This is a genomic window from Ammoniphilus soli (genome assembly GCF_040813775.1).
Genome location: NZ_JBEGDL010000001.1, coordinates 739,901 through 796,568, shown reverse-complemented (window position 1 = coordinate 796,568; position 56,668 = coordinate 739,901). Strand labels below are relative to the sequence as shown.

Below are 56,668 nucleotides of genomic sequence, written 5' to 3'. Positions count from 1 at the left end.
GATGTCGTAGGGGGAAGCTGGATCTGTGAAGCAGCTCCCCAATATGGAATGAGGGGCCACTGTTACTACACCCAGAACTCCATGATTAGTGCCTTTCAATTCGCTTATAATATCCTAAAGACCTATCGAACAGAGATCGAGAAATTTGCCCAATTCAAAACCATTGTCGACATGAATCGCAGTGGGGTTATTTCTTTAGACACAAGGTCCAAGGTAAAAATCATAAGCAAGACAACAGAGCAGCTTCTTGGGCTTAAAAGCAAACAAGCGATTGGAAAGCCTTTACACGAATTAATACCCAGTCTCGTAGCAGCGAATCCTACCCTATTAGGAAACGAACCCCAATACAATTTGATTTTTGAGCACAATCATAGGAAACTCGCCGTCGATGTGGTGCCGGTCCACACGCATGGGGTAACCATGGGACACATATTGGCATTGGACGACGTGGCCAACCTGCAAGAAATTGAACAAAAGATCCGAAAGAAAATCACGCAAAAGCCCATGGTAGCCAATTACGGGTTTCATGATATTATCGGATCAAGCCCAGCTCTTCAGGAAAGCATTCGGCAAGCGAAAAAGTTCAGTCGGGCAAACTCCTCCATCTTGATCCATGGAGAGTCCGGAACAGGCAAAGAGCTTTTTGCTCAAAGTATCCACCGGATGAGTGCGCGCCATATGAAGCCGTTTGTGGCCGTGAACTGTGCAGCGCTTCCAGAAACCCTGATAGACAGTGAGCTCTTTGGCTACGAGGAAGGATCTTTTACGGGAGCCAGAAAAGGCGGGAAGGTCGGTCTCTTTGAATTGGCCCACCAGGGAACGATCTTTTTGGACGAGATCAGTGAGCTTCCCTTGCATCTGCAATCCCGGCTTCTGCGCGTGCTTCAAGAAAAGGAAATCGTGCGCATAGGCGGTGATCAAGTGATCCCGATCGATGTGCGAATTGTTGCCGCGTCGAACAAGGATTTGCTGAAGTGTATTAAGGAAGGAAGCTTCCGGGAAGATTTGTATTTCCGGATTGGTGTGCTTCAGCTTTCTATCCCACCTCTGTGCCGACGAAAAGAGGATATCCCTTTATTGTTTAAGCACTTTATTCAAAGCCATGAGCGGTTGACGGCAAAAGTTGAAGAGATCGATCTCGACCTGCTGCTCTCCTACCACTGGCCTGGAAATGTGAGAGAGCTGGAGAATGTAGCCGAACGTTTTCTTGTCCTTTCCGAGGGAGAAAAGCTAACACGCGGGACGCTAAGGGATTTGTTACATTTGGCGCTCTTCCCTACGTCTTCCCTTTCTTCGCCAATAGAGGACCCCGAGGAAGAAGCTCTGTCCGAAGCTGAGCTGATTGAGAAAGCTCTGATCGAGGCGAATGGTAATAAAGAGAAGGCCGCACAGATTCTTGGAATTAGCCGGACTACTCTTTGGAGGAAGATGAGAGGGGAATAAAAAAGAGGAGGCTGTCTCAAAGGCTGGAAAAACCGGCCTTTTGAGAATCAGCCTTTTTTCTGCTAGCTATTCAACACCTAATGGGTCCTACTTCTACCGGTTTTCATTCTTGTCTTGAATACGTGAGAATCGCCACCTAAAATCAAAATCAAACAAAATAAAATCTAAATAGATGGAAAAGCTCCATTTATTCAGCTCGGGATCCATCATTTTGGCCGTTTCAACGCCAGTAGTGGTCCATTTTTCCATCTAAAAAGAGAATTTGCTAATGATTTGGAGGTTTAGTTGGCGAATTTCCACTTAATCCAGTTCTTCTTTAATTTGGACAACCATCTTGCCCCTACCATGCCTTGCTTCAATTTTAGCATTCGCGGCTTGAAGAGCTTTTTCTTCAAAAGGTAACACCTCAGTTATAATGGCTTTTAGTTCACCTTGTTTCATATGTTTCATGAGATGTTCCAAAACCGTTGCATCAGGAATCGCCCTAAGAGCCTCGGTCTTCATTTCACAAGCTTGGTCATCTTCTAATAATTTTCGATTAGTACTTCGAATTCACCCAATTCAGGCATTGGGACTTCCTGCATGATAAGTTCTTCGGGACCTCCATAGTTATAGATGATTAGAGCTTTCATTGATTTCTCCATAGTTTTTGTATCTAAAAATTTAATGGCAGGAGACGTATCCCTACGCTCCCACCATTAGCAAATTTGATGAAAAATTGTATCAAATCAACTGAGACTTCCACCCATAGATCTCCATCGTTGTCTTTCCTGTTTTCAATTCCTCACTAATATGCTTTTCGTCGTCTTCCCGCTTTTGCGCATTCACTAACACCTCGTCCACATCCGCTCTTGGAATGACGACAATACCGTCTGCATCAGCCATGATCAGGTCTCCAGGCATAATGAGGACTTCCCCAATCTGAATCGGTTGATTGATGGTCCCTCCGCCCTTTTTGCCTGTTCCTTGGATGCATAAGCCGCGCGAAAACACAGGGAAGCCCATATCGATGATGTCCAGGCCGTCTCTCACACAGCCATCAATAATGAGTCCGCCGATATGGCGTTCCATGGCGGCCTTCGTCATGATATCTCCCCAGTATCCCGCTTCATAAACACCTGAAACTTCAACGATTAACACATCCCCAGGCTGAGCAGCGATAATCGCTTCGTGGAGCATGATATTATCAATTGGTGGCGAGCTCACCGTTACGGCTGGTCCGCATACTTTCATACTGGAGGACAACGGCTTAATGCCAGAAGGCAGAGCCCCCTTTTTTCCCGCCGCCTCATGCAAGGTGGCGGAAGAAAAAGAAGAGGCCTTTAAAATGGATGCTGCAGAAGGTCGTTCAATCACCGTTTTCACGCTAGACATAGGCTCCCTCTCTCTTTCATTTATTTTTCAAGCAAGTTACGCTTCTCTCGTTTGCAGCTGATGATAACCGAATTTTTCTCTCGCTTCTTTCAACGGCGTTCCTTTGAGTACCTCTTTACGAATGCCTTCCTCTTTTTCTTCGATCATTTGCGCCACACGGAGAACTTCTGCTTCCCGTTCTTTAGGAACAACGAGTACCCCATCATCCGAACCGTAAAGAATATCTCCCGGACGAACTTGGACATCACCAACGGCAATCGGAACATTATAGGCTACCGCATCTACCCGGTCTTTTCCTGTACGCATGAACTTGCCGCGACTGAAAATAGGATATTTTAAATCCAAGCTGCATGCGACGTCACGGCACACCCCGTCGACAACGGTTCCGGCAATGCCCTTCATATGGGCGACTGAAGTAAGGATGTCTCCCCATACCGTGCAATCTAATCTTCCTGCATTATCCAACACAACGACACTTCCTGGAGGCACTTCATCGATATAATCGCCTACTGTCCCCTTATCTTGGGCAATAGGCAAATATTTCACGGTGTAAGCACGTCCCACCATCTGATAGCCATAATTGACAGGGTTAATGCCAAGGCATGTACCATGAATGCCTAAACGGTCCAAAGCATCTGAAACGGCAGCGATCGAAATTTCTTTAAAGGCTTCGACAATTTTATCCATCTTCTCGTTCCTTTCCCAAGTGCAGTATGTCTTTTATCTTAAGGCAACCATTTTTTCGCTGATCACCAAATCCTTTAATTCAAACTTTTGGATTTTCCCTGTAGGCGTCTTCGGCAGCTCATCGACGATTACAATATGATCCGGGACTTTATAATCTGCCACTTGCGACTTAATGAAAGTCTTCAACTCTTCTGCTGTGGCCGTTTTTTCAGGTCTCAATAAAATCGCGGCGCATGTGATCTCACCCAGTACCGTATCCGGTAGGCCAATGATGGAAACTTCCATTACGGCAGGGTGGGTATAAAAGACTTCCTCCATCTCGCTAGGGTAAATATTATAACCGCCGCGAATGATCATGTCTTTCTTCCGTCCAACAATCCGGACATATCCGTTTTCATCCATGATGGCTAGGTCACCGGTATAATACCACCGACCCTGATCTACAACTTCCCTTGTCTTCTCTGGCAGATTATAGTATCCCTTCATCAAGCCGATACTTTGGCAAGCCAATTCCCCAACAAGACCCACGCCTAGTTCTTCTCGTACATCATTGACGATCTTCAGGTTTACGCCGTTGATCGCTCTCCCCACTGTCTCCGATAACGTAACGTCATCATCGTCAAAGCGCGTAAAAGTCAAGATGGGAGAGGTTTCCGTCATGCCATAGCTGATTAAAACCTCGACACCCATTTCCGCCTTGATTCGGCGAATCACTTCCACAGGACAAGGTGCACCGGCCATAACGACTACTCTTAGGGAAGACACATCATATTTTCGGAAGTTCGGATGGTTCATTTCCAAAATGAAGATGGTAGGAACTCCAGAGTGAATCGTTATTTTTTCCTGATCAATCAACTGGAGCGCTTTTTCCGCATTAAAGGACTCCAAAATAACAGCCTTCGTCTGACTCGCCACAAGTCGCAAGATACCGGCCAATCCCATGATATGAAAATAAGGACTGGCATGGAGGAATACATCATCTTCCTGCATTCGAATGGCCCTGTTGCTCTCTACGGATACAAAGAGGAGGTTACTATGGGTTAACATCGCGCCTTTGGGTTTCCCCGTTGTACCGGACGTATAAATGATAGCGAATACATCTTCTTCAACATTGACCTTCACTTCAGGCAATTGACCTTGACGTCCCATTTCTTGCAGCTGCTGATAATTGGTCAGTCCTTCATGCTCAAAACGCACCGTAATCAGGTGCTCTAAGGACGGCACTCGATTTTTCAAGGATTCAAATTGAGCCAGATGGTTTACTTTATCGTACTCCCGGGGAAAAAATACGACCTTTGCCCCAGAGTCACGTAATATATGCTCTGCTTCATCTTCCCGGTAACGTGTATTAAAAGGAACGAGAATAGCTCCCACCTTAGCAATCGCGAAAACCGCTACAATAAACTCGTACCAGGCAGGTAAACTAACAGCTACGCGATCCCCTGGCTTGACCCCCAGTTGACTTAATCCTGATGCGATCTTGTCCGCTTCAGCTTGCAAGTCACGATACGTGAGTCTCCTTACCCCATCAAAGATCACTTCTTTTTCCGGAGAAGACTGATACGCCTTCTCCAGTAACTGCGCTACAGACACACCTTCATAGGAAGCTAGCATCAACAGGTTTCCCCCTTTCCATTACGATTCAGATAGTTCAAAGTAAGGCAATGTGACTTCCTCATCTATTTTTTCATATACGACGGAAACGGGTTGATCAATAGCGATTTTATCCCGATCCCCAATCACTCGACTCACCATTCTAACCCCTTCGTTCAATTCGATAATCCCAACAACATAAGGGGTTTGTTCTTTAAAAGGTGGCATAGCCTTATGTACCACCGTATAGCTATGAATGCGTCCCTGCCCGCTGGCTTGCACCCATTTTACATGTTCAGAAAAGCAATGGGGACAAATGATTCGGGGATAGAAAATATATTTTTGACATTCTTCACAGTGCTGAATCATCAATTTATGATCTTTTACCCCTTCCCAAAATGGTCTGGAATCGTCATCGAGATACAACTTGATCGTCATGCCTAGTCCCTCCCTAAAATTAAAGTAGATGTAGAGGAAAGCGTACCGCCCGTACCGTTTACCAATGAAATTTTAGCATCCTTAACTTGGCGTTCTCCGCATTCTCCTCTAAGCTGTCGCGCAGCTTCGATTAAGAGGAAAATTCCGAACATCCCTGGATGACAATAGGAAAGGCCGCCCCCGCTTGTATTCAGCGGGAATGCACCGCCGGGTGCTGTCCGTTGACCGCAGACAAAATCCCCGCCTTCTCCCGGTTTGCAGAATCCTAAAGCTTCTAACGTTAGTAGAACGGTTATAGTAAAGGAATCGTATACTTGGACTACATCGATTTCATCATGGGTAATACCAGCCATCTCCATCGCCCGGCGTCCGCTTTCTTTGGCACCGGTTACCGTTAGATCCGGCATATGGGTTACCGAATTGTGCGTCGTCATTTCCCCATGTCCAAGGATCCAGACAGGTGGTTTCTTAGCTCGTGCGGCCGCCTTGGCTGAGGCAACCACAACGGCTCCTCCACCATCGGTGACCAAACAGCAATCCAACAAATGGAGCGGTTCACTAATCATCGGGGATGCCAATACATCTTCAACTGTAAGCGGTTTCCGCATGAAGGCTTTTTCATTTAACATGGCCCATTTCCGTGTGGCAACGGCAATTTCCGCCAGCTGTTCGGAAGTGGTTCCATACTGGTGCATATGTCTCATCGCTGCCATCGCATAGTGACCAACCGGAGATGGAAAGCCAAAAGGCTCCTCATATTTTAAAGTCAGTTGAGCTTGACCTGGTGCATTTCGATTAGAGCGATTTGTACTGCCATAAGTGATTAAAGCAACATCAATAAGTCCAGCTTGTATCGCCGCCATCGCGTGAGCCACGTGGGATTCAAAGGAAGAACCCCCGATATTGGTTCCACCCGAATATCTCGGTTGGATGCCCAGATATTCTGCTAGCATTAGCTGGGGAAAATGAGCCCAGCTTGCCGTTGTAAATAAAGCATCTACATCATCTTTAGTAAATCCTGCATCATCTAAAGCCCGTTTGGCTGCTTGCGCTTGCAATTGCAGGACGCTTTTGCCAGGCACTTCGCCTAGATCCGATTCGGCAACGCCAACAATGGCTGCAACACGTTCTGATTTCATCGTTTTTCACACCTTTATAGTAGAATATATCTTTCTAGAGATAGAGTCCATACACAAGGTTAAGCATAAAACTTGATCGTAGCACTCCCGACCGTAGATGCCTTCCCCGGTTCTCTTTCTGCTGATACGGAAAGCTCAACGGTACGCTTCTCTTCATCCTTCGCCGTCACTTTAGCACGGCAGGTCACCACATCTCGTGGAAACACCATACCAGCAAAACGAACCTGCAATCGGCTGACAAAACCTCGATTGCCTACGATTTGTTCCATAAATTGGCCTAGGAATCCCATGCTGATCATGCCGTGTGCGATAACGCCTGGCAAACCCACCTTACGGGCTGTTTCATCATCCGTATGAATCAAGTTGAAATCCCCGGAAGCTCCTGCATACTTAACAAGCTGTACCTTCTCAATGGGAGGCTTAACAAACTCAAGATCTTGGCCTACTTCTAGTTCATTCCATTCCATACTCATCTGCTCTCCTCCTATTTATCGATAAATGACCGTTGTTTTTGAGGTAAATACTAGATTGCCATTCGAATCTTCTCCCCGTGTTTCGAGGATGAAGAAAGTCATGGGTGCTGCTTTTCCTGGGCGTTCATAAATGTCTACTAGTTCACTTACACAATGTAAGACATCTCCTGCTACGATAGGTCTTTCGTACGCAAACTCTTGTTCTCCGTGCAGCGTGCGGCTAAGTTCCACGTTGATGCCAGGCTTTGGCATCCTAAGTGTAGCCGGGAATGTCGGAGGAGCCACTAGGCTAGCATAGCCCTGCTCCTTCGCATATGCTTCATCCCAATGAATGGGATTATCGTCACCAATTGCCTGAGCAAAAGCGCGAATCGCACCTTTCTCCACTTCAAATACTCGCTTTTCACTTTTTACGCCAATCGCATTCCGATCGATCATTCTCTTCAGCCTACCTTTCCATTCTATTATCCAAACTATTGATTACTCATAGACACGCTTTCAGTCGATTCTTAGCGATCGCCGCCGCCAACCGCGATAATTTCGCCCGCTACATAGCTTGCTTCATCACTGACTAAAAACGCTACCACGTTAGCTACATCTTCCGGTTGTCCTACTCTCTTCATCGGAATCTTTTGGCTAGCGCCCTTGACGATTTCGTCAAAATTCAAGCCTTGACGTTCAGCTGTCTTTCTCGTCATATCCGTATCAATAAAGCCTGGTGCCACAGCGTTTACATTGATATTGAACCCTCCGAATTCGATAGCCAGCGTTCTAGTCAAAGCTTGAATTCCGGCCTTAGCTGCAGCATAGTTTGCCTGTCCGCGCTTACCTACCGCACCTAGACTGCTCGTATTAACGATTTTTCCATAGCGTTGTTCCACCATATATTTCGTCACGGCTTTGCTGAATAAAAAGGTTCCTTTTAAATGAACATCGAGGACTAGATCCCAGTCTTCCTCTGACATTTTGAACACTAGACTATCCCGGGTCACTCCAGCCACATTGACCAAAATATCAATGCTGCCAAAATGAGAAAATACCTTATCAGCAGCTGCTGCTACTTGTTCAGCTTTCGAAACATCGCATCCTACAGCAATCGCTTCGCCCCCGGCAGCTTGAATCGCTTGAACCGTTTCCAAACCAAACTCCTCTGTCACATCAACAATTGCCACTTTAGCTCCATCTGCTGCTAGTCTTTTGGCTGTAGCTGCCCCAATTCCTTTTCCTGCACCCGTAACAATCGCCACTTTACCTTCTAAACGCTTCATTCTATATTCCTCCTCTAAATGTTTTTAATAGATTAAACAATATATTTTTCGGCTTTAATGACTCTTTCTGCAATCTTACGCTTCAACTCAATCGTATTGGCTGGCACTCTGCGGGATAATTGATCTAATTGTGCGAGTTGATTGACGAGTTCTTCATCGGTTTGGATCGTAATAAATACTTCTCTAGCAAAGCCAGCGATTTGATCCATGGCTTCATGAATGAAGGCGATGGTCATCTCCTTTGCATTCTGTGCTGCAGCTTCGCCATTTCGATCGATCATTTTTTTCGTTCTCAGCAAAACGCTTTCCATCGCATAAATATTAATGAGGATATCCGCTAAATCGCTGCTGGCTTCTTGTTCGTGTTCCAATTTAGCTCCATACTTTTTCAACGCAGCCGCAAAGGTAAAACAGAAAATTTTTCTCGCTGCTTCTAAAAGATACGTTTCTTGGGCTAAGGCGCCTTCGAAGCTTGGAAGAGCTGCATCCATAGAGATCTGATCTAATGCTTCCTGCAATTCAGGAAATTGTCCTTTACCAAGGCGTTTAATCAATGTTTTCGTTAAGAACATCCGATTGATTTCATTGGTTCCTTCGAAAATCCGTTTGATTCGGGAATCACGATAAATACTTTCGATTTCATATTCCTGCATATAACCGTATCCGCCGTGAATTTGCACGCCTTCATCTGCCGCAAAATCCAGCACTTCCGAACCAAATACCTTATTAATGCCGCATTCCAGCTTGTATTCACTTATCGCCGCTCCGGAATTTTCCCCTACATTCGGATCACTGAAATCCAACTTCTTCAATCCCGTATCAAACAGATCCGCAGTACGGTAGACCATACTTTCCAGGACATATGCTTTGATATTCATATCTGCAATCTTCTTGCCAATTAAAGGGAAAGCAGAAATCGGACGACCGAATTGGACTCGTTGATTCGCATACTTCACGGATAATCCCAGCGCATCTTTCGTATTTCCGAGACAGCCAGCGCCTACAGAAAGGCGTCCAAAATTCAGCGTATTAAAGGCAAACAAATGACCTTTACCCGGTTTGCCAAGCATATTCTCCACCGGCACTTTGACATCTTCGAAAGTCATCGAGCAAGTAGAAGAAGCTTTAAGACCCATCTTTTTCTCTTCCGGCCCGATACTTAGACCTTCCAGCCCTTTTTCTACGATAAAAGCGGTAAAATCGGCCCCATCGATTTTCGCGAATACGACAAATATATCCGCAAAACCAGCGTTCGTAATAAACACCTTACTTCCGTTCAAAATATAGTGCTTCCCATCTTCCGATAATTTCGCACTCGTCTTGATACCAGAAGCATCTGTTCCCGACTGCGGTTCGGTCAGAGCAAAAGCCGTCGTCAATGTACCTGCTTGCAATTGGGGTAAATATTTTTTCCTTTGCTGCTCTGTTCCAAAGAATATAATCGGAAGCATACCTATCCCAATCTGTCCGTTAATGGACATGACGATGGAAGTCCCGCCAGCGCTAAAATTCTCTTTAATCAAGGCGAAACGGATCCCATCCAGCCCTAACCCGCCATATTCTTCGGGAAGACAAGCACCAAGAAGTCCTACATCGCCAGCTTTCTTTAAGAGTTTCAAAATCAATTCGTAATCTAATTCGTTCCCGGCTTCGCCAAGAACTGTGATTTCCCGCTCTATAAATTCAGACACCGTGCTTGCAATCATGCGATGTTCATCCGTAAAATCTTCCGGGGTGAACACATTTCGATAGTCAATTTGATCGACAATAAAGCTGCCACCCGCTACTTTGTTCAATACTTCTTGATTGTTCAAATTCATTCACTCCTCTCATTCTCTTTGCATTTTAATCTGAATGCCCTGTCTTCTCCTGATGCTCCCTTCCTTTTCGTTTGTGTAACCTCTTCGCTTTATTATCAAGCAATTTCCATGCCAACTTAAATCCCGTCAAAAATCACTCTTTTTCTCAGTCCACTACTTTTATAGCGTTTCTGCTGAAACATAATTAGTTTCACATGTTTCATTTAGTCTAAAAGGAAAAAAGCGTACCTATCGGCACGCCTTAACATCTTCTTTCTAAATTCATTTAATTTTTTAATTTAATAAACCAAGCACCTTTTCCGACGCTACTTGAGCATCCGAACCTTCTACAATCAATCCAATTCTATCGGAAGGATGCAAGGATAAAGTAACAAGATCAACTATATCTTTTGCGTCCACTTTGCGGTGACCTTTGACTAAATATATCTCTGAATGGAAAGCGGAACACTGATTCGCTATCTCCGCCAGTAATGAAAACGAAACTGATCTGTGAAGTACAAATTCGGAACTCATCATTATCCACTTCCTTTTGGGTTTAATTTGATTTCTTGAAATTAATATATACCAAAGGAAAAGAAACGGATCATAATGCGTTAGATTATCTCACCTACTTTTTCAGAATAATCTACAACATGTCAGATAATCTAACAATCCAATTATTTTCGCGAAATTTGCGATAAATTGACTAAATATTCTGATTGATATTGAAGCTATCTTCCTTTATGATAGTTTTACCTACAACTCTAACAAAGGCAGGTCGATTGTATGGCTACATTCAAATTTGAGGCAACGAAGTACACATTGATTGACTCACTTTTGGACTCTTATAATGAAAATATCAAGCTGTACCAGGAATTCGGAGAAGTGTATTACAAAAAGAGAGCCGATCACTTCCTGGAAATTCTCAAGGAACAATTAGAAGACGAAGGATCGAAATAATATCGTTTATTCACCTGGTCAGGCCGTTTTACGGTTGGCCATTTTTCTTGCCAAATGCAGCGAATTAATCAACTTTAGCGATACAATCCGGTATATCGTTTTTCACATTCCCAACAATAGGGGAAACAGGATAAGCGTACATGCCTTCCTGCGGGTAAGGAGTCAGCAAACTTACTAGCTCTTCAATAGATGTATTGCTTCTATCCAGCCATTTGGCTTCATCCTGCTTCTTCAGTATGACCGGCATCCTGTTGTGAACGTCGGCAACCAAAGGGTTGGGTGATGTCGTGATTATGGTACAGGTACTGACTTTTTGGCCATCGGCTGGATTGATCCATGTATCATAAAGTCCTGCTAAGCTAAAAATATCCTCTCCTCTCACCATGAAGCGAATAGGATGCTTTTTGCCATTTGCCACTTTCCATTCATAAAAGGAATCTGCTGGCACGATGCATCTTTTTCTATGAATCAAGCTTTGAAACGAAGCTTTTTCTAATATAGTCTCCGACCTTGCATTAATCATTTTGCCTGCCATCTTTTCATCCTTGGCCCAGGAAGGTACAAGTCCCCAGCGCAGCTGTCCTAGCCGATTTTTCTTTCCATCATTGACGATCGCGAAAATCATTTGCATCGGAGCGATATTATATCGGGGCTGATAAATAGTTCCTGCCCATTCTGCAACGCCAAATCTCAACATCAATTCTTCTAAGGTTACAGTCAAGGTAAACCTGCCGCACATCGTCCCCACCTCCTTTTTTCCTATTTTATCTGCATTTTTCTGCTTGGTGCAAGCTATTGTGTTTTCAACTAATCATGAAGATATTTTGAACAGTCTAGTCGGATATTCCCAAAAATTGGCCGGATATGGGACCGCCGCAAAGACGGAGAAGTCTATCCGGAATGGCTTAATATCACCGTAATAGAAGATGCGTGGGGAGAGCAGCCCATCTATTACATTGCTTCTTTTATGGTTTCTAAAAACAGTGATAACTGAAATCAAAAACGACCCTTATCGATAAGGGTCGTTTTTGATTTCAGACAGTGTTATATTTCTAAACCATAATCTTGCAAATATCATTCGTAAACTCTACAGGATCATTAATCGGCAATCCTTCAATGAGTAGCGCTTGATTGTACAAGAGGTTAGTATATAGGTTGAGCTTCTCTTGGTCTTTTTCAAAAGCCTCTTTCAAAGACTTGAACACCTCATGATTGATATTAATCTCCAACACTTTATCCGCCTGGATATTTTGGTTGTTCGGCATCGCTTTAAGAATTTTTTCCATCTCAATAGAGACTTCGCCTTCTGTGGATAAGCATACGGGATGGGTCTTTAAGCGCTTGGATACGCGGACATCCTTGACTTTGTCTCCCAACACCTTTTTCATAAGGTCAAAAAGCGCTTGATTTTCCTTTTGTTCAGTCTCTGTATTATTTTGGGTTTCATCTGCTTCAATACCCAGATCCCCGCTGGAAACGGACTTGAATTCCTTCTCTTTATAGGACATGAGCATTCTGATGGCAAACTCATCAATTTCATCCGTGAAGTACAAAATTTCGTATCCTTTGTCAGCCACTAGCTCAGTTTGCGGCATTTTTTCAATGCGTTCATTTGTTTCGCCGGAAGCGTAATAAATGTATTTTTGATCGTCAGGCATTCTGGAAACATATTCATCTAATGTAACCATTTTCTTCTCTTTGGAAGAGTAGAACATCAACAAATCCTGCAAGGTGTCTTTATTCATTCCATAATCGCTGTAAACGCCATATTTCAGCTGTCTGCCAAAGGACTTGTAGAACTCCTCATACTTCTCGCGATCATCTTTCAGTAAGCTTTGCAGCTGGGCAGTAATTTTGCTCTTGATGTTTTTCGCAATCAGCTTCAATTGACGGTCATGCTGCAGAATCTCCCGTGAGATATTGAGAGATAGATCTTCTGAATCGACCATTCCTTTGACAAAACTATAATAGTCCGGCAGCAGGTCTGAGCATTTGTCCATAATCAATACGCCATTGGAGTAAAGCTCGAGCCCCTTTTCAAATTCCTTTGTATAGTAATCAAACGGTATTTTCTCCGGGATAAACAAAATGGCATTATATCTTACAGCCCCATCGACACTGATATGGATATGCTTGAGAGGCTTGTCGAAGCCGTAATGCTTTTCCGCATAAAAGTTCTCATAGTCCTCTGGAGTCAGCTCATTTTTATTTTTTCTCCAAATCGGAACCATGCTGTTAACCACTTGCTCTTCTTGAACCTCTTCGAATTCATTCTCGCTGCCTTCTTTAAGCTTTCTCGTGGTTACATCCATTTTGATTGGATAGCGAATGAAATCCGAATATTTTTTGATGATTCCCTTAAGGCGATATTCTTCTAAATACTCATCATAGCTCTCTTCTTCTGTATTTTCTTTAATCTTAAGCATGATCTCCGTACCGACCGAATCCTTCTCAAAAGGTTCGATCGTGTAACCATCGGCTCCCTGGGAATGCCACTTATAAGCTTGCTCGCTCCCTAAGGCCTTGCTGACCACAGTGACTTCGTCCGCAACCATAAAGGCAGAATAAAACCCAACACCAAATTGCCCAATGATATCATGGCCATCTTTGATTTCATTTTCCTTTTTAAAAGCTAAGGATCCGCTCTTGGCAATGACACCAAGGTTATTTTCAAGCTCTTCTTTCGTCATCCCAATCCCCGTATCGAAGATTTTAAGAATTCTATTTTCCTTGTCAGCTGTCACTTTTATGTAGTAACTGTCTTGGTCAAAGGTTAATGAATCATCCGTCAGAGCTTTATAGTAGATTTTGTCAATGGCATCGCTAGCGTTAGAAATTAGTTCCCTTAAGAAAATCTCTCGTTGAGAATAAATGGAGTTAATCATCATTTCTAAAAGTCGTTTGGATTCGGCTTGGAATTGTTTCTTTTCCATGAATAGTTCTCCTTTCAATATATATGAAGATTTCTCTTTATAAATACTAATCATCTCAGTTTAGCACTCTATCCATGCGAGTGCTAACATTTAATTTAATAACATATATTATACATTCTGTCAATTTCATATGCGAGTCTTAATGCAATTGATTACATAAAATGGTAAAATAAGAGTAACTTGTGAAAGGGGGATTGTCATGCCAAACGTAAACGATACTCATTTATCAAGTAAATGTTCTTACTGCGGTGCCAAATTTGAACTAGGTGAATTTTTTGAGGTCCACGAAGAAGATCTCTCATTATTGTTTCATAATACTTGCTATGATTGGTGGAGAGAAGAAAACTTATAAATAGTACAGCAATGAGAGGGTGTCTCAAAAGTGCCTGGCACTTGTTTTGAGACACCCTCTATCCTGTTCCCAACCCTTATTACATATAGCCCATGTTCCCCAAGGTTCCAATGAAATACTCCGATTCCCGGCGAATGTGGTTGATCACGACATTCACCACAGGACTATTGCGAACCGGAACACTCTGGCTCTGCAATTGGTTTAAGAACTTTATAAATTGCTTGCTTTGCTGAATAGAATGTCGAACCAAATTCATAATCTGCTGGTGAAGGAACGGTGTAGGTATCCCACCTGTCTGACCCAGTGCTTCCGTGTAGCGAACACCCATTGCTTGCGTACCGGCAAAAGCGACCTGCCAATCTTTCAAAGCATTCACGAACTGCGGCTCCAAGTCGGGTACGAGTTGCTGAATCACAACCGTATGCTCCGCTTCCTGCTCTTTCCAAAATTCGATCTCATCCAACAGCCTTAAATCCATAAGTACTCCATAATTTTGATACATTGGAACCTCCTCACCGATATGTCAACATATCCTATTCGGGCGGAGGCCCAGGAGTGACGTCCTTCACGAAATCTGCCCCAAGGCTTACTTTACATTTCATATTCACTCTAGCTACTGTAAGGACTTGATTCGTGCGAAATAATATTCAGCAAGGATTTTTGTCGTTTTTTTCATTTTCCACTGTGATCATACCAATAAATGGCGTACTATTTTTGTTATAAACTAGTTTATTATTATATATAGATTTTACATCATGATATTTTACATAAAAGGAGTACTGACAATGCGTAAACTAGTTGCTTCATTATTGCTTTTTACGGCCATTTCCACACCAGTTATAGCGGAAGAAACCAAAGATCAATCCCAAACGCTTAGCTTTTACGTAGTTACTCACTCAGAAGCGGGCAATGACTACTGGGCAGTCACGCAAGATGGATCGAAATCCCTCTGGTTTAGAGAAAGTGATGTTACAGGAGAGTTGCTCAAAGAAAACGATACCTTTAAAGGCACTTTTGACGAAACTGGGAAGCTTACTTCGATCCAAAAATATATCCTCCAGTAAGTTCTTATAGCCGACCCAATTGGGTCGGCTTTTGTTTGTGGACAGTAGGGGCACAAACAAAGAGCAGAAAAGAAATCTCTCCTGCCCTCAAGTCTATAACTCTATTGCTTATTTGTTCCAATTCTTTCTGTACAGCGCTACCACCCACATAAAGTATAATGCCGAAACAACATATGCTAAAGCCATCCACATTGTGAAACTCACGTCACTCACCACCTTTCTAATACTTTATGGCAAGTACCAGGCGGCCATGACAAAGAAAAAGCACCACAATGGTGGATGCTTTTGAGGTGATATCTATCCCTTCAATAATTTCACAAAATAAGTTCTTCTTCGGGGACCATCAAACTCACAGAAGTAGATACCTTGCCATGTTCCAAGGACGAGCTTACTTCTTTCAACTAAGATCGTTTGCGATGCCCCCATGGTACTCGCCTTCAAGTGGGAGGCCGAATTTCCTTCCGCATGGCGATACTCTGGATGTTCCCAAGGATACACTTCATCCAATCGCATCAACATATCCCGCACAACATCCGGATCTGCATTCTCATTAATGGTAATCCCGGCCGTAGTATGAGGACAATATATAACGGCAATTCCATCCTCCACACCTTCGCTACGGATCACTTCCTGTACATGTGCGGTAATGTCTATCATTTCGTCGCGTTTTGACGTTTGGATCATACGTTTATGCAGCATGTTTGATTTTCCTTTCTTATTCAGTATCCATAGCAATGTTCATTCCTGCCTTTCTAGATTATATCATGATGTTTTTTTTTGCTAAAATAGGGGCATACATGTCCTGCTTGAGGAGGGTTTTGACAATGGAGCTAGGTTTATCAGGGAAAATTGTATTAATTACCGGGGGATCAAAAGGAATCGGAAAAGCGATCGCCAAAGGGTTTGTTGAAGAGGGATCTCGCGTGGCCATCACCGCACGTTCTGCAGAAGATCTGAAAGTTGCGCAGAGCCAGTTAGGAAACGTGAGGATCTATCCTGCAGATTTAACGATTGCGTCAGAGAGAGAGCACTTGATTCGTATACTCATCGAGGAATTTGGGCGAATCGATGTCCTTATCAATAATGTAGGCGGAAGCAACGGAGGGCTAGCTTTAGAAACAGATCTGTCTTTATACGAGGAAGCCATGCAGTTGAATTATCTCTCGGCCGTACATATGAGCCAGTTAGCTGCAGAGCAGATGAAGAAAACAGGCGGCGGGTCTATTATTAACATTTCCTCTATTTTCGGAAGAGAATCGGGAGGAAAAATTACCTACAATAATAGCAAAGCCGCCTTAATCAGCTTTACCAAGGGATTTGCTGATGAGATGATCCGTGAGGGCATCCGTGTCAATGGGATTGCACCTGGGTCGATTCTTCACCCGACAGGCAATTGGCAAAAACGGATGGAGCAAAATCCCGAACAGATACGGAAATTTGTAGAGCAGGAAATCCCGGCTGGGCGTTTCGGAACGGTGGAGGAGGTCGCTCATGTGGCCGTGTTCCTGGCTTCCGAAAAAGCCTCCTGGATCGTTGGAGCGACTATTAATGTGGACGGCGGGCAATCCCGCAGTAATTTTTAATCGAAAATGAAGGCAAAGTCAATCTGGGGCATTCAGCATAGTTCGCTGGAATGTCCCTTATTCTTTCCACCTCTCTGGATTGCCCGAAAAATGTTAACAATTGTTTTATTTTTTTGATAGAGATAACATCAATTGGAAATTGAACCTATATATTGAAATTAGAATCAACAAGTTCGAGGTAATAGATAGATCCAATACCGAGAGGATGATGATTATTGCGTGTGTTATTCTTAACAACTGCTCACAATTGTTTAAGTCAAAGAGCTTATGTCGAACTGACGGATAACGGTCATGAGGTTAAAGTCCATCTTTATATGGGCGAGGAAGAAATGATCCTTACTGTTGAAGAATACCAGCCTCATCTCATCCTTGCTCCTTTTTTGAAAAAAATCATCCCGGAAGAAATTTGGCGTCATTACACGTGCCTTATTGTCCATCCTGGAATCAAAGGGGACAGGGGTCCATCCTCTTTGGATTGGGCCATTCTTAAAGGAGAAAAAGAATGGGGAGTGACTCTGCTCCAGGCCAATCAGGAAAAGGATGGCGGGGATATTTGGTCATCGCACCCGTTCAAGATGAGACCTGCCAGCAAAAGCAGCTTATATCGCCGCGAAGTGACGGACATGGCTATTAAAGGACTTCTGGAAGCAATGGAACGCTTTGAGAAGGGAGCTTTCATACCAGAACCCCTTGATTATAGCAAGCCGGATGTAAAGGGGACTCTTCATCCCCCTATGAAACAAATGCATAGGAAAATCGATTGGTCCGAGCCTACAGAAGCTATAGCAAGAAAAATCCGATCTGGAGATAGCCAGCCAGGCGTCTCAGATACCCTTTATGGTGAGGAATACTATTTATATGGGGCCCACGAAGAGGACGCACTAAAAGGGGATCCGGGTGAGATCATAGCCTGGAGAGATGGGGCGATCTGCCGAGCTACGGGAGATGGAGCGATCTGGATCACTCACCTAAAGAGAAAGGATAAGGACTGCTTTGATATTAAGCTTCCCGCTGTACGAGTTCTCAGAGATAAATTAAGCGGGATCCCGGAATCCGCATTGTCAATCGAGAAGGCCTATGCCGGTCGTACCTTCCGTGAAATTTGGTACGAAGAGAAGAATGAAATCGGTTATCTTCATTTTGATTTCTATAATGGCGCGATAAGTACAAACCAATGCATAAAATTGAAGGATGCCTTTATTCAAACACGCAAGAAAAAAACAAGGGTAATTGTGCTTATGGGAGGTTCAGATTTCTGGTCCAACGGAATCCACCTGAATGTGATTGAAGCTGCAGAGAATCCTGCGGATGAATCTTGGCATAACATTAACGCGATGAATGATCTGATTAGGGAAGTCATTTGCACGGACAGCCACTTGGTGATTTCAGCCATGCAAGGAAATGCAGCAGCAGGCGGATTAATGCTAGCCCTCGCAGCCGATTGCGTTTTTGCGCGGGAGGGAATTGTCCTAAACCCTCATTATAAGAGAATGGGTTTATATGGATCGGAATATTGGACATATCTGCTCCCCAAGCGTGTAGGAATGAAAAAAGCCATTCAGTTAACGGAAGATTGTTTGCCGGTAAGTACGCGATCCGCCTTGAAAATGGGTTTGATTGACGGTGCTTTCAAAGAATCGGCTTTTTGCTCCAGAATCACTTCTCTCGCAGAAGGATTAGCACAGGATGCATCCTTTGATAGGATGCTAAGCGAAAAAAGCCAGATACGCCAAAAGGAAGAAGAAAAAAAGCCATTAGAGGATTATCGCCGGGAAGAATTGCTTATGATGCACGATAATTTTTACGGACCTGATTCAAGCTACCATGTTGCCCGAAAACAATTTGTATATAAGATCGCTTGTAGGTCATAGTGCCTATACAACCGATAGTAGCAGGGATATAGAGATTACTTTTAACTGGGGTGCGAGTAATGGCGGCACTCCAGTTATTTAGTCTTTCCGCCCCTGTTTATCGACCAAGGGCTATAGGGTATATTGAATAACGGTATCGTTTTGATATATTAGTTTTACTTAGGAGTAATGTTATGCATCAAATAAATGAGATTTCAGGCAGTTACAGTTTTTCTTTGGTCACCCTTTCCTTGGTTATCGCTATCATGGCCTCTTATACCTCTCTTGATCTTGCTCTTCGGGTGGCTACTTCAAGTGGATGGAGCCGAAAAGCATGGCTCATCAGTGGTGCAATTGCCATGGGAACAGGGATATGGTCTATGCATTTTGTAGCGATGTTAGCTTTTCATTTGCCTCATCCCGTTTCATATGACCTATTTATCATTGCGGTATCCATCCTGATTGCCATTGCCGCCTCTCTTGCCGGGTTATTTTTTGCCAGTTCGCCTGAGAAGCAGGTCAGGAAACTAATTATTGGCGGGATTTTCTTGGGAGTTGGGATCAGCGAAATGCATTACGTAGGCATGGAAGCGATGAAAGGCGTCAACATTTTTTATCATCCCGTTTTCTTTTCCCTGTCGATCCTTCTTGCCGTTTGCACATCCATCATCGCATTAATGCTGGTCTTCTATCTTCGGGATCATCATTCTCCCGATAGGCAGCTTCGAAAATTCACAAGCTCAATTGTGATGGGCATAGCCATTTTCGGAATGCACTTTACGGGGATGAAAGCAACGATGTTTACACCGCTGCATCCTGAAGTTACGGCGACTCATGTCTTTATTCTTGATCAATCCGCCTTAGCCATCATCATTGCTCTTTTTACTCTGATTATGCTTTTTCTCGTGCTTATCAGCTCTTATATTGATCAGAAATTCAAAACGCAAAGGGAGATGCAAAGAGCCGAAAAATTGCAGGTATTAGGGGATTTAACCTGTGCCTTTGCCCATGAAATCAGGAATCCGATGCAGGTGAATCGAGGTTTTTTACAGCTTCTGAATGAGCGCCAGCTCCCTCATGATCTAAAGAAATACATAAAAATATGCATTGAAGAAATGGACCGGGCCAATGGCATTATCAGCGATTATCTTTCATTTGCAAAACCGGAAGCGGAGCACACCGAGGCTATTGATGTGGCAGACCAGATCCAGAGAGTGATCAACATCATATCCTCCTATGCCATGATGAATCAGGTGGAGCTAAGATCCAGCTTGGAGCCTTGCCGAATTTGGGGAAATGCACAGAAGTTCAACCAGTCCCTTATCAATATTTTTAAAAATGGAGTGGAAGCCATGCCTAGGGGCGGGACGCTTTACGTCTGCTGCAGGAACCAAAATCGAAACGTTGTCATAGATATCATCGATGAGGGAATAGGAATGACAAAGGAACAAATTGAAAACCTTGGAACCCCATTCTATTCTTTGAAAGAAAAAGGAACAGGCTTAGGACTAATGGTGAGCTATCGGATTATCCACTCCTTTTATGGAAAGATCCAGGTGACTAGTGAGAAAGGAAAAGGGACCACTTTCTCTATCATTATCCCGCAATGGGCGACACATGATAATATGAACAAACAACTACTCTAATTCGGTTAAAGAATGAAAAAATAAAGCCCCCATCTAGCAATGAGATGAGGGCTCTCCTATGATACATGGATTTTCCTTAGGAAGAAATAAGCTTCATCGCCCGCCGGACAGCTGATCCTGTCCTGCCCACTCTTTCGCCTGCTCAAAGTCACTGGGGCGGTTCATGTTAAAAAATGCTTTTTCCAAATCCATGTCCAAAGATATATTCTCTACTTGGATTTCGTTCACTCGTAGCCGCTTCATAAAGTCGAACATTCGCAGCCGATCTTGTCGCAAGCAGTCTTCAGCTATAGGAAGTGCTGATTTTCGATAGACAGCGAATAAAGGATGATGCTTTCCATCTAAGCAAGGGACGACAGCATCAAAGCCCTTCAACTGATTACAGAGAAACTGTCCCAGCCGGCTGGAAGCAAAAGGCATATCGCACGCAACGAGGAGATTTTCCTCATAAGGCGATGCCAGTAAGCCCGCATGCAAGCCCGCTAAAGGCCCCTTTCCAAGGAATTTGTCCCCTACCATTGGCAGTCCTAATTCTTTGTAATCCTCCGGCTGATTTGTTACCAGTGTCGGTGGAGGAAAAACACGCGAAAGTTCTTCAATGATCCGTACTATATTCTTTTGTCCAGCAATGGGAAGCAGTGCTTTATTGGTCCCCATTCGACTCGACTGCCCTCCTGCAAGGAGGATTACTCCAGCATTCATGTCTTTCCTCCTCAGTTCAGTAACGATAGTACCCTTTTTCTTGAGCCATCATATCTAAATGAATAGTTGAGAGGTCCTCAATTAAGAGCAAGGGATACTCCTGCGGGGATAAGGCTTTGACCCCTTTGACGTAGCTTCGGCATTACTCGCATACATCAACCCGATGCTTCGTCTCCCCCTCCAAAAACAAGTAATCCAGCGTATGATAATCCTTGTTGTGACACTGAGGGCACCCGACCCTGGGAAACACCCAATCACAGGCACAGGATCCGCAGCGCAAAAACCTAAATTTCTCTGACTCCCGGTACTCTGCTAAGATAGGGTGCGAGCCGCAAACAGGGCAGTAGCCCTGATGCCAGCCATTCAACGAAAAGCCCTTTGTCCACTCTTTATTAATCTGATTCAAGGTGGGCAACAAGCTGAATTGCACCAAAAGGGCAAGCATGTCCGGTTCCAGTTCGCAGCGGTCAGTAAGTAAAAGATAAAAACAGAGCTTCATCATTGCATAATCCCGACCATAGGAGAGCATCTAGTTCTTCTTCAGCGATAGACTTTCCAAACTTTCTTAATGAGCGTTTAGCTTTTCCTACTCCCTCCCATTCTAGCAAATCCCGAAAGAGGCAGCGAGCAAAAGAAAGATCGGCTTGGATCTGACGGCTCTAAGTCATTCTCCGACAAACTTTTATCTAAAAGAAAACGAAGGGCATCAAGAAGATATTAAAAATGACGATTACACCGTCATAAGTGATAAAGGCGAGGAATTACGACCGAATATTAAATAAAGCATCATTAAATTGAACCGTTTTTATAAATCAATGGGTTTCTTTAGATTAGAGTAAACACCGTATTCCATCAAGGATACGGTGTTTTAAACATACTTATCGAGGTCGAGGCATAGGCGGCTGCATTCCTATTCCGCCACAACAAGCGCATCTTCTAGAACAACCACATGCGGGGCAACATCCACTTCCCTGACAATGATGGCACCCTCCTCCACCGCAACAACAACATGTACCGGAACCTCCACAATAACGACACATACCATTTCCGCGACAGCAACGACATGACATACCGGTACCACCTGGAACTCCATAAGGCATTTGGCGCATAAACCCACCTCCAATTAACTCAAGCAATTCATGTTATGTTGAATGATTAATTTGTGAATGGGTCCATGACCGTGCTTTTTGAATTAAATTCAAAAAAATTGGCTCCTCAAATAGAGGAGCGATTTCAGACTTCTATACAACATTCCGTTTTTTTATTTCACTTAATTCCCTTTGAAGCTGTTCATTTTGTTTCTCTAAAAACTCAATCTTTTTCACAAGGGTACTTTCTTCTTTGCCAGCATGACAATCTTTTTTAGAGCCAAACATTCCTCTCATGCAAAAAAGCATCATCAAGGGACAAATAAGATATGGAATATAACTTAAAATTTGTTGTGCCATTTTTTTTTACCTCCTTTAAATTTTTACTCGTTTTAAACGAAGCGCATTGCTTACAACAGATAAAGAACTAAACGCCATAGCTGCCCCAGCAATCCAAGGAGTTAAAAGACCCATTGCAGCTATAGGGATTCCGATAAGATTATAAATAAACGCCCAGAACAGGTTTTGTTTAATGTTTTTCATGGTCGCTTTGGAGAGTTTAATTGCTGTTACAATAGCCCTTAAATCACCACGCATTAGCGTCACATCACCTGTTTCAATGGCAATATCGGAACCTGTTCCCATTGCCATTCCGATGTCTGCTGTGGCTAATGCCGGAGCATCATTTATTCCATCGCCGACCATTGCTACTACTTTACCTTCTTCTTGAAGCTTCTTAACCTCTTCCGCTTTACCTTCTGGAAGTACTTCCGCAATAATACGATTGACACCAACCTGCTGACCGATTGCCTCAGCAGTACGCTTATTATCGCCAGTCAGCATGACCACTTCTAAACCTAACGCTTGAAGTTGGTTTATCGCTTCTTTTGAATGTTCTTTGACGGTATCTGCAACAGCGATAATTGCCACAGGTTCGTCGTCAACAGACATGAACATGGCTGTTTTTCCTTCTAATTCAAGACCCTCTGCTTTATCCTCCAAAGAAGAAATATCGATATTGTTTTGTGCCATTAATTTTCTCGTTCCAAGCAGCACTCGACGGTCATCAACAGTTGCTTCAACCCCAAATCCAGGAATTGCATGGAAGGATTGAGGGTCTGGAATCTCTAGCCCTTTATCCTTTGCAGACGAAACTATGGCTTCGGCTAGCGGGTGTTCCGAATTCTTTTCAGCGATAGCTGCAATCTTTAAAATATGGTCTTTATGGTTATTATTTAGAACCACAATATCCGTTACATCTGGCTTTCCTTTTGTAATCGTACCTGTTTTATCCAAAACAATAGTGGTTAACTTCTGAGTGTTTTCAAGATATTCACCGGCTTTAAATAAAATCCCGTTTTCAGCAGCTTTACCAGTTCCGACCATTAAGGAAGTTGGCGTTGCCAATCCTAATGCACAAGGGCACGCAATAACCAAAATAGAAACAAAACTAATCAATGCCGGAGTGATTTCGCCAGGAGCAGCAATAAAATACCAAATCAAGAAGGTTAATGTGGCAATTCCCATTACAATAAAGGCAAAATACCCCGAAATAACATCAGTTAACCGTTGAATAGGAGCTTTTGAGCCTTGAGCCTCTTCAACAACCTTTACAATTTGGGCTAAAGCTGTATCTTTTCCGACCCTGGTCGCTTTGAATTTGAACGTACCGTGCTTGTTAATGGTGGCACCGATAACGGAATCGCCAACTTTCTTTTCAACCGGCAAACTTTCGCCCGTCAGCATGGATTCGTCAACGGAAGATATTCCTTCAACAATTTCGCCATCAACAGGAACTTTCTCGCCAGGTCTAACTACAACGACATCTCCGACCAACACTTCCTCGATTGGAACGTCTTTTTCGATACCATCTCTAATTACTCGTGCTGTTTTTGCTTGCATTCCAAGTAATTTCTTAATAGCTTCGGATGTTTTCCCTCTTGCAATGTATTCCATTGTCTTACCCAACAAAATCAGGGTAATGATAATGGCACTGGCTTCAAAATAGACGTGATGCTCACCCATAAATGTTAAAACCACACTGTAAAAATAGGCAGCACTTGTTCCTAAAACCACAAGAACATCCATGTTCGCTGATTTGTTTTTCAAATTTTTGTAAGCACCGATGTAAAAGTCTTTTCCAGCAATGAATTGAACGGGAGTCGCTAAAAGCATTTGGAACCACGGATTGTAAAGCCACATTGGGTATTCCGGAATAACTCCCATCATCCCGAACATATAAACAATGAACGGTGCAGTTAAGACTGCCGAAAAGATAAGAGTACGTTTTTTCTTTTCAACTAACTTATCTCGTCTTTCTTCTTGAGCGGTGGCTTCTTGTTTAGCATCTTCCTTAACCTCTGACGCCTTATACCCTATACTTTCTATGGCTTCAATAATTTGAGCTGATTCAACAGCCCCTTGATATTTGACGGTTGCCCGTTCATTGGCTAGATTTACATTGGCTTCCGTAACACCAGATATCTTTTTAAGCTTTTTTTCAATTCTGTTGACGCACGCAGCGCAAGTCATACCTTCAACAGCTAATTCCAATTTTGAACCAGGGACCTTGTAACCAATTCCTTCAATTTTTTGCATAATAGCATCTATATTGGTTTTATTAGGGTCAAAAGTGATACTTGCCTTTTCATTGGCGATATTTACGTTCGCCTCTTGGACCCCATCCACTTTGTTAAGGACTTTCTCAATCCGGTTCACACAAGCAGCGCAAGTCATCCCCTCTACGGGTAAAGTGACTTTTTCTAGTTGTTGTGCATCTTGTTCCACAATCTATCACCTCATTTCTTACTTAACAGTAATCTTTCCACCGTACATGCCCATTCCGCAAGTGTATTCGTAAACACCAGGCTCTAGGGGACCTATCATGTCAAAATTGTTCGTATTTTCTTCCAGAATAGTATTGATTCCTAATTCTTTCGAAACTACCTGTCTTAAACATCCTGCTCCTGCTCCGGTTTTAAAATTAATTTTTATCGGCATTCCTGCCTTTAATTCAAGATTCTCAGGACCGTAGCCACTTGAATCAACTGTAATCGTGGCTTCTTGGTAATTCCCTGTAGCTAGTTCCTGTACTTGAGTATTTTGCTGACCGGAGTTAGTATCTTCGACTTGTCCGTATTTTCCCCAAGCCATGACTCCGATAAAAGCAAAGATGGCTACAAGAAAGATAGGGTTTGCAATTAATGGCTTTCTCACAGGTTCCACTTCTTTCTTAGATGCACCGGATTCTTCATCAATCAATTGAAGAAGCAAGAACATTATAACCACAAAAATTAAATCAACAAATAAAATCATGAGGTTTGAGGAATTAGGGAGTAGCATAACTCCAAGCATTGCTCCCATCATTCCGCCCATGACACCTGCCATTATTCCGTCCATTGCAGCCATTAATGTGATTGGTCTTCCGGTAAGATAACCAGCAACCATTCCTGAAGTAACCGCAATGATGGTTGTAAAGGTCAGGTCACGATTTAACAAAACCCCTAAAATCGCGCCAAGGGAGATACTTGACATCATCCCAATTGTCATGCTTATCATCATTCCACTCATACAATTAAGCTGTTCACGGCGTTTATAAGTGTAATAAATGCAATAGCTTGTAAAAAGTACAACTAATGCGATACTTGTCATAAACAACATTACATAAATCCTCCTGAATTAAAGTTTATAACATGATAATACATGAAAAATGTGATAAAAATTTGATGGAGTGAAATGTAAAATTTTTGCTTCCATTATGTTGTGTTATTAATTCTGGACCAAATAAACATTCGTTAGTGTTAATGATTACTCTTTATCACAAAAACAAATGATAAACATAAATACTTGTTGACGGACGGTGACTGTATGGGGCATAGCTTCGGTTGGTATGTAAGGAATGCTGCTATAGGAATACCACTTGGAATAATAATCGTATTGGTGGGTATTAGGGTACTCTTATTTTTCATGTAAAGGAATGGAAGTAATTTTGAAAAAGATGAAAATAGATTAACTTCGCACTTTCTTTCTTTATTGTTGCGAAAAGAACCCTACCCACATCAAAGGTAGGGTTCTTTCTGTTTAATAACCAAACCAATATTGTTATTTAACATAGCCAATATTTTTGGGGAACAAGTTGAGATTTCTATTTTTCATCATACTTTCTACATATTTTTCTTGTACGATAAAAGACGTGAGGCAATTAATAAAACTAAAACTTCGAGGAGGATTCTTTATGAAGAAAATCATTGCAACATTCGCCTTTGTCGCAACAATGGCTTTAGGAAGTTCTGTTTTCGCTAGTGGACAAGATGTAGCTGATTGCGCAAAAATGAAACATGTATCCATGTGCGCTAAGGAAATGAAGGATGTTTCAGATTGTGCTACCGCAACCGATTGCCCTATGGCTTCTGGATGTCAACAATAATTCAAGAAATGAACGTTGGGATTCAAGCTCACTAATTCCGTTTTAGTGTAACATACAAACAAAACCACCGACTTATTGCTTTAAAGTCGGTGGTTTTGTTGTTATAGATACCCTAGAATGATAATTGTGCATATAAAGCTTCAAAAATTAAACTACCTCTTTTTAATGCTGTTAAATCATCAGGGCTAGTTAATCGAATACCATCGCAAATAAAATCGAGTCCTGGTGCCACAGGTTCCAAAAATGCTTCCTGTACTGTATCTGCTTCATCCACTATCCGTGCGATTCGTGCCAATATGGGGTCCTTGATTTCAAATTCTCTCAACATGGTGTGGAATGTACAATGACCCCTTCTATGGCTAAGGCGAACACCAGGGATGTCAAAAGGTTCTGCTCCTTCAGGTAACGGCTTGTGACCCACAGGAATAAAAATAAATTCCGCCTCCGTATCAATCCATTTTCTAATTAACCAAGCACATGCCATCCTGTCTACCCCGGCCTTTTCCCAAGTAACCCATTTCATTCTGTAATCCCCTTTCTAGCGGCTTGTAGTTCCTCCAGTACACGTTTACCTAATTCCGATTGGAAATAATCCTGCATTTTGATTTGTTGGTATCGCTTAGAAAGTGTGCTAAGGTCAAAGTTTTCTTTTTTTAATTCGTCCATAATTTCGGCATACTCTTTATCCACTTGCTGAAGAAACTCTCTAATAATAATCTCGTCTTGCCCTCCTAAGACAAGACGAGATTCCCAAAGGGAAGCTTCTCCTCCTAGCTCTTGAATTTCGACCACCAGCCATTGAAATTGTTCTCTTGTCTTTGGTGTAGAAGGAAGGCACCAAACGGATTCATGAAGGAGAACAGCTCCAAGACGCTTTAGCTTTCTCCATACAAAAACGCGAATTTTACTTGGATTCCTTGGAAGTTTATATAGTAAATGCAGCCAATTTTGCACGAATCCACCGCCTAATGCATCATAGGGTAAACAATTAATCCAATAATAGCCGCTACAAGGATAATAATGGGTTCCGATACTTTTTTACTTTTCCATAGTAACACCAAAGTAATAAGAGCAAACAAAGCCGTGGGAATATCAATAATTGACCTCTGTCCCAACACAATAACCGCGCCACTAATAGCTCCAGTTGCAGCCGCCGTTACTCCGTTCACAAAGGCATTAATCCCCGGTTGTTTTCCATATTTCTTAAATAGTGGAGCGGGAAGAATGGTTAACAAGTAGCACGGGAGAAAAGTAGCCAATGCTGCAATGGTTGCTCCGTTCAAACCTGCTACTAAGTATCCAATAAAGCCGGTTGTGATGACGACTGGACCAGGCGTAATCATCGCTACCGCAACAGCATCTAGAAATTGTTGAGCATTCAACCAACCATATTCCTTAACCACACCACCATAAAGAAACGGGACGATAGCAAGACCACTACCAAAAACAAATGCTCCTGCCTTGGCGAAGAAGGTGAAGATATTCCATAAAGTACCTGTATTCGAAACTGTCATTATTCCCATCACCGATGCCAAAGGTAAAGGTACAAAACTATTTAATTTTGATTTACCCCATAATCCCTTCGGCGGAGCCTTTACTAACCAATATAAAATACCAGACGCAATAAACAAAAGAACATTCTCCGTTTCGGTAATGACGGTCACAGCAGCAGCAATTAAAAAAATTGCCCACAGAAGCCAATCCTTACCGATGGTTTTCGTTGTCAATTTATAGGCGCTAAATGCAATGATTCCGATAACACTAGCTCCCACGGCATAAAAAACAGATTGCATCCACGTTAACCCACCAAACCTAACATACGCCCAACCTAAAGCTACCACCATTAAAAATGAAGGAACAACAAAGGCAATAGCAACCAAGGTAGCCCCAATAAAACGATAGTGAACATAACCAAGATAAATGGCTAATTGAGCAGCTAGAGGACCGGGTGCAAGCTGTGACAAAGCTAGACCGTCTTTATAATCATCTTCTGAAATCCAACCTCGTTTTTCAACTAGGTCTCGATACATATACCCTGTTAACGCTACCGGTCCTCCGAATCCGACGGTTCCTAACTTTAGAAAATACAAAATGATTTGTAAAAGAGAATAAGGAACTTCTTGAGCTTGAGTATTGGATTGGGTTTTCCCCTCTAATGGTCCATTCATCGATTCTCCTCCTTAATGTTATGTAATACAGGTTACACTTTAAAATCATTGTAATATTGGTTACATTTATTTTCAATATGCAAATTAACATAGTGAATTTGGACTTCTAAAATAAAAAAAGTATGGCAAAAACCATACCTAATTAGAAAATATCACTTTTTATGAGATTATACTGCCAAAGAGAGTAACAAATTAAAACGACTACTAAACAAACGTATTCCGTAATCATTGAACCTTTTTTCGCTATCTCCCATACATGATTTCGATTTCTTTCTTTTCTATCCGTTAGGGAATAAATATCAGGACGAAGGCAGCATGGAAAAGAATAGGTTATGTACTACGAAAAAGAGGACAGCGTATGACCTTTTCCATTGTCCTATTCGCTCTCTCATAGATATGTTTCTTCTTGTTTGCAGATAAGAAAAGAATAGTTGAACTTTCCCCTACTTGCTTTTTAGCCATGTATTTAGCTTCTACAACAGATATGATAACGATTGTATTTCCATTATGGGAATATCCAGCTCCCACGGAAACACAGGTCTTCTTTAGGAATATACTGCATGATACTGGTATCTATCCTGTGGTTCATACTTTTTCTTGCAAACCCTCCCGAAACAGCAGACCTTTTTGACCGTTGTTCGTCATACGTTCTATTGGTCAATCCTTGCCATTTTTATAGAGTGGTTATCCATAAAGACCGGGAACATGAAACATGGCTTATGGTGGAGCTTCGGTTGTCCTTATGTTGCTGATTGGCTTTTGTTTTTGTTGTTCTATGCCCACCACAAATGGCGGGAGAAGCATACACATAGCTAAAATCTCAATCTGGTTTGTTTATTTTTTAAATTTCCCTAAATCGATTGTAACTGGTACTGCTTTTTGCGGTGCAATTTCGCTATCGAAACCCGTTAGCGGAACAATAAAAATAAAAACCACCCAAAATAGGGTGGATAAAGTTTTAGTTTGTAATTATATTTGTTTTGTAATAGGATTTAAGTAATGGTTATTTTTATATATTAAGCGCTTTGGGGCAAGTTTTCTTGCTCTTCTTTTTTTAGTATCTGTTTATTTATAAATGGAATAACCCAACGGTCTAACCCAATTTTTCCTGCATTTATACCAGCAATTAAGATTATCATTCCGAATAATACCATCTGAGGGTTAGTGCTAGTTGTTCCTGAAAAAAGATAGGAAAAATTCATAATCATCCCCATTAAAACGGCAAAGGTAGTAAAACAACCTAAGATAAGTCCAAGACCTACTAAAAATTCCCCCCAAGGAACGAGGATATTAAAAAGTCCGACATTAGGTAATGCAAAGCCATCAATAAAATCTGCCCACCAAGATTGAACTGCTGGGCGGTCACCAGACGCTTTTTTTAATGCTCCTTGCAGAAACCCACTAGCATCAAAATCGCCACCCGCAATTTTTTTCCAACCAGCTTCCAACCATGCCCAACCAAGATACAATCGTAATGCTAGGAATGCATAAGAAGCATAAATATTTTCTCTTAAAAAGTTAATTACCATAAAAGACCTCCTTTGATAATATTATCATTGATTTTGATTTTCATTGTCATTATAAAGTGTTTATTTTCTTTTAGGAATAGGTCAGAAGTTTTGAGTTTTGGATATCTCCTATTTAGTATTAATTATTTCTGCCCGTTAAGTTCCTGTACATACAGTCCCGAAACGGAACGCGTTACCCCCTCAAATATTGTGCGTAACCACCAATAAAAAGAAGGATATGCAATCAAACAGACCGAATAAATCCTTAATATTAACCGGGAGGATTTACCCATTAAAATGGCGACAGTAGGCATTATTTCATTGGTGAGTATGTTAGTGCTTTGGATTCAGTTTTATTTCTACTTTTTCGAGGAACATGTCATCGAATTACGAATAGCAGGAATTTTTGTATCTTTGATATACTTAGTGGGCGGTGTAGTTGCCTTCAAAAAGCCTCTTATTTCATCCATTGTATTTGCATGCGGAAGTCAATTTTGTTTGTTAATGGTCGCTTTAAACGTTAAATATCAAGTTTTATTATTATGGGGGTTACTGCTATTAGGACTTGCTATTGCAAGTTATCTTAGCATCCTATCTAAAAAAGACAGATAAACAAACCAAAAACCCCTTCTGCTACGCTCAGAAGAGGGTTTTAGTCATGGAGGCTTACCTTACTTTCCATTATCATGTCCACCAAGAACATCACGCGATTTTCCTGATGCCGTAAGAGTTCACTACGCTCTTACATCAACATTTTATGTTCCAACTCATCTTTTCGAACTGGGCAAACGAGGATTATTATGCAATTCTGCCCGTTACCTCAACAACTAAGCCAAGGGATGGATGCTAAGCCCATTACCTTGCTAAATTCCGTTACATCAATAACGATTCCCGTTTACTTAACCAAAATTCCCCTTTAAATAAAAAAGCCTGTCGGGTTGTGACCGAAGGCGATTAAGAGGGATATCTTTCCTTAGATATTTAATTTTGAAAACAATTAGTGTTTATCTTAACCTTTCTTCAAGTCGCTCGATGATGGATAGAAACTTATTAGCTTCTCTTGTTACATGTGCAGCCAACCTTGGATGAATGATACTTCGGATTTGGCATTGTTCAATCAATCTTGTTGCTTGTCGTTTGAAGTTACGCAATTCAACTGTTGCTCCCTCAACTGTATTTAACGCCCTAAATGCTGATTCTCTGGTCGGTAGTTCAATATTTCTTGCTTGGAAAAGTAACTGGTCAAACTGTTGTCCGAATTGGTTTGCTTGACGAATAAGTCGATTTTCTGTGGGGTCAAGAAGGTGAGATATAAACTTGGAGTGTTCTGCCATAATTCGAAGGAAAAATACGTTTTCATCAATGATGTCATCACGAATAGGTTTTAGAATACCCTCATTAAGTTGTTGGAGTGTACGGAAAAAGTAAACCGCTTCCCTGCGAACATGGTCAACTAATAACGGAAAATTAAATCCTCGAATTCGACAGGTTACAATATCATTGAAGACCCTTTGTTTAAATGCAGCAATCCTTCTAGCAAGTGCGATACTGTCATTATTTAACTTTCGTACAAGAGAAGGTTCTGGGGGAGTACGTTGCGCACGTTCTAACTGGCGTTCAAAAATATCTTGAAATTCCCTTGCTTGCCTTATTAATTGTGTTGCAGTAGCTGGAAACCCTAATCTCAAGAAGAAAGCATGCTCCGCCATAATTTGTAGCCAAAATCGGTTTTCTTCCAATGACCTTCTAACAAATTGAGATTGTGGTAATTGCTTAACTTCGTCCAAGGATTTAGCTAATACGAGTTTACTCAACAATTTCACCGCTTTCCATCTAAAGTTTTATAACATACATTATGCGAATATCCTACTACATTGCTCTAGGTATTTTTCCTAGTTACAGGGAAGTAGGCATACTACCTTTACCAATAAAAACTCCCGACTTCTCTAAACGATTTGTAGGGGGTAGCTAATTCTGAATCTGCATTATTTTTAACAAATAAAATGAAATACAAATAAATGCGACAAAGAAAAAGACGTGTGTTTTTTTGCATCACACGTCCTCATTATTCCAGGATTTAATCCCTTTAGTAAAGTTATTCTCCTTACGGAACTTGAACCACAAAAGGGACCACAAACAGTTTATTTTCATGTTGGAACTGTCCCCAAATCTTATAAATCCCTCCCGTTGGGAATGATGTTTCAAACTTTGCATCCGGTCCAGTTGCTCTTTCTTCAAGAGGATGATTGTGAATGTACTTTTCAGCGTCAGCACTTAAAATAACTACATGCCCAATTGCCCCTAAATAGGGTTGAAGGTTGGTAATCGGTTCTTTTGTTGCCGCATCCTTGATGGTAAAAGTCATCGCTACTTCTTTTCCTGCTTGCAAATTGTCGAATGATAAAGTGACCTCTTTTCCTTCAACCGTTTTCGTTAAATTCTTTTCAGGTTCTAGCGGTTTTGGTGAAGGTGTATCTCCAGCTACTTTTATCCATTGGCTTTCTGTTTTTGCCTCGGCACCTTTAGGGATAAAGTCAGCGATTAATTTGTAATCACCACCTGCTGGAAACTGGGTCGTAATTTTAAACACCCCTTTTTCGGCATATTCGGGGTGAATGTGGTTAAAAAATGATAAATCTTTATTTACCACAATTAAGTGCATCTTTTTCTCATGACTAATTTCGAATTCTTCAATTGGTTTCCCTGTATTATCTTGAACTTGGATAGATATTTCTTCATCCTTTTTGCTTTCTGGTGATTGTTTACTTAAATTCCATACCACTTGAACCTGTGAAGTATTTGTTGAATCATGACCACCATGTTGTTCCTCTTGTTTGGGTTGTTCATGACCAGCGTGTTGGTCCGGTTGGTTAGCTTGGGTACACCCCGAAATTAACCCTATTGTAAGAAAAATTGCTGGAATAAATTTTAGATGCCTTTTCATACCCACACTCCCTTTCTTCTTGATGACAATACCCTTGATTATTTTTTACTGTGTTATTGCCCATAAGGAAATCCATAGCACCAGGAGCACAGCTGGGTAGCTATGTGCGGCAGGGATAAGCGCTGAAAGCATCTAAGCGTGAAGCCCCTCTCAAAATTTCCCATGGAGTTAATCCAGTAAGACCCCTTAGAGTCCAACTAATTACTGATTCTTTTTTCTTATATAAAACAAATAAAAACCACCAAACAAAAGTAAAGGAATAGCTGTCCACAAACAAACAGATATTAACGAATGGAAAAAGGCTCCCATTGAACTTCCCATCATTGCAGTTGGTGCCATTGAAAGACACAAAAGACCTAAAATAATCAAAATCCCCGCAATTAACCATTCTAAATGTCTCATTGTATTTTCTCCTCTGTAGGTACCGGAAACCTTATAGTAAAGGTCGTACCGACACCTATTGCACTATCTACGGTAATCGTTCCTCCTTGAATTTCAACTAACCTTTTGACAATAGCCAAACCTAAACCGGTGCCACCATATTCACGAGAGCGGGATTTTTCAACTCGATGAAATCGTTCAAATATAAAAGGCAATTCCTCTTCCGGTATTCCTATTCCTGAATCGCTCACTTGAATGATAACTTCGTGAGTTTCGGAATTAAGGTTAACAATAATCATACCATTTTCCGTATAACGAATGGCATTATCCAGTAAATTGATTAGGATTTGTTGCATGCGATAGCCATCCAAATACATAATAGGAGTATCGTCTTCGTTTAATTCAATCTTTATTTCTTTTTGCTCTGCTCGAAGTCTTACTTTTTCCAAGGCATTTTCGATAACCTCGGATAAATCAATCCATTCCAAAGTGAGAGCAATTTTACCTTCTTCAAGTTTGGATAAATCGAACAAATCATCAACTAGTCCCTTTAATCGATTGGTTTCATTGGTAATAATTTGGATGATTTGACTTCTTTCTTCGGGAGATTCGGGAATTTCATCGCTAAGCAATCGAATATACCCTTCAATGTAGGTAAGAGGAGTTCGTAGTTCATGCGATATATTTACGAAAAATTCTTTTCGCGTATCCTCGTACCTTTTCAAACTTGAAGCCAAATCATTTATAGCTTTAGCTAAGGAGCCTAATTCATCATTAGAATCCATTTTCACTCTTACACTCAAATCTCCTTTAGCCATAGTCCTCGCTGCTCGTTCCATAGTGAGCAGTGGAATGGAAAGCCTTCGAACCAAGATTACGGTAAAACCCAAGGCAAGTAATATCGCCCCAATACCGGTAAGGATAAGGACATTTCTAATCTGCGAAACAGAAGATTGAATATCTTCAGTAGAAGTAACCATTAAAACTGCTCCATTAAAATGCCCGTCATAAATGACCGGTTTCCCAACAAGAATAAAATCCGGTGAAATCCAATGATTTACAATTGAAGACCCTCTCATTAGCTTATCCCAATCGTCTTCTGAAAGCATGTCTTCAATATTTAGGGTTGTATTGGCTTTCGTGACCACTTGCTTTGACGAGTTAAGCAGAGCAACTCTATTGTTTGTCATCTCCATTGTGACAATGATGCTTGAAACTACTTCGGGGTTTTTATTTGAAGTAATCAGTTCGACTATTTTATCACTTTGTACGTCTAGATTTTGAACGGCTTTTTGATAGTAAAAAGTCGAAAAGACTTTATCAACGACATATCCAAGGGGAAACAGTACGACCAAGAGTAAAAAAATGATGGCTGAACCAAGCTTTAGGACGATGCTATTCATTTTTCTTTCCTTGTATTTTGTACCCTAATCCCCAAACGGTTTGAATCGGGTTAAAGGAGCAACCGGCTTTCTTAACTTTATCTCGAATATTTTTTACGTGCTGGTCAACTGTTCGGGTATCACCATAGAAATCAGAACCCCAAATTTGTTCCAATAGGATTTCCCTGTTAAAAGCCTTATTCGGATTCTTTGCTAACATAAAAAGCAGGTCGAATTCCTTCGGTGTAAGTAATAAAAGGTTGTCATTGACATATACCTCACGAGATTCCGGATTTATCGAAATTTCATCCATTTGAATAAGTTTCGATTTTTCATTGGTAGTCGGTACTGCCCTTCGCAAAAGAGCTTTTATTCTCGCAATAAACTCATCCTTATCGAACGGTTTGGTTAAGTAATCGTCTGCACCGAGATTTAACCCATATACCTTATCTTTTGTTTCATTCATTGCCGTCAACAACAAGATAGGTACATGGCTTCTTTCCCGGATGTAACTACAAACTTCCCAGCCATCTATTCCAGGCATCATCACGTCCAATATTATGAGATCAAATGACTGTTGTTTTACCTTTTCAATTGCCTCGGTTCCGGAAGCCGCTTCAATAATCTCCCACGGCTCCTTATTCAGATAAAACTTGATAAGGTTCCGCATATTCGGTTCATCATCGATAACTAAAATGTTTCTATTCGTTTGCACCATCAATCTGTCACCACCATAAATACTCATTCTTCAAACATTATAACCATAAGTTATGATGAAAGTATGAAGATACAAGATAATATTCGAATTCGAAGTTAGAATGGATGGAAATACTGTTCTTTAAAAGGAATACAGAAAGGACGAGATGAAATTGTGTATGGGGCAATGCATGGTAGGAATGATGGGTAATATGACCGGTTCTATGATGGCTGTAATGGGGTTATCTTTAGGATTTGGTATTGCACTAGGATTAGCAGCATTAGCTGGAACTTTTTATTTAATCTGGCGTTTTGTTCGGGCTATTGAAACCCGTAATAAATCCTAATGATAAAAAAGTGAAGGGATAAGAGAATGCGTGATTTTTGGTGGTATATAACGAATGCGGTAATTGGAATTGGATTAAGTATTATCATTTTAGCAGTCTCTTCGCTAATTCTTTGGATTGTTTTAAGACCAGTTTATGTTCTATTTGAAAACAAAAAGAAGGTAAACGGAAAGTGATATTGCAAGGTATAAAAAAGGCGCAAATTGCGCCATTAAGGTTATACTGCCATCTTACGGCATTCTTCAGCACATCTACGACATTGGGCAGCGCATTGCTGACAGTGCACATCTTGAAACCTCTCACACTCCGTTGCACATGCATCGCAAATCGTAGCACAGAGGTTACAAATTTGCTTGGCATACATGCTGTTTCTAGACATGAATTGAGCCGCCATAGAGCAAATATCAATACAATCGCGAAGCAGATTAATGCAATGTGTTCTGGCTTGCACATCCGGTTCTTTCAAGCATGAACTTAGACATTCTTCGCATGCTTGCATACACTTGTTGCAGGTATCAATACATGTTTGAAATTGTTGTACTGTCGAGTCAATTACTGCTGGCATATTCGAACTCCTTGTTATAACGTATTTGAGTTTAACACCCACCAATATCTTCTGATATGCATTTTAATTTTATACTCCTGCAACTATGTTTTTACCAATTATTCTGGACGAACCTTTTTCAACCGTATCTAAATCATTAAAAATTTGTGTTGCTTCTTCTTTACGACCTACCATGATGTATTCCAAACCACGATTAGGAACGACTCCACCCGCTAAGGAATTTAAAATCGCCATGAATCTTTTTATCTTCACGAATCTAACAAGCCATCACATTATGGCGACTTCAGCTTTTTGATGTTATAGGGCCACCTTCGTTGATTTCTCCGCCGATGGCTGGATGGGATTCCTAACATGTGAGACGTAGCTATGCAAAATCATCCCGACAATCACGAGCAGCATCCCTATCCACGACAAGCTGGAAGGAAAAGGACTCGCGAGAACTATGATTTCACCCGCGACTGCAAATAGAACCTCCATCGATTGAGTGGCTTCTACTGCTGCTAGCTTCTGCATATTGCCTCTGGCCATATCCGTAGCCCGGAAGAAAAGAACAGTAGCGGTGACTCCAGAGCAAATGGCAACGAGAACAGACTGAGTAATTTGCCCTTGGCTAGGCATGCCCACCGTAAACAAACCATAGGCGGAAAGGATAATCCAAAGCGGCAAGCTGGCTATCGTCATGCCTAACACACGCTGAAAGGTATCCAAACGTCCTTCACATACTTCCATCATTTTTCGATTGCCAAGCGGGTAAGCAAAGGAAGCAATCACAATTGGCAAAATACCTAACCATACATCTTGGGAAGAAAGTTGATTCGCCTGTTCCACCTGCATCAGTGCCACACCCAAAAGTATAATGAGGGACATTGCCAGGCCCTTGACAGGGATCTTTCCTCTAAGCCTGACCGTTCCCTTGGCCGTTTGCACCGTTTCATAAAAAAGCGGGACAAGCAGAGATCCAGAAATGATCGTAATCTGCCATGTCCCCGCCATGAGCCATCCAGGTCCATAGGCAGCAGCAAAGCAAAGCGGAGCGTAAAAGAGACCGAACCCGACAAAACTCCATAACATCCAGGCACCCGGCCGTTGTTTCATTTCCTGAAAAAGGGGGCGCAAATTTTTCCTCGTCATTACCAGCAGCAAAAGCAAAGGAACCATAAAAAAATACCGCAGCGAAGCACTCCAGATCCAGCTTCCGCCGGAGAGTTCCATTGCCCTATTTAACACAAATGTAAAAGCAAAAAAGAAAGCAGAACAAATCCCTAAATAAAGGGGACGCAATTAATTTCACCTCAATCTTTCTGTTGGGTCAGCAATTCGCCAAGGCTTAGCCAATTTTCTTCGACAAGGCGGGCCACTTCTTGGCTTTCCCGGCTTTCACAAGCAACTATAATCTGATGGTGTTGTTCGACGGATTTCAACCCTTTAATCGAACCAAATTGCGCAATCTCCAGCCGATGAACCTTCGGTACAATGCGCTCCAAAGCCATCTTGATTTCCGGATTTCCTGCAACTTGGATAAAAACATCATGAAACGACTCATCGGCTTCGATCGCTTCAATAATATCTTTTTTTTCAAGCGATTTTTTCAAGCGGTCGTTGCTAACCCTTAGTTGTTGTATATCTGAGTCTTCTATCATCGGAACCGCCAGTCGAGCCGCCAAAGCGTGCAATGCAGCAACGACTGTAAAGGCATGTTTGGCCTCTTCCGGTTTTAATCGCGTAACACGGGTAGCAGAACCAGGAATAGATTCGACAAGTCCTTCATCCTCCAGCCGCTTTAGCGCCTCTCGAACAGGGGTACGGCTTATTCCAAACTCTTCGGCCAATTCCTTGTCATTCAAACGCTGGCCTGGCTCAAACTCCAACAGCATAATTGCTTTTTTTAACGTTTGGTACACTTCATCCCTAAAAGACAATCGTTGAATCGGTTTAATTCTATTTTTCTCCATAAAACCAATATATCGCATTTTGGTTGTGAAATAAAGAGTGAAATGAAATGAGATGACACCGTCTAATAGCCGAGATTAACAGGAGAAAGTCCGACTATTTTTAAAGATGGGGATTTTTTAACTAAAATAAGCGGAGAAATTCCGGTTATTTCTCTAAAACACTGAAGAAAATCATGATTTTGAGATTTAGCCGGAAAAACTCCGCTTATTTTTCACTTTTTCAGTCTAAACGGACGAATAGTTGGGAAAAACTCCCGTCATCATCCAGACCCCTGAAAATTCAACCTATTGTTAATCGACAGTCTCGAATCTACGCCTATTATCCTCAAACCAAGAGAAACGAATCATTTTTCACCCATCTTCCGCCTTCATCTGTACTGCGGTAGAACATCGTGGCAGAACGTAGAGCTCCGCGGACCGCTTCATCGGCAGAAGAAAAGCTATTTTCCACAGCCACGTCAGGATCGACGTTATCCGCTCCTCTGTAGGCGTGGCTCAACTCATGAAAATAATGACCATATCGATTTTTTAGTATTTTAATTTCAATTTCCTTGCCGTCAATTCTAGCCTTTAATAGGTGGACAATCTCATAAACAGCTTCAATGTCAGCATGAATATTTTCCAGTCCGTTCAAATTCAACATGGTAAGCTTCTCCATTTCCTTTTTTATAGGAATCCCCCTTCTCGCCATATTTTATCCCGCCAGAAAGGTTTTTCACGCATCCATAGGATTGGGCGGTGTTGGAGCTGCAGGTTCATTATTTCCTCCCATGCGTCGTCTGGATGTTTCCATTTTACCAACGGCTGGAACATGTGCTGAAACTTTAGCCAAACCAAACTTGGGCATATTTCCGTATATACATTCATACTGCCCGGACTGAATAATATACGTTTCATGGTATATGCCGACTGTCCCGTCTGTTCCCACCGATTTATTGAAATTTTTCCATGCCTCTAAGTGAATTCCTCCTCGCGCATATTTTTCAAGTTGTTCATACGACCTCCAATACTGAATCAAATTAATCCCACGCCAATTTAGGAACGTTTCCGCTCCCAAAAATCCTAATTCAGGATTCTGATAGAGTTCTCTTATCATGGGCCCCATCGCCTTTCCCACCGGCATCCATTTATGTACTGCCCATAGGCGATTGATTCTCATGCCTATAATAAAAACAACAAAAGGGCCTTCTATTTCTGCTGCATATCTTCCTGCAATCACCTTTCCCATATTCTTTCACCTCTCATGTCATATAAGAAAGTATATTCTTCCCATGATTGCTATACCCCTCTATGGCAAGGAAAGAAAACTTGGATGATTAAATATAGGACTTTAATAACAAAATCTACCATTTTATAACTGCAAGCTCCTTTTCTGTGTTATCCTTTTCCTTGGGGGTGGAAAAGATGCCCATTTGGGAAAAGTGGAAAGAAAAAATACATAAATGGCTGTTTAAAAGACAACCCGAACAAGAAGTGGTTCCAGAATCTTGCTCCTCGCCGCTTGCAAAGCTTGTCTCTTATGAGGTCTTAGACAGGCACTCAGATAGCCGGTTTTGGAGCTGGACGGAAAGGATCGGCGGAAAGCACTCCCGTTTAAGTCAAGAAAAATTCATTCCGGAAATAGAGTGGAGGGATGAAGAAATTGTCCGTCATTTCCAATCATCAAGACCCTCCTCATGCGAAGTTCTTCTCCATTATTTGTCACCTGCTAAGCAATCCACTGCGAACCCCATTCTGCTCATTCATGGAGCCGGCCATCACGCTAATCTAGCCTGGTGCGAATCCGCTCAGCAGGAAAAAGGGTTAATTTATACTTTGCATTCCTCAGGCAGAGACATTTTTGCTGTCACCTTTGCCCACCCTCATGGGGATAATTGGCAACAAGCCATACAATTATCCAATGTAATCCATCGAATCAAAGGAATCGTTCAAGCGGAAAAAATTGATGTAGTTTCCCACAGTAAGGGCGGAATCGCGGCCTGGTTATACCTATCCGGGCTCTGCCAGTCCTTTGGTGCACCTTATCAGGGGGAGGTAGAGCGGTATTTCATGCTTGGCACGCCAAACCGTGGCTTGGATTTCCCTTTTCGGAACGTGGCAGCCAATTGGTCGGTTGTAGAATTGGGGATTAATGCACCGATTGCATGTGATTCAATGCTGTACTATGGACGCTACATTGACACAACCGAACGCAGCCTATACAACGGCAGCGCGTTTCCCGGTTCGTCCCAGCTGCTTATGCGCTGGGACGAACGGTACCCCGTCAATACCCAAGCCAAAACCTTATACTATGGGGGACAAAATCTTTTTCTTCATTCAAGGGGAATCAATGCCGCTATCATGGACGGCGGCCATTTAATGGAGACCTTGCTCAAGTCCCCAATTGATCCAGATATTAAGATCCATGCTTTAGCTGGCAATAACGCCTATTTTCAAGGAATCAAGGGCGAACAGGACGGAGATAGCGATGGATTAGTCTTTGTGGAGAGCGTACTTTTCACGGAGGGGATTGCCTCGGACCCTAAACAGGTGCTGCGAAAAGATGTATTGCCTCTTAACCATTTGGAACTGCTTTATCACCCTGTTGCCTATCAATGGATTCTAAAGGGATTAACAGAATAACCTCATTGAGTTTCGTGCGGTTGTTCCTCCCAGAACATATCAATTTGACAGCTTATTGATACTTGAATACAATGTAAACATAACAACAATTGTTATAACAACTTATTTTTTTGAGAAAAAGTTGCTATAACAACTCTATAACAAAAAAACAGAGGAGAACCAAATTATGGCTAAAGTTCTATTCATTAAAGCAAATTCTCGTCCCATCGAGCAGGCAGTAAGCGTCAAGCTTTATGATGCATTCCTTAACAGCTATAAGGAGTCCCATCCCCAGGATGAAGTAATAGAGCTTGATCTTTTCAAGGAAAACTTACCATACTACGACACAGATAAAATTAACGGAATGTTTAAACTGTCCCGCGGCATGGAATTGACTAAAGAAGAAAAGGAAGCAACTGATATCGTCAACAAATACTTGGATCAATTCCTTTCCGCTGATAAAGTAGTTATTGCCTTCCCGCTTTGGAACTTCACGGTTCCTGCTGTACTGCATACGTATATTGACTATTTAAGCCAAGCGGGAAAAACCTTCAGCTATACACAAGAAGGACCCATTGGTTTACTCACAGACAAAAAGGTGGCTCTCTTAAATGCAAGAGGAGGCGTTTACTCCGAAGGTCCAGCCCAATCTGTAGAAATGGCCGTGAAATTTGTAACGTCAGCACTCGGATTCTGGGGCGTGAAAGACATCACCACTGTTATTGTAGAGGGGCATAATCAATTCCCTGACAAGGCGGAAGAAATTATTGCAGAAGGAATTCAAAAAGCAGCAACAGCAGCAATTACCTTTTAGTTTTCAAAAGGGGCTAAAAACGGCTTTAAGTTATTTGCCGAAGCAGCCCCTTTTTTCATGCCTTATTCCGTTTCCCCAAACGAATGGTAAAAGATAACTTTTTCTCGCGGATACATGTCTTTAGAAGCTGGATTTTCCTTCGGATAACCTAAGCCGAGTATGGCCAACACTTGCCTATCGCTCGGTATATGCAGGGCGCTCCGTACATAACTCTCCCTTTTATCGGATTCCTGAGGGTCCTGGGTATGATGAATTGCCCCGAATGCCAGACCTATTCCCAGCTCAACCGCTCTGAGCCAAATATAGCCACATGCGATGGAAGCATCCTGAATCCAGTATTTGCTCACATCAGGCAATCCAGTCACAACAATGGCAGCTTGGGCGCGGTTAAGCCAGGATACATAAGGCGTCGCTTTGGATAGGTGGTCCAAAGCCTCCCTGTCCGAAACTAAAATGAACTCTCGAGAAGGTAGATTATTTCCGGATGGAGAGAGGTAGGCAGCATCTAACAATTCCTCTATTAATTCTGCAGAAATCTTTTTTTCATCAAAATTAGTAATTTCACGCCTCAGACATATCGCTTCGTGCACATTCATCTGACAGCAACCTCCCGTATTAATCATAATTACAGATGAGTGTTCATATGCTCAATATTCTGTTCATGTCTTCGCTTCATTTCCAGCAGAAAATCTTTGGTTTTTGCGTCCATTCCGTATGAAAGCGCATCATCAATTTTCCTTGCTACCCAAGCCTGTCCCTTATTCAGCAATTCAAGCTTTTCCCTTAGTGTCGGCAAGGATTTGACCTTATCTGCAAAATCCCCAACCTGCTTGCCCAACACTCCTCCTTCACGCTGAATCGCATGTATGAGCCCGCTGCAGCTCCATGCTTCATCCTCCCTCACCTGTTGGAAGGAAGCCTCCAACCCAGCCGATGGAAAAGCTTTAAGCAAATAGTCCAATGTAACGACTCCAGACTTCTCCGCTTCAAGCAGACGATTCAGGATTTCAATTAGCTGGTCGTTTTCCTTGCATTCAAAACATAAAATGTTCCCATTCTCCAATATAATGCCGTTAAAAAATCCGTCGGTACAGTAAACATCCTTTTTGCAACGAATACAAGACCCTACTTGTTCTTTCAATTTTTCCATCCCCTCCCTATGAAGGTATAAAGTGGCTCTTATTACTCTTTTCTCGATTCAATTGATATTCCCTTCCCAACTCCTGTTATTCTAGTAATAAAGATTCGCTGAGAATTCAAAAGGAGAGGAGAAATGTAGATAGATGTGGGATTAATCACATCAGTCTTTTTAGGCCTATATGGTTTTAAGGACACGATAAATACGATGTCGTAGTCCTGAAATATATCTCGGGGTGCATTCAGGTTGGCACGTGATCCATATGAGATCCACTTGTTTCCCATTTTAATCTTCCAGGATTTGTTTTCTGTCCCTGCTTGAGAATGACATGATCACGCCTCCTTCTATCCATTCTGATTCATTTGAAACAAAGAAAAAAGACCACAATATACACTATGGTTAAATCCATAATGTAGTGCAGTCTCTTATTCCCTACCGACATATTAGCTTGGATCCAATAGCACAAAATTGGAAAAACGATGTACACCAAGGCATACACCGTTTTTTACCGTTCATTACTCCTCAAAAGGCCAAGAAGGAAGCATCTGAGTCAATGGTTTATCTTCCCGATATCCTAATGCATATTCCCCTTGCATAACCGTGTGGATTTCACGAGTTCCTTCGTAAATGACAGGTGCTTTGGAGTTTCGCAGGAAACGCTCTACCGGGTATTCATTGGAATAACCGTATGCCCCATGGATTTGAACCGCATCATTCGCCGCTTCGAAGGCCGCATCGCATGAGATCCACTTTGCCATCGAGGTCTCCCTGGTATTGCGCTTTCCTTCATTTTTCAACCAACCCGCACGGTAAACCAACATGCGGGAAATATCCAAATTAGCTGCCATTTTCGCAATCATTTGTTGGACCAGTTGGTGTTTTCCTATTTCCTTCCCAAATGTCTGGCGTTCATGGCAATATTTCACACTCGCTTCCAAACAAGCATTGATTAAGCCACAAGCGCCGGCAGCTACAGTAAATCGGCCATTATCCAAAGCTGACATGGCAATTTTAAACCCTTCCCCTTCTTCACCGAGACGATTCTCCACAGGAACACGGACTTCTTCCAAGAATACTTCTCCCGTATTGCCAGCACGAATCCCCAATTTCCCTTTAATGGCTTTCGTCGTTACTCCTGGGAAGGTCCGTTCTACGATAAAGCAGCTGATGCCATGATGTTTCTTATCCTTGTCCGTTTTGGCGAAAATGAGGAAATGGTCTGCCACATCACATAAGGAAATCCATGTTTTTGAGCCATTTAGGATATACTCGTCCCCTACTCGCCTTGCAGTAGACAGCATGGCGGCTACGTCTGAACCCGCATTGGGTTCAGTCAAGCCGAAGGCCGCCACTTTTTCCCCTCGAGCTTGTGGTGTCAAATACTTTTCCTTTTGAAACTCATTTCCCCATTGCAGAAGGGTCATGCTATTCAGACCGGTATGCACAGACACGGCCGTCCGAAAAGCCGTATCCCCCCGTTCCAACTCATCGCAAACGATCGCAAGCGTATTATAGTCCATCCCAGCGCCGCCATATTTTTCGGGAATACAAACCCCCATTAGCTCTAATTCCGCTAATCGTTTGAGAATATTGTGTTCAAAGTGACCCTTCGCATCCCATTCCTGGATATAAGGGTTAATTTCCCGATCAACGAAAGTACGGACCATTTTGCGGACAGCTTCTTGTTCTTCAGATAAGGCATAATTTAACATGATGTTTCCCCCTTTAGACTATTAGATTAAATGGTTAGACAGTTACCAAAGCTTTTTTAAATTCTTCTGTCAACAATGGAACGACCTCAAAAAGATCTCCTACGATTCCGTAGTCGGCTACTTGAAAAATCGGCGCTTCCGGGTCTTTATTGATGGCAACGATAATTTTAGAATTTGACATGCCGGCCATATGTTGAATGGCACCTGAAATGCCGCAAGCAATATATAATTCCGGCGTGACCACTTTCCCTGTCTGCCCGATTTGCAAAGAGTAATCGCAATAATCAGCATCACAAGCACCGCGTGATGCTCCCACTGCTCCCCCCAGAACTTCCGCCAGTTCCTGAAGCGGCTTGAATCCATCTTTGCTTTTTACCCCGCGGCCACCCGAAATAATGACCTTGGCTTCACTTAGATCGACCCCGCTGGCGGTTTTTCTGACGATTTCTTTCACAATGGTTCTTAAATCTTTAATCTCCGGCCGGAAGGAAACAATCTCCGGATGTCCAGGCTTTTTTATGGTCTCGAAGTTATTTGGTCGTAAGGTCGCAAACACTTTACCTTGGTTAACGGCCTTCTTTTGGAAGGCTTTACCTGAATATATCGGTCTGGTAAAGATAATGGAACCATCCACCAATTCTATGCCTGTGCAATCTGAAATCAAACCTAACCCTAATCTAGCGGCTGCTCTTGGAGCAACATCTTTCCCGATAGCGGTATGCCCCATGAAAATCACATCCGCTTGAACTTCCTCAATCAGCTGACATAAAGCCTGGGTATGAGCATCGGTGTTATAAGTGGAAAGAGCTTCATCCTCCACTAAATAGACCTTTTCAGCACCATATTGGCTTATTTCCTGAACATAACCGGATACTCCGGAACCTATCAGCGCAGCAACGACTTCCCCTCCTTGTGCCGCCTGTTGAGCTGCCGTTAACGCTTCAAAAGAGACATTGCGCAGCTTTCCGCCTTTACTTTCTGCAATCACAAGAACTTTTTTACTCATTTTATTGGTCCTCCTTAATAGAGTAATTAGACTACTTTTGCTTCCGTACGAAGTAATTGAACAAGCTCACTAACCTGTTGCTTGATTTCCCCATCCAAAACTCGACCTGCTTGCTTCTTTGGCGGCAAATATTGCTCCAGAACCTTGGTTCGAACGGTTAGCTCCTCCTCGGATAGACCCATGTCCCCAACCGACAAACGGTTAAGCGGCTTTTTCTTCGCTTTCATAATCCCTGGCAGAGATGGATACCGAGGCTCGTTCAGACCCTGTTGAGCCGTCGCCAAGAAAGGAAGATTGACTTCTATAATTTCTGCGTCCCCTTCCACATCCCGTTCTACCGTCGCCTTACTTCCTTCAAGAGATAGTTTGGTAATGGTAGAAACATGAGGCATGCCCAGTTCTTCCGCAACCCGGATGGCAACCTGTCCGGCTCCGGAGTCCACTGCCATATTGCCTCCAAGGATTAAATCGTATTTCTCTCCTTTGATGGCAGCTGTAATCAATTTGGCCAGAGTAAACTCATCCGCTTCATCCTCTAATTCGATAAAAATCCCTTTGTCCGCTCCCATAGCCAGTGCTGTTCTCAGGGAGCTTTCTGCCCTGGAAGGTCCTACCGTCAATACGGTTACTTCTGCTCCTGTATCTTCTTTAATTTTTACGGCCTCTTCTACCGCGTACTCATCATACGGATTGAGGATAAACTCCACTCCGTCCTCATTGATCTTCCCGTTTTGGATCACGATCTTCTCCTCTGTGTCAAAGGTCTGCTTCACTAACACTAAAATATTCATGTTCTGACATCCTCCTGTTTCTTTAAATCTATTAATCTATGGATTTACAGATATTCATGTTTCAATTGAACGGCAATAATATTCTTTTGAATTTCGGATGTTCCTTCATAGATCTTGGTAATCCTGGCATCGCGATAGAAACGTTCGATCGGGAATTCAGAGATATAGCCGATGCCTCCATGAATTTGAACCGCTTTATCCGCCACGCGGTTATAGACTTCGGATCCCAGCAGCTTGACCATCGCTGCGTCTTTAATGACCTTCATGTCTTGATCCACCATCCAAGCCACCCGATACATCATCCAGCGCAGAGATTCAATATCTGATGCCATCTCGGCCAAATAATGCTGGATAATTTGCTGTTCGAAAATCGGTTTGTCAAACTGGATCCGCTCATGGGCATGCTTGATCGACATCTCTAGTAATTTTTCACTGGAACCAAGATTCCGCGCCGCCAAACCGGCACGGCCGTTAGCCAAAATCTTGAGAGCATTCACATACCCTTGCCCTTCTTGCCCTAACACATTTTCTGCCGGCACTTCGCAATCCTCAAAAAATAATTCAGCCGAATGAGAGCCTCGAAGCCCCATTTTCTTTTCTAATGTCCCAACATGAAATCCGGGAAAATCCTTCTCTACAATAAAGGAAGTAATCCCCTTGGCTCCCTTTGACGGGTCGGTTACAGCCATGACTGTAAAAACATCCGCAATCGGTGCATTGGTGATATAATGCTTGCTCCCATTCAAGATATATTTATCCCCTTTTCTTACTGCGGTTGTCTTTAAATTGGTCGCATTCGACCCGGCGCTAGGCTCCGTTAAGGCAAAGGCGCCAATCCATTCCCCGCTGGCCATCGGCGGCAAATACTTCTGCTTCTGGGCTTCATTTCCCATTTCCACAATCCCTACCGAGCCGATCCCCGTATGAGCCCCTATGACAGTGGTATAACCATTGTGAGTCTTTCCCAATTCCTCATAGACCGCACACTTCCCGATCATGCCAATTCCCAGACCGCCGTACTCTTCAGGGATGCTTAGGCCGAACAAGCCCATTTCTTTTGACATATTCAAAATCTTTTGTGGGATTTCGTCCTTCTCCTCAATTTCCATGGCATACGGCTCAACTTCATGTTGAACAAAGTCTCGAACATTTTGTTGTAACAGTTTAATCTCTTCAGAAAGTTCAAAATTCATTCCTCAGACTCCTTTATCTGTAATCATAAAAGCCTTGTCCAGACTTTCTTCCCAAACGGCCAGCCTTCACATATTTAATTAAGAGTGGGGATGGTCTATACTTTTCCCCTAGATTCTTGTATAAATATTCCATATTTCGAAGACGGCTATCAAGCCCGACTAAATCTGCCAATTCCAACGGTCCCATGGGGTGATTGAGGCCTAGTTTCATGGCTTTGTCGATATCTTCTGCGGAAGCCACGCCTTCCATTAACATGTTCATCGCTTCATTTCCTATCAAGCAATTCATTCGGCTTGTGACAAATCCAGGGAATTCATTCACCTCTACCGTTTGCTTGCCCATTTTTTCAGCCACTTGCCTGACAGTCCCGACTGTATCATCTGAAGTATCCAATCCCCGGATAATTTCAACCAACTTCATTTTCTGAACCGGATTAAAGAAATGCATTGCCACGCATTGACCGGGCCGGCTGGTGGAAGCTGCTATTTCTGTAGGGCTCATCGTAGATGTATTGGTTGCGAGAATGGCATTCAGGGGGGCATATTCATCCATCTGCCTGAAGATTTCAATCTTTAACTCCATCAATTCCAGAACAGCTTCTATGACAAGATCAGCCTTTTTTACCGCTTGTGCCAGATCTGTCGTATAGGAGATTCTTTCTAGTGCCGCATCCCGCTGTTCACCGTGTATGACTCCCTTTTCCACGCTCTTTCCCAGTTCCGCAGCCATATATTGTTTTGCTTTTTTTAAGGCTTCTTCTGAAAGGTCCTGCAGTTGAACCTGAAAACCTGCCAGAGCAGAGGCATAAGCAATTCCTCTCCCCATGGTACCGCTGCCAATAACAGCAATATTCTCTACCATCCTCTAGCTCCATCTCCTTTTTCTCTTCCATCATCAATTACTGATTGGTCGCTACACCTATATCTAAGCAATTATCATGCCAACTCCAAGACATGCAGGACATCGGCGTGTGACTTCGTTGTAATACAAATTTGATTTATTATTTTTTACAAGTCTTATTTATGACAATTTATTTTTGTATTACTGATTCATTCTTGAATTGGTTTAATAGGGTTTCTCAAATGAACACTCCTACTTAGCGATGACTGCTATCGTACAACGAGAAATGCAAATCAACTTTTCATCTTCATCTGTAATTTTGATATCCCAGACCATTGTAGACCGCCCTTTGTGAAAAGGCGCAGCGGTTGCCTTGACAACGCCATCTCTCTTACTCCGAATATGGTTTGCATTGATTTCCAATCCTACTGGGCTAAATCTTTGGGGGTCTATATTCATTGCGGTCGCCATGGTCGCTGCCGTCTCCGCTAATGCGACCGATGCCCCTCCATGTAAAATACCGACTGGTTGCTTCGTTTTCGGTCCTACAGGCATAGTCATTACCACACAGTCTGGCGTGAGTTCCACATATTCAATCTCGAGTTCTCCAATAAGAGTATTTTGGATCCGAGATCGCATTTGTTCAGCAAATGACTCCTTATCCTCCATACCATATAAAGCTAACACTTCTTGAGCCACGAACATTCCAATCTGCCTCCTCAATTCCTCGTTTTTAATACACTTAATCTAAAATCATTAATGTATCGACCGTGCGGCATCCTGCCAGTAAGGCTGACGAAGCGCTTTTTTATCAATCTTACCGTAAGCGGTTAGCGGGAGTTCGGAGAGGAATTTAATTTCCTTCGGCTGCTTATATTTAGCCAGATTTTCTTTACAGAATTGCAAAATCCCTTCCTCCGAAGGAGGATTGTCAGGGTCAGGAATAATTACGGCCATCACCTTTTCGCCCCAATCGATATGCGGGATACCAATCACTGCTACTTGGCGGACACCCGGAACCTGCTGGATCGCATTTTCCACTTCAGTACTATAAACGTTCATTCCACCAGAAATAATCATATCCTTTTTGCGGTCCAATAAATAAACATACCCATCTTCATCCATCTTGCCTACATCTCCAGTGTGCAGCCAACCATCCATTATCGTTTCCGCCGTTTTATCCGGAAGCTTGTGATACCCTTCCATCACAAATGGCGCCTTCACGCAAATTTCTCCTTGTTCCCCGCGAGGAACTTCTTCTCCCTTGTCGTTAATGATTTTGACTTGGGACATTAATGGCGGGGTTCCGCAGCTGCGCAAGCGGTGGATTTTATCCGGCTCCAGGCTGTGGTCAGCTTTCGTCAAGCGTGTGACAAAATTCGGAGCCTCGGTCAGTCCGAAAAATTGATAGAAAACTTGTCCGAACATTTTCAACCCTTGCTTTAGCCTTTCCTCCGTAATCGGGGCAGCTCCATACATGATAGTCCGGATGGAGGAAATATCAAATGAAGTTTGCTTCAGTACATCCAGCACGCGATAGATCATCGTAGGAACCATAAAGGTAAAGGTGACCCGCTCCTGTTCAATGAGTCGGAGGGTCTGTACAGGATCGAATTTGGCACCAACAATATGGGTAGCCCCTTTAACCAATCCGGTCATTATATACCGCCCGGCACTATGAGGAAGCGGTGTCATTGCCAGAATAATATCCTGATCGTTGATGCCCAATTCAATGATATGGCAGATAAGATTCATCACTTGGTTTTGCTGCGTTTGCACAATTCCCTTTGGCGACCCGGTCGTCCCCCCCGTATAGCCAATGAGTGCCCGGTGATGGGGTTTTACGTTCACCATCGGATCCTTATCTGGCATGCCCTGCAAAAACTGATCCCATGGAATAAAGCCCGGGGGTGCCGAATTGGACAAAGCAATCACTGTTTTTAAGTGGGGAAGCTGCTCGCGGATCTTAGCTATGATAGGGTAAAAACAAGAATCGACAACAGCTGCCTTGGATTCCGAGTTTTGCAGGATATACAAAATTTCTTTTTCCCCTAACATATCATTCAGTGGTACTTTGGTAGCCCCTGCCTTCAAGATGGCGATATCTGTCACTGGAAATTCGATGCAGTTGGACATAAGCATCGCTACGGGATCTTCCAGACCGATTCCGCTGCGAATCAAGCCGTGCGCTAGTCTGTTCGCCTGGAGGTTCAACTGGTCATAGCTCATTTCTTTTCCATCGCATTTGACAGCGATCTTGCTTCCGAAAAAGGGGAGAGCTTTGTTATACATATCCTTCAGTACAAAATCAAATTGACCCATTATAAATCCTCCTTTAATTTTGTTGTAAAACCAACTAATATTTTATAAACTGCTAGGTTGTCTCAAAAGTTGGTCCATCAAGACGATTTAACGGGAAAATCGAGACTGTCAATTAATTAGTAGTTAACCGGAGAAACTCCGACTATTTTGCTCAAAACAGCAAAAAAAGGGGCTCAATAATCCAAATAGACGGAATAAATCCGGTTATAGACGCCTAAATCTCAGAAAATACAGGTTTAACCGGATAATCTCCGTCTATTCAGTTGCCCCCACGGCGCAGGTCTATGGATAATGTATTCGTTACGCCTTCGGTCCTCCCGCTACGTAGATCACCTGTCCGCTCACAAACGAGGATTCCTCCTGGGCGAAAAAGGCAATCGCGTTGGCAATATCCTCCGGCTTACCGCTGCGTCCTACCGGGATGTTTGTGATCCGGCTCTTGACCATATCATCAAAGTCGATCCCCATCCGCGATGCCGTTGCACGCGTCATTTCGGTTTCAATAAAACCCGGCGCTACCGCGTTTACTGTAATTCCGTATTTTCCAAGCTCAATGGCAAGCGTTTTGGTAAAGCCTTGCAGTCCCGCTTTTGCCGTGGCATAATTGGCCTGTCCGCGATTCCCGAGTGCCGAAGTAGAGGAAATATTAATAATCCTTCCGTATTTTTGCTGGACCATATACTTTTGAACGGCCTTGCTGCAGTAGAAGGCCCCTTTCAAGTGGACATCCATCACCGTATCCCAATCAGCGTCGGTCATCTTAAACAACAAGTTATCCCGAATGACACCGGCATTATTGACAAGGATATCGATACGGCCATACCGGCTGATCACTTCTTCCATGGCCCCTTCCACATCACTCCGATTAGTAACATCCGCTTTCAAAGTAATCAAGCAGTAAGCCTCTTTCGACAGTTCATGAAAAGATTCACTTAATCCCTGTTCGTCAATATCGATCATGCATACGCTTGCTCCCTCTTCTGCCAATCTCCTTACCGTGGCCTTGCCAATTCCCCGGCTGGCACCAGTGACGACCGCAACCCGCTTGGCAAATCTTGACATGGAACTCCCTCCTTATCTTTCTAGAATAAGTGCAATGCCTTGTCCACCGCCGATGCATGCCGTGACCAGACCGCGCTTGATATCTCTGCGTTTCATTTCATAAGCCAATTTCATCACCAGCATGCCTCCCGTTGCCGCTATTGGATGGCCGTGGGCGATTGCGCCTCCATTGACATTCACTTTTTCCAGGTCCAAGTGAAGTTCACGATCGCAGGCTAGCACTTGACTGGCAAACGCTTCGTTGAGTTCTATCAAATCAATATCATCCATCGTTAGCCCGGCAGCGGCCAACACCTTACGGGTAGCTGGAACAGGTCCGATACCCATAATGTTTGGATCCACTCCGGCAACCGCCCAGTGCGCTACTCTTGCCAATGGTTCAAGTCCTCTGCGTTCCGCTTCCTGTTCGGACATCAACACAAGGGCGGAGGCGCCGTCATTCACGCCCGAGGAGTTGCCGGCAGTGACGGATCCTCCCTGCCTAAAGGCTGGTGCAAGTTTAGCCAATCCTTCCGGTGTAGTTTCCGGGCGCGGATGCTCATCTGTGCTGAAAAAGGTCGTATTGCCCTTTTTGTCCTTCATCGGTACGGGTACGATCTGCTCATTGAATAATCCCTGCTGCATTGCGTGGTGCATCTTCTGTTGGCTTCTCAGCGCGAATGCGTCCTGTTCCTCTCGGGTGATTCCATATTGTTCTGCCAAATTTTCAGCGGTAATTCCCATTGGAGGATCACCAATATGGTCCGGAGACAATTGCCTGCGTACAAATTTGGGAGGCATGCGGTCAAAGGCTTGACCCGGCGGTTCTAACAGATAAGGAGATCTCGTCATGCTCTCCGTTCCCCCGGCTACGAAAATCCTTCCGCTTCCTGCCTTGATCGCTTGTGCAGCCAACCCCACGCTATTAATCCCGGATCCGCACTGACGGTCAATCGTGATTCCAGGCGTTGATAACGGCAATCCTGCCTGCAGTAGAGATAAGCGGGCAATGTTGCCCCCGCCGCCTAAACAGTTGCCAAAAATGACGTCATCGACTTCTTCCCCTGCTATCTGTGCCCGTTCTAGTGCTTCTTTAATTACCAACCCGCCATAGATGGACGGATGGATATCCTTTAGAGCCCCTCGCATCTTGGCGATCGGCGTTCTGACCGCCGATACGATTACAGCTGCACCCATGTTATACTCCTCCTTCATCTGTTTCCTTCTGTATTACTTCGACTTCACTTTCTTTCAGAAGCGATTGTTGTCCCTCTTGGCGCTTCTCCTACTACTTTCGATTTTTCCAATTCTTCTTCTACCAGACTGCGCCTCAAAATTTTTCCGACGTTTGTTTTCGGCAGTTCATCCTTGAATTCTACGATTCTTGGAACCTTGTATTTGGCGATTCTCTCTTTGCACCAATCGATGATGTCCTGTTCGCATACTTGCATACCTTTTCTGCGAACAATCGCCACCTTCACCGTCTCTCCTCGGTACGGATCCGGAACGCCGAACACGCAAGCCTCTTCTACTGCCGGATGCTGATAGATCACATCCTCCACTTCGATCGGATAGATATTGTATCCGCCTGCTATGATCATTTCTTTTTTCCGCCCGACGATATAGAAGTATCCTTCTTCATCCATCGTGGCGATATCTCCCGTATACAGCCAGCCACCGCGCAAGTTCAATGCTGTTTCCTCCGGCCTCTTCCAGTAGCCTTTCATGACCTGCGGACCTTTAATTATCAATTCACCTGGTTCACCGGGCGGAAGCTCGATCGAACCGGTCTCCAAATCAACAATTTTGCAATCCGTATTGGGGATCGGCAGGCCGATGCTGCCGGGCTTTCGCTGTCCCCTGATCGGATTGCGGTGGGTAACAGGCGATGTCTCGGATAAGCCGTATCCTTCCATGATCCTTGTCCCCGTTTTCCGTTCATACTCATGCATGACCTCCATTGGCATGGGCGCGGAGCCGCTGTTGCACACCTTGATGCAATCCAACCCGCTCGAACTGGAGTCGGGATGGTGCAGCAAAGCGATATACATCGTCGGCACTCCCGGGAAAAAGGTCGGCTGGTGCTTACGAATCAGCTCCAAAGTATGATTGATCTTAAAGCGCACGGAACAAATAATCGTTGCCGCTGCATAAATCCCTATATTCATTGCACTAGTCATTCCGTACACATGAAAGAAGGGTGAAATGCTGAGCAGTCTTTCCCCCGGACGTTCAAAGACCCCTCCGGAAAAGGTAAAGCTCTGAACCACATTGCTGACCAGATTCGAGTGCGTGAGCATGACCCCTTTCGAGCGTCCAGTCGTGCCACCCGTATATTGCAGGACCGCCAGGTCCTCCAGCGGATCGATGTCCAACACAGGCAGTTCACCTTGAGCATCTGAAATCAAGCGGTAAAAATCATACTCATGCTGGTCTCCCAAGGTATTTACCCAGATCAGGACGAGTTGGGTATCAAGCCCAATTTGCTCCAGTTTTTCTTTTTGCTCAGCGTGTCCGATAAACCACTTGGCCTCTGAATCCTGCAGTATGTATTCCAACTCGGATTGCTTGTACATCGGATTCACCTGGACTACTAAACCGCCTAGCCGTTGGATGCCAAAATAAGAAATGATATATTCCATGCAGTTGGGCAGCATGACCGCAATTTGATCACCCTTCCGAAAGCCGAGCTGATAGAGCGCCAATGCAAAGCGGTCAGCCGCATCCTTCAATTGTCGGTAGGTTAATTCCTTATCGCCGTCAATGATTGCCTTATATTCTGGAAAATCCTTCACTGTATTCTCCAGTAATTGATATAGGGACATTGATGGCAGATCAATTTCATGCGGAACGCCTTCTGGATAAAATTGATACCAAGGCCTATCCAATACAACTCGCTCCTTTATTCGTTTTTCTCCAATAACACCTATTCTGTCATTTCAAACAACTTGTTGTTTTCGATAATAATCATGCCGATGTCTTTTCCTTCCCAGACTTCATGGTTGTCCGGGCTATATTTCACCAAATCCTTGGAGGACGTATTCTTGTGCTCCAAACGTTCGATAGCGTCACGGATCGCAACTGGATCATTGCCCGCCTCGGCAGCCGCATTAATCGCGATCATCGCCGCATCATATGCGAACATCAATGAACCGCCGTTATCAATGGAGTACCCTTTCGGGAAGTATTTCTTGTAAACTTCGTAGGCATCTTTAATTCGTTGCGGACGATCCCCTTGCTTTTTCTCACGAACATGGTCGGACGGCCAGATGGACATATTTCCGTTAGCCGCTTCGCCCGCCAATTCGCGGAAATTGGTCTGCTGCATAGAAGTGGATCCGATCATTGGGATGTTGGCGCCCAATTTATGCTTAGCCTTGGCAATTTGCGCCTGGTCGTGGCCAAGAGCCCAGACAAGAATCGCATCCGCTCCCGCTTCTTTCGCTTCTAGCACCTGAGGAGTCAAATCGGGGCTGCTCACCGGGAACCCGATTTCCTTAACAGGATTAACTCCGATTTTTTCAAGCGCGATTTGTAATTCTTTCAATCCTCCCTTTCCATAGGCGGTTTCGTCATGAAGAATCGCTGGGCTCTTATAGCCTTTTTTCTTGACATAGTTGGCAATGGCATCCGCCTGGGCATAATCCGGGGTGGTTGTCCGGAAGAAGTAGTTTTTTCCATCTTTCGCTAGCTTCTTCGCTTCATCGCCAATTTTAGTACCGGTTGCAACTGGATCAATAAGCGGTACTTTCGCCTCAAAAACCTCCGGAAGGATCGCCAGCGCATTCGAGGTATTCGTCGGTCCAATGATCAAGGAAACCTTTTCCTTATGCAGTAAATCCTTGACCAATTCTTTAGATTTGGTCGGGTTCGCTTCATCATCACGAATGATCACTTCAAACTTCTTGCCATTGACTCCGCCGTTCTCATTGGCGTGATTAAAGGCAGCTATGGCACCGTCCAAATACTGGCCAAGTGTAGCTGAAGGGCCTGTCCGGGCTCCGATGATTCCCACCTTAATTGTCGATTCACCGGAAGATGTGGTTTGTTTCACTGATTCATTGGCGGCAGGAGACCCCCCGCCGCCGCAAGCAGCCAGAGTACTGAGTGCCAAAGCAGATACAACGAAACTTAACGCTAATTTTTTGATCATTCGTTTGCCCCCCTATTCCTTATGTCACCGTTGATAACGATTACAATTTTGGTCTATCCTTTTTAAAGAGTACTTCCGCCATCGACGCTAAGAATATGTCCGGTGACGAAATCACTGGCCGAAGAGCTTAGAAACAAGGCTGCGCCTTTGAGCATATTTTCATCGCCAATTCGTTTCAGAGGTATATGCTTGTACACCGCATCGCCTTTTCTTTCCAGTACGGACATTGTCATTTTGGTAGGAAAAAATCCTGGGGCTATGCCATTAACATAGATGCCGTATTCAGCCCACTTGC

At 43.1% G+C, this 56,668-nt stretch carries 64 protein-coding genes and 1 pseudogene (2 of these 65 cut by a window edge); 12 read left to right on the top strand and 53 right to left on the bottom strand.

What is annotated here, in order from left to right; all coding sequences use genetic code 11:
- On the top strand, positions 1 to 1,443 hold the 3' portion of the coding sequence (locus tag ABLT31_RS04420; RefSeq protein ID WP_367749277.1) for a sigma 54-interacting transcriptional regulator. 438 nt of this gene lie to the left of the window's left edge; only the last 1,443 of its 1,881 coding nucleotides appear in the window; its start codon lies beyond the left edge, outside the window; its stop codon occupies positions 1,441 to 1,443.
- A gap of 93 nt (positions 1,444 to 1,536) precedes the next feature.
- Here the strand turns inward: ABLT31_RS04420 and ABLT31_RS04415 are convergent, their stop codons facing one another.
- The 12 genes from ABLT31_RS04415 to ABLT31_RS04360 form a co-directional block, all read right to left on the bottom strand.
- Complete coding sequence (locus ABLT31_RS04415; RefSeq protein ID WP_367749276.1) at positions 1,537 to 1,692, bottom strand: hypothetical protein; 156 nt, start codon at positions 1,690 to 1,692, stop codon at positions 1,537 to 1,539.
- Between the two features lie 51 nt (positions 1,693 to 1,743).
- Positions 1,744 to 1,947, bottom strand: a complete 204-nt coding sequence (locus tag ABLT31_RS04410) for a zinc-binding dehydrogenase (RefSeq protein ID WP_367749275.1) — start codon at positions 1,945 to 1,947, stop codon at positions 1,744 to 1,746.
- A gap of 219 nt (positions 1,948 to 2,166) precedes the next feature.
- Complete coding sequence (locus tag ABLT31_RS04405; RefSeq protein ID WP_367749274.1) at positions 2,167 to 2,817, bottom strand: 4-carboxy-4-hydroxy-2-oxoadipate aldolase/oxaloacetate decarboxylase; 651 nt, start codon at positions 2,815 to 2,817, stop codon at positions 2,167 to 2,169.
- A 36-nt stretch (positions 2,818 to 2,853) separates the two neighbouring features.
- Positions 2,854 to 3,504, bottom strand: a complete 651-nt coding sequence (locus tag ABLT31_RS04400) for an RraA family protein (protein ID WP_367749273.1) — start codon at positions 3,502 to 3,504, stop codon at positions 2,854 to 2,856.
- Positions 3,505 to 3,537: 33 nt separating this feature from the next.
- Positions 3,538 to 5,118 carry a class I adenylate-forming enzyme family protein gene (locus ABLT31_RS04395; RefSeq protein WP_367749354.1) on the bottom strand — a complete coding sequence of 527 codons (1,581 nt, stop codon included), beginning with the start codon at positions 5,116 to 5,118 and terminating at the stop codon, positions 3,538 to 3,540.
- A gap of 21 nt (positions 5,119 to 5,139) precedes the next feature.
- Positions 5,140 to 5,535, bottom strand: a complete 396-nt coding sequence (locus tag ABLT31_RS04390) for a Zn-ribbon domain-containing OB-fold protein (protein WP_367749272.1) — start codon at positions 5,533 to 5,535, stop codon at positions 5,140 to 5,142.
- 2 nt (positions 5,536 to 5,537) lie between these two features.
- Positions 5,538 to 6,674: an acetyl-CoA acetyltransferase gene (locus ABLT31_RS04385; RefSeq protein WP_367749271.1), complete on the bottom strand. Its 1,137-nt coding sequence runs from the start codon at positions 6,672 to 6,674 to the stop codon at positions 5,538 to 5,540.
- 59 nt (positions 6,675 to 6,733) lie between these two features.
- Complete coding sequence (locus ABLT31_RS04380; RefSeq protein ID WP_367749270.1) at positions 6,734 to 7,147, bottom strand: MaoC/PaaZ C-terminal domain-containing protein; 414 nt, start codon at positions 7,145 to 7,147, stop codon at positions 6,734 to 6,736.
- A gap of 15 nt (positions 7,148 to 7,162) precedes the next feature.
- Positions 7,163 to 7,585: a MaoC family dehydratase N-terminal domain-containing protein gene (locus ABLT31_RS04375; protein WP_367749269.1), complete on the bottom strand. Its 423-nt coding sequence runs from the start codon at positions 7,583 to 7,585 to the stop codon at positions 7,163 to 7,165.
- 71 nt (positions 7,586 to 7,656) lie between these two features.
- Complete coding sequence (fabG, locus tag ABLT31_RS04370) at positions 7,657 to 8,415, bottom strand: 3-oxoacyl-ACP reductase FabG (protein WP_367749268.1); 759 nt, start codon at positions 8,413 to 8,415, stop codon at positions 7,657 to 7,659.
- Positions 8,416 to 8,447: 32 nt separating this feature from the next.
- Entirely contained in the window at positions 8,448 to 10,229 is a 1,782-nt protein-coding gene (locus ABLT31_RS04365; protein ID WP_367749267.1) for an acyl-CoA dehydrogenase family protein, read from the bottom strand.
- Positions 10,230 to 10,508: 279 nt separating this feature from the next.
- Positions 10,509 to 10,751, bottom strand: coding sequence for an HPr family phosphocarrier protein (locus ABLT31_RS04360; protein ID WP_367749266.1), 243 nt, complete (start codon positions 10,749 to 10,751; stop codon positions 10,509 to 10,511).
- A 249-nt stretch (positions 10,752 to 11,000) separates the two neighbouring features.
- Between ABLT31_RS04360 and ABLT31_RS04355 the strand changes: the two genes are divergently transcribed.
- A complete protein-coding gene (locus ABLT31_RS04355; protein WP_367749265.1) occupies positions 11,001 to 11,174 on the top strand; it encodes a hypothetical protein in 174 nt (57 codons plus the stop codon).
- A gap of 64 nt (positions 11,175 to 11,238) precedes the next feature.
- Here ABLT31_RS04355 and ABLT31_RS04350 read toward each other — a convergent pair whose 3' ends face one another.
- The 3 genes from ABLT31_RS04350 to ABLT31_RS04340 all read right to left on the bottom strand — a co-directional run bounded on the left by ABLT31_RS04350 (position 11,239) and on the right by ABLT31_RS04340 (position 14,961).
- Entirely contained in the window at positions 11,239 to 11,913 is a 675-nt protein-coding gene (locus ABLT31_RS04350) for an SOS response-associated peptidase (RefSeq protein ID WP_367749264.1), read from the bottom strand.
- Between the two features lie 313 nt (positions 11,914 to 12,226).
- Positions 12,227 to 14,107, bottom strand: coding sequence for a molecular chaperone HtpG (htpG, locus tag ABLT31_RS04345; RefSeq protein WP_367749263.1), 1,881 nt, complete (start codon positions 14,105 to 14,107; stop codon positions 12,227 to 12,229).
- Between the two features lie 431 nt (positions 14,108 to 14,538).
- On the bottom strand, positions 14,539 to 14,961 hold the full coding sequence (locus tag ABLT31_RS04340; protein WP_367749262.1) for a DUF2935 domain-containing protein: 423 nt from the start codon (positions 14,959 to 14,961) through the stop codon (positions 14,539 to 14,541).
- Between the two features lie 283 nt (positions 14,962 to 15,244).
- Between ABLT31_RS04340 and ABLT31_RS04335 the strand changes: the two genes are divergently transcribed.
- A complete protein-coding gene (locus ABLT31_RS04335; protein ID WP_367749261.1) occupies positions 15,245 to 15,523 on the top strand; it encodes a hypothetical protein in 279 nt (92 codons plus the stop codon).
- A 297-nt stretch (positions 15,524 to 15,820) separates the two neighbouring features.
- Here ABLT31_RS04335 and ABLT31_RS04330 read toward each other — a convergent pair whose 3' ends face one another.
- Positions 15,821 to 16,222, bottom strand: a complete 402-nt coding sequence (locus tag ABLT31_RS04330; RefSeq protein WP_367749260.1) for a secondary thiamine-phosphate synthase enzyme YjbQ — start codon at positions 16,220 to 16,222, stop codon at positions 15,821 to 15,823.
- A 125-nt stretch (positions 16,223 to 16,347) separates the two neighbouring features.
- Between ABLT31_RS04330 and ABLT31_RS04325 the strand changes: the two genes are divergently transcribed.
- The 3 genes from ABLT31_RS04325 to ABLT31_RS04315 all read left to right on the top strand — a co-directional run bounded on the left by ABLT31_RS04325 (position 16,348) and on the right by ABLT31_RS04315 (position 20,602).
- A complete protein-coding gene (locus ABLT31_RS04325; protein ID WP_367749259.1) occupies positions 16,348 to 17,106 on the top strand; it encodes an SDR family NAD(P)-dependent oxidoreductase in 759 nt (252 codons plus the stop codon).
- Between the two features lie 221 nt (positions 17,107 to 17,327).
- Positions 17,328 to 18,977 carry a hydrogenase maturation protein gene (locus ABLT31_RS04320; protein WP_367749353.1) on the top strand — a complete coding sequence of 550 codons (1,650 nt, stop codon included), beginning with the start codon at positions 17,328 to 17,330 and terminating at the stop codon, positions 18,975 to 18,977.
- Positions 18,978 to 19,150: 173 nt separating this feature from the next.
- Complete coding sequence (locus ABLT31_RS04315; protein ID WP_367749258.1) at positions 19,151 to 20,602, top strand: MHYT domain-containing protein; 1,452 nt, start codon at positions 19,151 to 19,153, stop codon at positions 20,600 to 20,602.
- A gap of 93 nt (positions 20,603 to 20,695) precedes the next feature.
- Here the strand turns inward: ABLT31_RS04315 and mobA are convergent, their stop codons facing one another.
- The 6 genes from mobA to ABLT31_RS04285 form a co-directional block, all read right to left on the bottom strand.
- A complete protein-coding gene (gene mobA / locus ABLT31_RS04310) occupies positions 20,696 to 21,304 on the bottom strand; it encodes a molybdenum cofactor guanylyltransferase (protein WP_367749257.1) in 609 nt (202 codons plus the stop codon).
- Positions 21,305 to 21,446: 142 nt separating this feature from the next.
- Positions 21,447 to 21,806: a formate dehydrogenase accessory protein FdhE domain-containing protein gene (locus ABLT31_RS04305; RefSeq protein ID WP_367749256.1), complete on the bottom strand. Its 360-nt coding sequence runs from the start codon at positions 21,804 to 21,806 to the stop codon at positions 21,447 to 21,449.
- Between the two features lie 408 nt (positions 21,807 to 22,214).
- Entirely contained in the window at positions 22,215 to 22,397 is a 183-nt protein-coding gene (locus ABLT31_RS04300; protein WP_367749255.1) for a hypothetical protein, read from the bottom strand.
- Positions 22,398 to 22,545: 148 nt separating this feature from the next.
- Positions 22,546 to 22,752, bottom strand: coding sequence for a DUF2933 domain-containing protein (locus tag ABLT31_RS04295; RefSeq protein WP_367749254.1), 207 nt, complete (start codon positions 22,750 to 22,752; stop codon positions 22,546 to 22,548).
- Positions 22,753 to 22,767: 15 nt separating this feature from the next.
- Positions 22,768 to 25,179 carry a heavy metal translocating P-type ATPase gene (locus ABLT31_RS04290; protein ID WP_367749253.1) on the bottom strand — a complete coding sequence of 804 codons (2,412 nt, stop codon included), beginning with the start codon at positions 25,177 to 25,179 and terminating at the stop codon, positions 22,768 to 22,770.
- 18 nt (positions 25,180 to 25,197) lie between these two features.
- Positions 25,198 to 26,052 carry a cupredoxin domain-containing protein gene (locus ABLT31_RS04285; protein ID WP_367749252.1) on the bottom strand — a complete coding sequence of 285 codons (855 nt, stop codon included), beginning with the start codon at positions 26,050 to 26,052 and terminating at the stop codon, positions 25,198 to 25,200.
- Positions 26,053 to 26,626: 574 nt separating this feature from the next.
- Between ABLT31_RS04285 and ABLT31_RS04280 the strand changes: the two genes are divergently transcribed.
- The gene (locus tag ABLT31_RS04280) at positions 26,627 to 26,818 is read left to right on the top strand and encodes a hypothetical protein (protein ID WP_367749251.1); all 192 of its coding nucleotides are present in this window, start codon (positions 26,627 to 26,629) and stop codon (positions 26,816 to 26,818) included.
- A 112-nt stretch (positions 26,819 to 26,930) separates the two neighbouring features.
- Here ABLT31_RS04280 and ABLT31_RS04275 read toward each other — a convergent pair whose 3' ends face one another.
- The 3 genes from ABLT31_RS04275 to ABLT31_RS04265 are packed head-to-tail and all read right to left on the bottom strand — an operon-like array spanning position 26,931 to position 28,986.
- On the bottom strand, positions 26,931 to 27,341 hold the full coding sequence (locus tag ABLT31_RS04275) for a chromate resistance protein ChrB domain-containing protein (protein ID WP_367749250.1): 411 nt from the start codon (positions 27,339 to 27,341) through the stop codon (positions 26,931 to 26,933).
- Positions 27,338 to 27,772, bottom strand: a complete 435-nt coding sequence (locus tag ABLT31_RS04270; RefSeq protein WP_367749249.1) for a Chromate resistance protein ChrB — start codon at positions 27,770 to 27,772, stop codon at positions 27,338 to 27,340. Before ABLT31_RS04270 ends, ABLT31_RS04275 begins: the two co-directional genes overlap by 4 nt.
- Positions 27,773 to 27,783: 11 nt before the next feature.
- Entirely contained in the window at positions 27,784 to 28,986 is a 1,203-nt protein-coding gene (locus ABLT31_RS04265) for a chromate transporter (protein ID WP_367749248.1), read from the bottom strand.
- Between the two features lie 712 nt (positions 28,987 to 29,698).
- Between ABLT31_RS04265 and ABLT31_RS04260 the strand changes: the two genes are divergently transcribed.
- Entirely contained in the window at positions 29,699 to 29,986 is a 288-nt protein-coding gene (locus ABLT31_RS04260; protein ID WP_367749247.1) for a hypothetical protein, read from the top strand.
- Positions 29,987 to 30,002: 16 nt separating this feature from the next.
- Here ABLT31_RS04260 and ABLT31_RS04255 read toward each other — a convergent pair whose 3' ends face one another.
- On the bottom strand, positions 30,003 to 30,515 hold the full coding sequence (locus ABLT31_RS04255) for a DoxX family protein (protein WP_367749246.1): 513 nt from the start codon (positions 30,513 to 30,515) through the stop codon (positions 30,003 to 30,005).
- Positions 30,516 to 30,791: 276 nt separating this feature from the next.
- Between ABLT31_RS04255 and ABLT31_RS04250 the strand changes: the two genes are divergently transcribed.
- Complete coding sequence (locus ABLT31_RS04250) at positions 30,792 to 31,106, top strand: hypothetical protein (protein ID WP_367749245.1); 315 nt, start codon at positions 30,792 to 30,794, stop codon at positions 31,104 to 31,106.
- A gap of 392 nt (positions 31,107 to 31,498) precedes the next feature.
- On the opposite strand, the gene ABLT31_RS04245 is transcribed toward ABLT31_RS04250, so the two are convergent.
- The 5 genes from ABLT31_RS04245 to ABLT31_RS04225 form a co-directional block, all read right to left on the bottom strand.
- The gene (locus ABLT31_RS04245; RefSeq protein WP_367749244.1) at positions 31,499 to 32,281 is read right to left on the bottom strand and encodes a DUF2935 domain-containing protein; all 783 of its coding nucleotides are present in this window, start codon (positions 32,279 to 32,281) and stop codon (positions 31,499 to 31,501) included.
- Positions 32,282 to 32,598: 317 nt separating this feature from the next.
- Positions 32,599 to 33,438 (bottom strand): hypothetical protein, encoded by an 840-nt coding sequence (locus tag ABLT31_RS04240; protein ID WP_367749243.1) that lies wholly within the window; start codon positions 33,436 to 33,438, stop codon positions 32,599 to 32,601.
- A 201-nt stretch (positions 33,439 to 33,639) separates the two neighbouring features.
- Positions 33,640 to 33,840 (bottom strand): hypothetical protein, encoded by a 201-nt coding sequence (locus tag ABLT31_RS04235; RefSeq protein ID WP_367749242.1) that lies wholly within the window; start codon positions 33,838 to 33,840, stop codon positions 33,640 to 33,642.
- A complete protein-coding gene (locus ABLT31_RS04230; protein ID WP_367749241.1) occupies positions 33,837 to 35,222 on the bottom strand; it encodes a sensor histidine kinase in 1,386 nt (461 codons plus the stop codon). The genes ABLT31_RS04235 and ABLT31_RS04230 overlap by 4 nt, the downstream gene beginning before the upstream one ends.
- A complete protein-coding gene (locus ABLT31_RS04225; RefSeq protein WP_367749240.1) occupies positions 35,215 to 35,919 on the bottom strand; it encodes a response regulator transcription factor in 705 nt (234 codons plus the stop codon). Before ABLT31_RS04225 ends, ABLT31_RS04230 begins: the two co-directional genes overlap by 8 nt.
- Positions 35,920 to 36,088: 169 nt before the next feature.
- Between ABLT31_RS04225 and ABLT31_RS04220 the strand changes: the two genes are divergently transcribed.
- On the top strand, positions 36,089 to 36,244 hold the full coding sequence (locus ABLT31_RS04220) for a PGF-CTERM sorting domain-containing protein (RefSeq protein WP_367749239.1): 156 nt from the start codon (positions 36,089 to 36,091) through the stop codon (positions 36,242 to 36,244).
- A 217-nt stretch (positions 36,245 to 36,461) separates the two neighbouring features.
- Here ABLT31_RS04220 and ABLT31_RS04215 read toward each other — a convergent pair whose 3' ends face one another.
- From ABLT31_RS04215 to ABLT31_RS04190, 7 genes and pseudogenes are all read right to left on the bottom strand, one after another.
- On the bottom strand, positions 36,462 to 36,695 hold the full coding sequence (locus ABLT31_RS04215) for a four-helix bundle copper-binding protein (protein WP_462976462.1): 234 nt from the start codon (positions 36,693 to 36,695) through the stop codon (positions 36,462 to 36,464).
- 30 nt (positions 36,696 to 36,725) lie between these two features.
- Positions 36,726 to 36,809, bottom strand: a pseudogene (locus tag ABLT31_RS38980) (four-helix bundle copper-binding protein); the annotation flags it as partial.
- A gap of 69 nt (positions 36,810 to 36,878) precedes the next feature.
- Entirely contained in the window at positions 36,879 to 37,061 is a 183-nt protein-coding gene (locus tag ABLT31_RS04210) for a BREX system ATP-binding domain-containing protein (protein WP_367749237.1), read from the bottom strand.
- 45 nt (positions 37,062 to 37,106) lie between these two features.
- Positions 37,107 to 38,090, bottom strand: a complete 984-nt coding sequence (locus ABLT31_RS04205) for a DMT family transporter (protein ID WP_367749236.1) — start codon at positions 38,088 to 38,090, stop codon at positions 37,107 to 37,109.
- Between the two features lie 11 nt (positions 38,091 to 38,101).
- Positions 38,102 to 38,761 carry a GntR family transcriptional regulator gene (locus ABLT31_RS04200; RefSeq protein WP_367749235.1) on the bottom strand — a complete coding sequence of 220 codons (660 nt, stop codon included), beginning with the start codon at positions 38,759 to 38,761 and terminating at the stop codon, positions 38,102 to 38,104.
- Positions 38,762 to 39,086: 325 nt separating this feature from the next.
- Positions 39,087 to 39,404, bottom strand: a complete 318-nt coding sequence (locus tag ABLT31_RS04195; protein ID WP_367749234.1) for a hypothetical protein — start codon at positions 39,402 to 39,404, stop codon at positions 39,087 to 39,089.
- A gap of 72 nt (positions 39,405 to 39,476) precedes the next feature.
- On the bottom strand, positions 39,477 to 39,989 hold the full coding sequence (locus ABLT31_RS04190; protein WP_367749233.1) for a DUF4188 domain-containing protein: 513 nt from the start codon (positions 39,987 to 39,989) through the stop codon (positions 39,477 to 39,479).
- Between the two features lie 176 nt (positions 39,990 to 40,165).
- Here ABLT31_RS04190 and ABLT31_RS04185 point away from each other — a divergent pair, with 176 nt between their 5' ends.
- Positions 40,166 to 41,383 (top strand): esterase/lipase family protein, encoded by a 1,218-nt coding sequence (locus tag ABLT31_RS04185; protein ID WP_367749232.1) that lies wholly within the window; start codon positions 40,166 to 40,168, stop codon positions 41,381 to 41,383.
- Between the two features lie 166 nt (positions 41,384 to 41,549).
- Positions 41,550 to 42,176, top strand: a complete 627-nt coding sequence (locus ABLT31_RS04180) for an FMN-dependent NADH-azoreductase (RefSeq protein ID WP_367749231.1) — start codon at positions 41,550 to 41,552, stop codon at positions 42,174 to 42,176.
- Between the two features lie 62 nt (positions 42,177 to 42,238).
- Here ABLT31_RS04180 and ABLT31_RS04175 read toward each other — a convergent pair whose 3' ends face one another.
- The 15 genes from ABLT31_RS04175 to ABLT31_RS04105 form a co-directional block, all read right to left on the bottom strand.
- Entirely contained in the window at positions 42,239 to 42,772 is a 534-nt protein-coding gene (locus ABLT31_RS04175) for a nitroreductase family protein (RefSeq protein WP_367749230.1), read from the bottom strand.
- Positions 42,773 to 42,801: 29 nt separating this feature from the next.
- Entirely contained in the window at positions 42,802 to 43,326 is a 525-nt protein-coding gene (locus tag ABLT31_RS04170; RefSeq protein ID WP_367749229.1) for a DUF6306 domain-containing protein, read from the bottom strand.
- A gap of 32 nt (positions 43,327 to 43,358) precedes the next feature.
- A complete protein-coding gene (locus ABLT31_RS04165; protein ID WP_367749228.1) occupies positions 43,359 to 43,598 on the bottom strand; it encodes an aminoglycoside 6-adenylyltransferase in 240 nt (79 codons plus the stop codon).
- A 231-nt stretch (positions 43,599 to 43,829) separates the two neighbouring features.
- Positions 43,830 to 45,026 carry an acyl-CoA dehydrogenase family protein gene (locus ABLT31_RS04160; RefSeq protein ID WP_367749227.1) on the bottom strand — a complete coding sequence of 399 codons (1,197 nt, stop codon included), beginning with the start codon at positions 45,024 to 45,026 and terminating at the stop codon, positions 43,830 to 43,832.
- Positions 45,027 to 45,060: 34 nt separating this feature from the next.
- The gene (locus ABLT31_RS04155; protein WP_367749226.1) at positions 45,061 to 46,032 is read right to left on the bottom strand and encodes an electron transfer flavoprotein subunit alpha/FixB family protein; all 972 of its coding nucleotides are present in this window, start codon (positions 46,030 to 46,032) and stop codon (positions 45,061 to 45,063) included.
- A 26-nt stretch (positions 46,033 to 46,058) separates the two neighbouring features.
- Positions 46,059 to 46,823 (bottom strand): electron transfer flavoprotein subunit beta/FixA family protein, encoded by a 765-nt coding sequence (locus ABLT31_RS04150; protein ID WP_367749225.1) that lies wholly within the window; start codon positions 46,821 to 46,823, stop codon positions 46,059 to 46,061.
- Between the two features lie 44 nt (positions 46,824 to 46,867).
- Positions 46,868 to 48,016: an acyl-CoA dehydrogenase family protein gene (locus tag ABLT31_RS04145; protein WP_367749224.1), complete on the bottom strand. Its 1,149-nt coding sequence runs from the start codon at positions 48,014 to 48,016 to the stop codon at positions 46,868 to 46,870.
- Positions 48,017 to 48,029: 13 nt separating this feature from the next.
- A complete protein-coding gene (locus tag ABLT31_RS04140; RefSeq protein ID WP_367749223.1) occupies positions 48,030 to 48,878 on the bottom strand; it encodes a 3-hydroxyacyl-CoA dehydrogenase in 849 nt (282 codons plus the stop codon).
- Positions 48,879 to 49,109: 231 nt separating this feature from the next.
- On the bottom strand, positions 49,110 to 49,496 hold the full coding sequence (locus ABLT31_RS04135; protein ID WP_367749352.1) for a hotdog fold thioesterase: 387 nt from the start codon (positions 49,494 to 49,496) through the stop codon (positions 49,110 to 49,112).
- A gap of 117 nt (positions 49,497 to 49,613) precedes the next feature.
- A complete protein-coding gene (locus ABLT31_RS04130) occupies positions 49,614 to 51,179 on the bottom strand; it encodes a class I adenylate-forming enzyme family protein (protein ID WP_367749222.1) in 1,566 nt (521 codons plus the stop codon).
- A gap of 300 nt (positions 51,180 to 51,479) precedes the next feature.
- Positions 51,480 to 52,241, bottom strand: coding sequence for a 3-oxoacyl-ACP reductase FabG (gene fabG / locus ABLT31_RS04125; protein ID WP_367749221.1), 762 nt, complete (start codon positions 52,239 to 52,241; stop codon positions 51,480 to 51,482).
- A 12-nt stretch (positions 52,242 to 52,253) separates the two neighbouring features.
- Positions 52,254 to 53,417, bottom strand: coding sequence for a thiolase family protein (locus ABLT31_RS04120; RefSeq protein WP_367749220.1), 1,164 nt, complete (start codon positions 53,415 to 53,417; stop codon positions 52,254 to 52,256).
- A 44-nt stretch (positions 53,418 to 53,461) separates the two neighbouring features.
- Entirely contained in the window at positions 53,462 to 55,108 is a 1,647-nt protein-coding gene (locus tag ABLT31_RS04115; RefSeq protein WP_367749219.1) for a long-chain-fatty-acid--CoA ligase, read from the bottom strand.
- Between the two features lie 38 nt (positions 55,109 to 55,146).
- Entirely contained in the window at positions 55,147 to 56,373 is a 1,227-nt protein-coding gene (locus ABLT31_RS04110) for an ABC transporter substrate-binding protein (RefSeq protein WP_367749218.1), read from the bottom strand.
- A 62-nt stretch (positions 56,374 to 56,435) separates the two neighbouring features.
- Positions 56,436 to 56,668, bottom strand: the 3' portion of a protein-coding gene (locus ABLT31_RS04105) for an SDR family oxidoreductase (RefSeq protein WP_367749217.1). The gene runs 538 nt beyond the window's last position; only the last 233 of its 771 coding nucleotides appear in the window; the start codon falls outside the window, past its right edge; the stop codon is at positions 56,436 to 56,438.

Bases quoted from the DNA above. Each gene is read 5' to 3' on its own strand.
- ABLT31_RS04415 (WP_367749276.1), bottom strand. From the start codon at position 1,692: ATGGAAAAATGGACCACTACTGGCGTTGAAACGGCCAAAATGATGGAT.
- ABLT31_RS04410 (WP_367749275.1), bottom strand. From the start codon at position 1,947: ATGAAGACCGAGGCTCTTAGGGCGATTCCTGATGCAACGGTTTTGGAA.
- ABLT31_RS04405 (WP_367749274.1), bottom strand. From the start codon at position 2,817: ATGTCTAGCGTGAAAACGGTGATTGAACGACCTTCTGCAGCATCCATT.
- ABLT31_RS04400 (WP_367749273.1), bottom strand. From the start codon at position 3,504: ATGGATAAAATTGTCGAAGCCTTTAAAGAAATTTCGATCGCTGCCGTT.
- ABLT31_RS04395 (WP_367749354.1), bottom strand. From the start codon at position 5,118: ATGCTAGCTTCCTATGAAGGTGTGTCTGTAGCGCAGTTACTGGAGAAG.
- ABLT31_RS04390 (WP_367749272.1), bottom strand. From the start codon at position 5,535: ATGACGATCAAGTTGTATCTCGATGACGATTCCAGACCATTTTGGGAA.
- ABLT31_RS04385 (WP_367749271.1), bottom strand. From the start codon at position 6,674: ATGAAATCAGAACGTGTTGCAGCCATTGTTGGCGTTGCCGAATCGGAT.
- ABLT31_RS04380 (WP_367749270.1), bottom strand. From the start codon at position 7,147: ATGAGTATGGAATGGAATGAACTAGAAGTAGGCCAAGATCTTGAGTTT.
- ABLT31_RS04375 (WP_367749269.1), bottom strand. From the start codon at position 7,585: ATGATCGATCGGAATGCGATTGGCGTAAAAAGTGAAAAGCGAGTATTT.
- fabG (WP_367749268.1), bottom strand. From the start codon at position 8,415: ATGAAGCGTTTAGAAGGTAAAGTGGCGATTGTTACGGGTGCAGGAAAA.
- ABLT31_RS04360 (WP_367749266.1), bottom strand. From the start codon at position 10,751: ATGATGAGTTCCGAATTTGTACTTCACAGATCAGTTTCGTTTTCATTA.
- ABLT31_RS04355 (WP_367749265.1), top strand. From the start codon at position 11,001: ATGGCTACATTCAAATTTGAGGCAACGAAGTACACATTGATTGACTCA.
- ABLT31_RS04350 (WP_367749264.1), bottom strand. From the start codon at position 11,913: ATGTGCGGCAGGTTTACCTTGACTGTAACCTTAGAAGAATTGATGTTG.
- htpG (WP_367749263.1), bottom strand. From the start codon at position 14,107: ATGGAAAAGAAACAATTCCAAGCCGAATCCAAACGACTTTTAGAAATG.
- ABLT31_RS04340 (WP_367749262.1), bottom strand. From the start codon at position 14,961: ATGTATCAAAATTATGGAGTACTTATGGATTTAAGGCTGTTGGATGAG.
- ABLT31_RS04335 (WP_367749261.1), top strand. From the start codon at position 15,245: ATGCGTAAACTAGTTGCTTCATTATTGCTTTTTACGGCCATTTCCACA.
- ABLT31_RS04330 (WP_367749260.1), bottom strand. From the start codon at position 16,222: ATGCTGCATAAACGTATGATCCAAACGTCAAAACGCGACGAAATGATA.
- ABLT31_RS04325 (WP_367749259.1), top strand. From the start codon at position 16,348: ATGGAGCTAGGTTTATCAGGGAAAATTGTATTAATTACCGGGGGATCA.
- ABLT31_RS04315 (WP_367749258.1), top strand. From the start codon at position 19,151: ATGCATCAAATAAATGAGATTTCAGGCAGTTACAGTTTTTCTTTGGTC.
- mobA (WP_367749257.1), bottom strand. From the start codon at position 21,304: ATGAATGCTGGAGTAATCCTCCTTGCAGGAGGGCAGTCGAGTCGAATG.
- ABLT31_RS04305 (WP_367749256.1), bottom strand. From the start codon at position 21,806: ATGATGAAGCTCTGTTTTTATCTTTTACTTACTGACCGCTGCGAACTG.
- ABLT31_RS04300 (WP_367749255.1), bottom strand. From the start codon at position 22,397: ATGGAGTTCCAGGTGGTACCGGTATGTCATGTCGTTGCTGTCGCGGAA.
- ABLT31_RS04295 (WP_367749254.1), bottom strand. From the start codon at position 22,752: ATGGCACAACAAATTTTAAGTTATATTCCATATCTTATTTGTCCCTTG.
- ABLT31_RS04285 (WP_367749252.1), bottom strand. From the start codon at position 26,052: ATGTTGTTTATGACAAGTATCGCATTAGTTGTACTTTTTACAAGCTAT.
- ABLT31_RS04280 (WP_367749251.1), top strand. From the start codon at position 26,627: ATGAAGAAAATCATTGCAACATTCGCCTTTGTCGCAACAATGGCTTTA.
- ABLT31_RS04275 (WP_367749250.1), bottom strand. From the start codon at position 27,341: ATGAAATGGGTTACTTGGGAAAAGGCCGGGGTAGACAGGATGGCATGT.
- ABLT31_RS04265 (WP_367749248.1), bottom strand. From the start codon at position 28,986: ATGAATGGACCATTAGAGGGGAAAACCCAATCCAATACTCAAGCTCAA.
- ABLT31_RS04260 (WP_367749247.1), top strand. From the start codon at position 29,699: ATGGCTTATGGTGGAGCTTCGGTTGTCCTTATGTTGCTGATTGGCTTT.
- ABLT31_RS04255 (WP_367749246.1), bottom strand. From the start codon at position 30,515: ATGGTAATTAACTTTTTAAGAGAAAATATTTATGCTTCTTATGCATTC.
- ABLT31_RS04250 (WP_367749245.1), top strand. From the start codon at position 30,792: ATGGCGACAGTAGGCATTATTTCATTGGTGAGTATGTTAGTGCTTTGG.
- ABLT31_RS04240 (WP_367749243.1), bottom strand. From the start codon at position 33,438: ATGAAAAGGCATCTAAAATTTATTCCAGCAATTTTTCTTACAATAGGG.
- ABLT31_RS04235 (WP_367749242.1), bottom strand. From the start codon at position 33,840: ATGAGACATTTAGAATGGTTAATTGCGGGGATTTTGATTATTTTAGGT.
- ABLT31_RS04230 (WP_367749241.1), bottom strand. From the start codon at position 35,222: ATGAATAGCATCGTCCTAAAGCTTGGTTCAGCCATCATTTTTTTACTC.
- ABLT31_RS04225 (WP_367749240.1), bottom strand. From the start codon at position 35,919: ATGGTGCAAACGAATAGAAACATTTTAGTTATCGATGATGAACCGAAT.
- ABLT31_RS04220 (WP_367749239.1), top strand. From the start codon at position 36,089: ATGGTAGGAATGATGGGTAATATGACCGGTTCTATGATGGCTGTAATG.
- ABLT31_RS04200 (WP_367749235.1), bottom strand. From the start codon at position 38,761: ATGGAGAAAAATAGAATTAAACCGATTCAACGATTGTCTTTTAGGGAT.
- ABLT31_RS04195 (WP_367749234.1), bottom strand. From the start codon at position 39,404: ATGTTGAATTTGAACGGACTGGAAAATATTCATGCTGACATTGAAGCT.
- ABLT31_RS04190 (WP_367749233.1), bottom strand. From the start codon at position 39,989: ATGGGAAAGGTGATTGCAGGAAGATATGCAGCAGAAATAGAAGGCCCT.
- ABLT31_RS04185 (WP_367749232.1), top strand. From the start codon at position 40,166: ATGCCCATTTGGGAAAAGTGGAAAGAAAAAATACATAAATGGCTGTTT.
- ABLT31_RS04180 (WP_367749231.1), top strand. From the start codon at position 41,550: ATGGCTAAAGTTCTATTCATTAAAGCAAATTCTCGTCCCATCGAGCAG.
- ABLT31_RS04175 (WP_367749230.1), bottom strand. From the start codon at position 42,772: ATGAATGTGCACGAAGCGATATGTCTGAGGCGTGAAATTACTAATTTT.
- ABLT31_RS04170 (WP_367749229.1), bottom strand. From the start codon at position 43,326: ATGGAAAAATTGAAAGAACAAGTAGGGTCTTGTATTCGTTGCAAAAAG.
- ABLT31_RS04165 (WP_367749228.1), bottom strand. From the start codon at position 43,598: ATGGGAAACAAGTGGATCTCATATGGATCACGTGCCAACCTGAATGCA.
- ABLT31_RS04160 (WP_367749227.1), bottom strand. From the start codon at position 45,026: ATGTTAAATTATGCCTTATCTGAAGAACAAGAAGCTGTCCGCAAAATG.
- ABLT31_RS04155 (WP_367749226.1), bottom strand. From the start codon at position 46,032: ATGAGTAAAAAAGTTCTTGTGATTGCAGAAAGTAAAGGCGGAAAGCTG.
- ABLT31_RS04150 (WP_367749225.1), bottom strand. From the start codon at position 46,823: ATGAATATTTTAGTGTTAGTGAAGCAGACCTTTGACACAGAGGAGAAG.
- ABLT31_RS04145 (WP_367749224.1), bottom strand. From the start codon at position 48,016: ATGAATTTTGAACTTTCTGAAGAGATTAAACTGTTACAACAAAATGTT.
- ABLT31_RS04140 (WP_367749223.1), bottom strand. From the start codon at position 48,878: ATGGTAGAGAATATTGCTGTTATTGGCAGCGGTACCATGGGGAGAGGA.
- ABLT31_RS04135 (WP_367749352.1), bottom strand. From the start codon at position 49,496: ATGCGATCTCGGATCCAAAATACTCTTATTGGAGAACTCGAGATTGAA.
- ABLT31_RS04130 (WP_367749222.1), bottom strand. From the start codon at position 51,179: ATGGGTCAATTTGATTTTGTACTGAAGGATATGTATAACAAAGCTCTC.
- fabG (WP_367749221.1), bottom strand. From the start codon at position 52,241: ATGTCAAGATTTGCCAAGCGGGTTGCGGTCGTCACTGGTGCCAGCCGG.
- ABLT31_RS04120 (WP_367749220.1), bottom strand. From the start codon at position 53,417: ATGGGTGCAGCTGTAATCGTATCGGCGGTCAGAACGCCGATCGCCAAG.
- ABLT31_RS04110 (WP_367749218.1), bottom strand. From the start codon at position 56,373: ATGATCAAAAAATTAGCGTTAAGTTTCGTTGTATCTGCTTTGGCACTC.